Annotated in this window: 53 protein-coding genes (3 of these 53 running past the window's edge); 44 read left to right on the forward strand and 9 right to left on the reverse strand. The window is 65.2% G+C overall.

Going from position 1 to position 57,671, the window contains the following annotated elements:
* A protein-coding gene (locus H4W27_RS02685; protein WP_192594561.1) for an inositol monophosphatase family protein crosses the window boundary here: on the forward strand, nt 1-56 show its 3' portion. It extends 673 nt beyond the left edge of the window; only the last 56 of its 729 coding nucleotides appear in the window; the start codon falls outside the window, past its left edge; it ends in the stop codon at nt 54-56.
* Nucleotides 1-1,539: the 3' portion of an N-acetylneuraminate synthase family protein gene (locus tag H4W27_RS02690; RefSeq protein WP_192594562.1), read on the forward strand. The gene continues 18 nt to the left of window position 1, outside the view; 1,539 of the gene's 1,557 nt are visible here — the last part of the coding sequence; its start codon lies beyond the left edge, outside the window; its stop codon occupies nt 1,537-1,539. The genes H4W27_RS02685 and H4W27_RS02690 overlap by 74 nt, the downstream gene beginning before the upstream one ends.
* A 6-nt stretch (nt 1,540-1,545) precedes the next feature.
* On the opposite strand, the gene H4W27_RS02695 is transcribed toward H4W27_RS02690, so the two are convergent.
* The gene (locus H4W27_RS02695) at nt 1,546-2,643 is read right to left on the reverse strand and encodes a hypothetical protein (RefSeq protein ID WP_192594563.1); all 1,098 of its coding nucleotides are present in this window, start codon (nt 2,641-2,643) and stop codon (nt 1,546-1,548) included.
* Between the two features lie 132 nt (nt 2,644-2,775).
* On the opposite strand from H4W27_RS02695, the gene H4W27_RS02700 reads away from it, so the two are divergent.
* The 5 genes from H4W27_RS02700 to H4W27_RS02720 all read left to right on the forward strand — a co-directional run bounded on the left by H4W27_RS02700 (nt 2,776) and on the right by H4W27_RS02720 (nt 14,000).
* On the forward strand, nt 2,776-6,873 hold the full coding sequence (locus H4W27_RS02700; protein ID WP_192594564.1) for a glycosyltransferase family 2 protein: 4,098 nt from the start codon (nt 2,776-2,778) through the stop codon (nt 6,871-6,873).
* Nucleotides 6,874-7,061: 188 nt separating this feature from the next.
* Nucleotides 7,062-9,233, forward strand: a complete 2,172-nt coding sequence (locus H4W27_RS02705; protein ID WP_192594565.1) for a glycosyltransferase — start codon at nt 7,062-7,064, stop codon at nt 9,231-9,233.
* Nucleotides 9,226-10,962, forward strand: a complete 1,737-nt coding sequence (locus tag H4W27_RS02710) for a heparinase II/III domain-containing protein (RefSeq protein ID WP_192594566.1) — start codon at nt 9,226-9,228, stop codon at nt 10,960-10,962. The genes H4W27_RS02705 and H4W27_RS02710 overlap by 8 nt, the downstream gene beginning before the upstream one ends.
* 278 nt (nt 10,963-11,240) lie before the next feature.
* The gene (wecC, locus tag H4W27_RS02715) at nt 11,241-12,476 is read left to right on the forward strand and encodes a UDP-N-acetyl-D-mannosamine dehydrogenase (protein ID WP_192594567.1); all 1,236 of its coding nucleotides are present in this window, start codon (nt 11,241-11,243) and stop codon (nt 12,474-12,476) included.
* A 390-nt stretch (nt 12,477-12,866) separates the two neighbouring features.
* Nucleotides 12,867-14,000, forward strand: a complete 1,134-nt coding sequence (locus tag H4W27_RS02720) for a hypothetical protein (protein WP_192594568.1) — start codon at nt 12,867-12,869, stop codon at nt 13,998-14,000.
* A 6-nt stretch (nt 14,001-14,006) separates the two neighbouring features.
* Here H4W27_RS02720 and H4W27_RS02725 read toward each other — a convergent pair whose 3' ends face one another.
* Entirely contained in the window at nt 14,007-15,740 is a 1,734-nt protein-coding gene (locus tag H4W27_RS02725) for a hypothetical protein (protein WP_192594569.1), read from the reverse strand.
* 271 nt (nt 15,741-16,011) lie between these two features.
* On the opposite strand from H4W27_RS02725, the gene H4W27_RS02730 reads away from it, so the two are divergent.
* The 3 genes from H4W27_RS02730 to H4W27_RS02740 all read left to right on the forward strand — a co-directional run bounded on the left by H4W27_RS02730 (nt 16,012) and on the right by H4W27_RS02740 (nt 19,769).
* Nucleotides 16,012-18,516, forward strand: a complete 2,505-nt coding sequence (locus H4W27_RS02730; RefSeq protein ID WP_192594570.1) for a glycosyltransferase family 2 protein — start codon at nt 16,012-16,014, stop codon at nt 18,514-18,516.
* Entirely contained in the window at nt 18,513-18,935 is a 423-nt protein-coding gene (locus H4W27_RS02735; protein ID WP_192594571.1) for a hypothetical protein, read from the forward strand. The genes H4W27_RS02730 and H4W27_RS02735 overlap by 4 nt, the downstream gene beginning before the upstream one ends.
* Before the next feature lie 93 nt (nt 18,936-19,028).
* The gene (locus H4W27_RS02740; protein WP_192594572.1) at nt 19,029-19,769 is read left to right on the forward strand and encodes an NYN domain-containing protein; all 741 of its coding nucleotides are present in this window, start codon (nt 19,029-19,031) and stop codon (nt 19,767-19,769) included.
* A gap of 32 nt (nt 19,770-19,801) precedes the next feature.
* On the opposite strand, the gene H4W27_RS02745 is transcribed toward H4W27_RS02740, so the two are convergent.
* Complete coding sequence (locus tag H4W27_RS02745; protein WP_192594573.1) at nt 19,802-20,932, reverse strand: glycosyltransferase family 2 protein; 1,131 nt, start codon at nt 20,930-20,932, stop codon at nt 19,802-19,804.
* A 92-nt stretch (nt 20,933-21,024) separates the two neighbouring features.
* On the opposite strand from H4W27_RS02745, the gene H4W27_RS02750 reads away from it, so the two are divergent.
* From H4W27_RS02750 to H4W27_RS02765, 4 genes are read left to right on the forward strand one after another with little or no spacing between them, the layout of a single operon-like run.
* Nucleotides 21,025-21,771 carry an acylneuraminate cytidylyltransferase family protein gene (locus tag H4W27_RS02750; RefSeq protein WP_192594574.1) on the forward strand — a complete coding sequence of 249 codons (747 nt, stop codon included), beginning with the start codon at nt 21,025-21,027 and terminating at the stop codon, nt 21,769-21,771.
* 15 nt (nt 21,772-21,786) lie between these two features.
* The gene (locus tag H4W27_RS02755; RefSeq protein WP_192594575.1) at nt 21,787-23,766 is read left to right on the forward strand and encodes a tetratricopeptide repeat protein; all 1,980 of its coding nucleotides are present in this window, start codon (nt 21,787-21,789) and stop codon (nt 23,764-23,766) included.
* 4 nt (nt 23,767-23,770) lie between these two features.
* Nucleotides 23,771-25,528, forward strand: coding sequence for a tetratricopeptide repeat protein (locus H4W27_RS02760; protein ID WP_192594576.1), 1,758 nt, complete (start codon nt 23,771-23,773; stop codon nt 25,526-25,528).
* Between the two features lie 29 nt (nt 25,529-25,557).
* Entirely contained in the window at nt 25,558-26,304 is a 747-nt protein-coding gene (locus H4W27_RS02765; RefSeq protein ID WP_192594577.1) for a histidine phosphatase family protein, read from the forward strand.
* A gap of 58 nt (nt 26,305-26,362) precedes the next feature.
* Here the strand turns inward: H4W27_RS02765 and tagD (H4W27_RS02770) are convergent, their stop codons facing one another.
* A complete protein-coding gene (gene tagD / locus H4W27_RS02770; protein WP_192594578.1) occupies nt 26,363-26,887 on the reverse strand; it encodes a glycerol-3-phosphate cytidylyltransferase in 525 nt (174 codons plus the stop codon).
* A gap of 35 nt (nt 26,888-26,922) precedes the next feature.
* Entirely contained in the window at nt 26,923-27,381 is a 459-nt protein-coding gene (gene tagD / locus H4W27_RS02775; protein WP_192594579.1) for a glycerol-3-phosphate cytidylyltransferase, read from the reverse strand.
* Between the two features lie 223 nt (nt 27,382-27,604).
* On the opposite strand from tagD (H4W27_RS02775), the gene H4W27_RS02780 reads away from it, so the two are divergent.
* The gene (locus H4W27_RS02780; protein ID WP_192594580.1) at nt 27,605-29,266 is read left to right on the forward strand and encodes a variant leucine-rich repeat-containing protein; all 1,662 of its coding nucleotides are present in this window, start codon (nt 27,605-27,607) and stop codon (nt 29,264-29,266) included.
* 13 nt (nt 29,267-29,279) lie between these two features.
* Here the strand turns inward: H4W27_RS02780 and H4W27_RS02785 are convergent, their stop codons facing one another.
* Nucleotides 29,280-30,011 (reverse strand): GAF and ANTAR domain-containing protein, encoded by a 732-nt coding sequence (locus tag H4W27_RS02785; protein WP_192594581.1) that lies wholly within the window; start codon nt 30,009-30,011, stop codon nt 29,280-29,282.
* 135 nt (nt 30,012-30,146) lie between these two features.
* Between H4W27_RS02785 and H4W27_RS02790 the strand changes: the two genes are divergently transcribed.
* From H4W27_RS02790 to H4W27_RS02830, 9 genes are all read left to right on the forward strand, one after another.
* Nucleotides 30,147-30,662 carry a CBS domain-containing protein gene (locus H4W27_RS02790; RefSeq protein ID WP_192594582.1) on the forward strand — a complete coding sequence of 172 codons (516 nt, stop codon included), beginning with the start codon at nt 30,147-30,149 and terminating at the stop codon, nt 30,660-30,662.
* 32 nt (nt 30,663-30,694) lie between these two features.
* Entirely contained in the window at nt 30,695-31,183 is a 489-nt protein-coding gene (locus H4W27_RS02795) for a DUF4383 domain-containing protein (protein ID WP_192594583.1), read from the forward strand.
* Nucleotides 31,184-31,333: 150 nt separating this feature from the next.
* Nucleotides 31,334-32,356, forward strand: coding sequence for a hypothetical protein (locus tag H4W27_RS02800; RefSeq protein WP_192594584.1), 1,023 nt, complete (start codon nt 31,334-31,336; stop codon nt 32,354-32,356).
* Nucleotides 32,353-32,778 carry a phage holin family protein gene (locus H4W27_RS02805; protein WP_192594585.1) on the forward strand — a complete coding sequence of 142 codons (426 nt, stop codon included), beginning with the start codon at nt 32,353-32,355 and terminating at the stop codon, nt 32,776-32,778. The genes H4W27_RS02800 and H4W27_RS02805 overlap by 4 nt, the downstream gene beginning before the upstream one ends.
* Entirely contained in the window at nt 32,775-33,386 is a 612-nt protein-coding gene (locus tag H4W27_RS02810) for a DUF3618 domain-containing protein (RefSeq protein WP_192594586.1), read from the forward strand. The genes H4W27_RS02805 and H4W27_RS02810 overlap by 4 nt, the downstream gene beginning before the upstream one ends.
* A 78-nt stretch (nt 33,387-33,464) precedes the next feature.
* The gene (locus H4W27_RS02815; protein ID WP_192594587.1) at nt 33,465-34,346 is read left to right on the forward strand and encodes a manganese catalase family protein; all 882 of its coding nucleotides are present in this window, start codon (nt 33,465-33,467) and stop codon (nt 34,344-34,346) included.
* Between the two features lie 194 nt (nt 34,347-34,540).
* Entirely contained in the window at nt 34,541-34,906 is a 366-nt protein-coding gene (locus H4W27_RS02820; protein ID WP_192594588.1) for a phage holin family protein, read from the forward strand.
* Nucleotides 34,893-35,279 carry a DUF3618 domain-containing protein gene (locus tag H4W27_RS02825; protein ID WP_192594589.1) on the forward strand — a complete coding sequence of 129 codons (387 nt, stop codon included), beginning with the start codon at nt 34,893-34,895 and terminating at the stop codon, nt 35,277-35,279. The genes H4W27_RS02820 and H4W27_RS02825 overlap by 14 nt, the downstream gene beginning before the upstream one ends.
* A 55-nt stretch (nt 35,280-35,334) precedes the next feature.
* A complete protein-coding gene (locus H4W27_RS02830; RefSeq protein WP_192594590.1) occupies nt 35,335-35,631 on the forward strand; it encodes a DUF4235 domain-containing protein in 297 nt (98 codons plus the stop codon).
* A 38-nt stretch (nt 35,632-35,669) separates the two neighbouring features.
* Here the strand turns inward: H4W27_RS02830 and H4W27_RS02835 are convergent, their stop codons facing one another.
* Together H4W27_RS02835 and H4W27_RS02840 are read right to left on the reverse strand one after the other, a co-directional pair.
* Nucleotides 35,670-36,806: a CDP-glycerol glycerophosphotransferase family protein gene (locus H4W27_RS02835; RefSeq protein ID WP_192594591.1), complete on the reverse strand. Its 1,137-nt coding sequence runs from the start codon at nt 36,804-36,806 to the stop codon at nt 35,670-35,672.
* A gap of 149 nt (nt 36,807-36,955) precedes the next feature.
* Nucleotides 36,956-37,600, reverse strand: a complete 645-nt coding sequence (locus H4W27_RS02840) for a VOC family protein (RefSeq protein ID WP_192594592.1) — start codon at nt 37,598-37,600, stop codon at nt 36,956-36,958.
* Between the two features lie 137 nt (nt 37,601-37,737).
* Here H4W27_RS02840 and H4W27_RS02845 point away from each other — a divergent pair, with 137 nt between their 5' ends.
* Together H4W27_RS02845 and H4W27_RS02850 are read left to right on the forward strand one after the other, a co-directional pair.
* On the forward strand, nt 37,738-38,583 hold the full coding sequence (locus tag H4W27_RS02845; protein ID WP_192594593.1) for an SURF1 family protein: 846 nt from the start codon (nt 37,738-37,740) through the stop codon (nt 38,581-38,583).
* A 6-nt stretch (nt 38,584-38,589) separates the two neighbouring features.
* The gene (locus H4W27_RS02850; protein WP_192594594.1) at nt 38,590-39,096 is read left to right on the forward strand and encodes a DUF3817 domain-containing protein; all 507 of its coding nucleotides are present in this window, start codon (nt 38,590-38,592) and stop codon (nt 39,094-39,096) included.
* Here the strand turns inward: H4W27_RS02850 and H4W27_RS02855 are convergent.
* Complete coding sequence (locus H4W27_RS02855) at nt 39,090-40,448, reverse strand: MFS transporter (RefSeq protein ID WP_192594595.1); 1,359 nt, start codon at nt 40,446-40,448, stop codon at nt 39,090-39,092. The genes H4W27_RS02850 and H4W27_RS02855 overlap by 7 nt on opposite strands.
* A 333-nt stretch (nt 40,449-40,781) precedes the next feature.
* Between H4W27_RS02855 and guaA the strand changes: the two genes are divergently transcribed.
* From guaA to H4W27_RS02945, 18 genes are all read left to right on the forward strand, one after another.
* A complete protein-coding gene (guaA, locus tag H4W27_RS02860) occupies nt 40,782-42,332 on the forward strand; it encodes a glutamine-hydrolyzing GMP synthase (RefSeq protein ID WP_192596386.1) in 1,551 nt (516 codons plus the stop codon).
* Nucleotides 42,333-42,344: 12 nt separating this feature from the next.
* The gene (locus H4W27_RS02865; RefSeq protein WP_192594596.1) at nt 42,345-42,857 is read left to right on the forward strand and encodes a DUF456 domain-containing protein; all 513 of its coding nucleotides are present in this window, start codon (nt 42,345-42,347) and stop codon (nt 42,855-42,857) included.
* Between the two features lie 184 nt (nt 42,858-43,041).
* Nucleotides 43,042-43,689 (forward strand): SRPBCC family protein, encoded by a 648-nt coding sequence (locus H4W27_RS02870; RefSeq protein ID WP_192594597.1) that lies wholly within the window; start codon nt 43,042-43,044, stop codon nt 43,687-43,689.
* Between the two features lie 33 nt (nt 43,690-43,722).
* Nucleotides 43,723-44,139 (forward strand): CBS domain-containing protein, encoded by a 417-nt coding sequence (locus H4W27_RS02875; protein WP_192594598.1) that lies wholly within the window; start codon nt 43,723-43,725, stop codon nt 44,137-44,139.
* A gap of 111 nt (nt 44,140-44,250) precedes the next feature.
* Nucleotides 44,251-44,730 (forward strand): DUF4383 domain-containing protein, encoded by a 480-nt coding sequence (locus tag H4W27_RS02880; protein ID WP_192594599.1) that lies wholly within the window; start codon nt 44,251-44,253, stop codon nt 44,728-44,730.
* 399 nt (nt 44,731-45,129) lie between these two features.
* Nucleotides 45,130-46,077, forward strand: a complete 948-nt coding sequence (locus tag H4W27_RS02885; protein WP_192594600.1) for a gluconate 2-dehydrogenase subunit 3 family protein — start codon at nt 45,130-45,132, stop codon at nt 46,075-46,077.
* 9 nt (nt 46,078-46,086) lie between these two features.
* Complete coding sequence (locus H4W27_RS02890; RefSeq protein ID WP_192594601.1) at nt 46,087-47,856, forward strand: GMC family oxidoreductase; 1,770 nt, start codon at nt 46,087-46,089, stop codon at nt 47,854-47,856.
* A gap of 32 nt (nt 47,857-47,888) precedes the next feature.
* Entirely contained in the window at nt 47,889-48,287 is a 399-nt protein-coding gene (locus H4W27_RS02895) for a hypothetical protein (RefSeq protein ID WP_192594602.1), read from the forward strand.
* Nucleotides 48,284-49,339, forward strand: a complete 1,056-nt coding sequence (coxB, locus tag H4W27_RS02900) for a cytochrome c oxidase subunit II (RefSeq protein ID WP_192594603.1) — start codon at nt 48,284-48,286, stop codon at nt 49,337-49,339. The genes H4W27_RS02895 and coxB overlap by 4 nt, the downstream gene beginning before the upstream one ends.
* A 3-nt stretch (nt 49,340-49,342) precedes the next feature.
* Entirely contained in the window at nt 49,343-51,841 is a 2,499-nt protein-coding gene (gene ctaD, locus H4W27_RS02905; protein ID WP_192594604.1) for a cytochrome c oxidase subunit I, read from the forward strand.
* Nucleotide 51,842: 1 nt separating this feature from the next.
* Nucleotides 51,843-52,235 carry a hypothetical protein gene (locus H4W27_RS02910; RefSeq protein ID WP_192594605.1) on the forward strand — a complete coding sequence of 131 codons (393 nt, stop codon included), beginning with the start codon at nt 51,843-51,845 and terminating at the stop codon, nt 52,233-52,235.
* Nucleotides 52,235-52,627 (forward strand): c-type cytochrome, encoded by a 393-nt coding sequence (locus tag H4W27_RS02915; RefSeq protein ID WP_192594606.1) that lies wholly within the window; start codon nt 52,235-52,237, stop codon nt 52,625-52,627. The genes H4W27_RS02910 and H4W27_RS02915 overlap by 1 nt, the downstream gene beginning before the upstream one ends.
* Nucleotides 52,624-53,412, forward strand: coding sequence for a cytochrome c biogenesis protein CcsA (ccsA, locus tag H4W27_RS02920; protein WP_192594607.1), 789 nt, complete (start codon nt 52,624-52,626; stop codon nt 53,410-53,412). Before H4W27_RS02915 ends, ccsA begins: the two co-directional genes overlap by 4 nt.
* Nucleotides 53,412-53,843: a cytochrome c maturation protein CcmE gene (locus H4W27_RS02925; protein ID WP_192594608.1), complete on the forward strand. Its 432-nt coding sequence runs from the start codon at nt 53,412-53,414 to the stop codon at nt 53,841-53,843. Before ccsA ends, H4W27_RS02925 begins: the two co-directional genes overlap by 1 nt.
* On the forward strand, nt 53,840-55,804 hold the full coding sequence (locus H4W27_RS02930) for a cytochrome c-type biogenesis CcmF C-terminal domain-containing protein (RefSeq protein WP_192594609.1): 1,965 nt from the start codon (nt 53,840-53,842) through the stop codon (nt 55,802-55,804). Before H4W27_RS02925 ends, H4W27_RS02930 begins: the two co-directional genes overlap by 4 nt.
* On the forward strand, nt 55,801-56,325 hold the full coding sequence (locus H4W27_RS02935; protein ID WP_192594610.1) for a TlpA family protein disulfide reductase: 525 nt from the start codon (nt 55,801-55,803) through the stop codon (nt 56,323-56,325). Before H4W27_RS02930 ends, H4W27_RS02935 begins: the two co-directional genes overlap by 4 nt.
* Entirely contained in the window at nt 56,322-57,257 is a 936-nt protein-coding gene (locus H4W27_RS02940; RefSeq protein ID WP_192594611.1) for a cytochrome c-type biogenesis protein CcmH, read from the forward strand. The genes H4W27_RS02935 and H4W27_RS02940 overlap by 4 nt, the downstream gene beginning before the upstream one ends.
* On the forward strand, nt 57,254-57,671 hold the 5' portion of the coding sequence (locus H4W27_RS02945; protein WP_192594612.1) for a cupredoxin domain-containing protein. It continues 20 nt past the right edge of the window; 418 of the gene's 438 nt are visible here — the first part of the coding sequence; the start codon lies at nt 57,254-57,256; the stop codon falls past the right edge of the window. The genes H4W27_RS02940 and H4W27_RS02945 overlap by 4 nt, the downstream gene beginning before the upstream one ends.

A 57,671-nucleotide genomic window follows, 5' to 3' on the forward strand; every position in this document is an offset into this window, starting at 1 on the left:
CTGGCACGCGATACCGCGTCGAGGTACTCCACCGATACGATCGTCATCCTCGGTAAGGGACCCTCTGCCGACGATGTAGATTCTCGGGTCTTCACCGACAGCGTGGTGATCGGCGTCAATGACGCCGAGCGGATCCATCCCACTGACGTCACCATCTTTCACGAGGAGTGGGTGGTGGATTCCCTGATCGACAGTGGCCTCCACGCCGAGGCATACGTGACCTCGGTGGACTTCACAGTCCCGGGCAAAACAGTGGTCCACCTTCCCTTCGAGCCGTTGAGCAACGATGCCGAAGACATGGTCATGCTGCGATTCCAGAATCGCGAGGACATCGCCATCGAAGAGGCGATGTTCCTCACTGCGCTGGAACTCGCCAGGACCATCGCCGACCATCGCGGCCGCACCCAGACCGTCTACATGGTCGGCTTCGACTTCACTCCGGAGACAGGGACGTCGAAGAAGGCGACGACAGAGTTCCGTCCTGATCTGAGCAGCACCCGCAGTGCCGGCATCCAGATGCAGGAATTCATCCTGCGCAATGCCCTCTACGCGCTGCAGGACTCGAATCTCGACGTCCAGCAGGTCGGTGTCCGGGACTTCTCGGCGCTCACCGTTGAGCAGCTCAACCAGTTGCACCGCATTGAGGTCTCCGAGGCGGCCCCGGTCGAAGCAGGAACCGCGGAACCGACGGAGATGCCGGTTGTTGAGGTGACAGCGGAGATCACCACCAACCACTTCGGAGATCTCGGGCGTCTGGAGAAGCTGGTTCGCGCGGCTCACGCCGCTGGTGCTGACTGGGTCAAGGTCCAGAAGCGGGACATTGACACCTTCTACACGCCGGAACAGCTTGCGCAGCCGTATAAGTCACCGTTCGGGTCAACCTTCGGTGACTATCGCCGGCAGTTGGAGCTCGACGCCGATGGCTTCTCCTACCTCGACGAGCTGACGAAGGAACTTGGCATCAAGTGGTTCGCGTCTGTCCTCGACAAACCGTCCTTTGAGTTCATGATGGAGCTCGATGCGCCACTCATCAAGCTTCCTTCGACCATCTCGGAGAAGCGGGAGTATCTGGAATACGTGGCCCAGAATTACACCGGTTCTCTGGTGATCTCCACGGGAATGACCGACAAGGCGTACGAAGACTGGCTGCTGGCCACCTTCACGAAACAGGACACTCTCTACCTGCTCCACTGCAACTCCGCGTACCCCACTCCTGATGAACACACCAATATCGGAGTCGTGCGCCACTACGCGAGGCTCGCGGCCCAGCAGGAAGCCGTAGGCGGCCCGCGCATCGTACCCGGCTACTCGAGCCACGATTTTGGCTGGATGGCCTCAGCGTTGGCAGTTGCGGCTGGCGCTGGGATGGTCGAGAAACACGTCAAGCTCGGCAACACGGAATGGGCCCATTTCGACGCGGTGGCAGTGGACCTGGAGACAGATGCCTTCGTCGAGTACGTGGATGCTGTCCGCAAAGCACAGCTGCACGTCGGGTCATCGCAGAAACAGATCACCGCCAGCGAGCACCACAAGTACTGACCAGGACTAGCGTCCCGCTGCAGCGATCATGTGGTCGAGAACGGCTAGTCCAACCTTGCGCGGGGCACCATATGCCGGGTAGAGGAATTCAGAAATATCGGACCCCGGGTTCACGTCGGTGACCGTTGCGCCTTCTCGGCCGTGTATGGAGGGTGAAGAGATGTCTACTGCCGTAGCCGTCAACCCAGGGAAGGCCCACATGGCGTCGAGCGCGAGCTGTACGAGGCTGTCATCAACGATGTCGCGCACGTCGACGCTGATGAACGTCCCAGGTTGTGTCTCTGGCGCGAGAACTACAAGTTCCTTCTTCGGGGGAACCGCGTCATCACCGATGTCCCCAGGGGTCGAAGGAGACCCGACGGGGCGTCTGGAGCGCTTCTTGAGGTAGGCACACCGTCCGCGTCGAGTCATTTCCGCGTCGACCAATTCTCGAGTGCTTGAGATGCCGTCTCCGACCACGTAGAAGGGAACGCGGGCGACTGCAGCGATGGCGCGCTCACCGACGACGAAGAACCTCAGGCTGACGCCTGGCAAGACATGTTCGATCGCGATCTGACGCTCCACAGTCCGCAGAGTGTTGCAGGCAGCGACGATGCTCTCCCAGGCGGAAGAAAAATTGGCGTTGACGTCGTGAATCTCTACTGGGAACGGAGGGCGGGCTCGTCGAGAAACAGGCCTGAGGGACACGGCGTTCGGAGCAGACAGTGCGAATCGGCGGCCTTCCTCCCGGCGAGAGTCCAAGAAGGTCTGGGCGGCGCGAACGGGCAAGTGTGAGGCAGCCAGATACTCGCGGAGGGTTCCCCGGTCCAGCGTCGCGAGACGGGCTTGTTGACTGACTGCAGTCGTGTACTTGCCGTCGATGCCGCCGATGAGATGGCCCGCGTGAGTCAGGCGATATGAGGGAACGGCATCCGGGGGCGACAGTTTCGTCGCCGCGACCTTCCGCCGCTTCTTCGCGTCTGTGAGCAAGATGCCCCGGGTGGTCAAGACCTCAGAGTAGGTATTGAAGTTCTCTCGCTGCGGCTCAACCACCTCTTGAATGAACTGGTGGGTCGGGGACGTGGACCAGCTGGCGGGCGTTGCCGGTGCATCGCGAGAGGACATGCATCCCAGGATAGCGGGCGGAGTCGTCCGGGTGGCGTGGCGCGCTCGGGGCAGTCTCGGAGTCGAGAGAGCGTTTGGTAGCCTGATTCGTGGCTGTCACGCCACCCTGGCACCTCACGAGATCGCAGGTCTATGAAGTTCAAGATTGTCAACTACCAGGCCCATCGAATCAGCGGCTGGGTTTATGACCCCGAGTCTGACCAGGGGAACGCGGTTCTGGATCTTGTGGTCAACGGGGAGCCCGTCTCCGTTCTGACCTGTGACATCTTTCGTGACGAGCTCTCGCCGGAGGAGTTCAGCACGCGGAATGTTGGCTTTCTCGACACATTGCCACCGCGATTCTGGACCGGCGAGGAGCACGACGTCACGCTGACTCACCGCGGGTCCGGACAGGTCCTCACCGAGAAGCGGATGACTACCAAAGACTGCAGGCTCACCGGCGCGGACGAGTTGAGTGCCGAATGCATGGTGACACCGCACGGCCAGATTGCTGGGTGGACAAGTTCCGAGAACGAGCCGGCCTACGTCCGCGTCATGGTGGACGGCAGGGTCATCGACGAGGCGAAGACCAACAGGCGCGCTCTCCCCTGGAAGCGTGGATCGCTGAAGTTCGACGCTCCCGTCGGGTATATGTATGCCACGCAGATTCCCTCAGACTTCTTCGATGGCCAGCAGCACCGCGTTCAGATCTTCGCAGGTGGCGAGCCGGGTGCGGTTGTGCCTGTACTGGACCAGACGCTCACGCTCGCCGCAGAATACAGCGACGCCGCGGCTCGGGAAGCACAGCGCCTGCAGCACGATGCCCCCGATACTTCGTCTACCTGGCGCAAGGCGGCTCGGGTTCGTCCCGAAATCAACGTGGCCCACGTCGCGCTGACGGAATGCTACGCGTCCGTCACCCTGACGGGAGAGATCCAGCACCGGCGGCTTGTCCTTCGCTTGGGCGAGGCCGAAGTGATCTTGACGGCCCTGACGGAACCTCCGGAGGGCGACCCTGAGGCCGAGGGGACCCAGCGGTACGCCGGTGAGATCCCACTTGAGGGAAGGTTCTCCGGCTCCATTCCGCTCTGCGCTCCGGACGCGGAGCTCGGCAGCACCTACGACCTCCGCCTGGGAGACGCCACCGGCCGCAGGCCAGCCGGGCTCCCCGAGACCATCGTCCCGGACGCGGTAGGGAAGTTCCTGCTCTCCGAGACAGTTCTCGATGGCGGCATGTTCACCGGCTGGGCGTTCCACACCGCTGGACTTGATTTCCCTGTGGAGTTGGTCCTCCTGGAGATCATCGGGACGGTGGAGACGGAGGTTCAGCGGACTTCTGCCACGCTGAAGAACAAGCACGCGAAGCTGCAGCATGGCGTCCGGCACGCTGGCTATGCTCTCGCTCTGCCCGCAACGGTCCTGGTGCGCCGTGACACTCACCTGCGGCTAGTGGCTCTTCACAGCCGCGGGGAACGGGTGCTCTGGGAAGATCGTTCCTTTTACGCGACGAACCATTTCCTGCTCGCCCAGGCGCTCCAGGCCTCCACTTCATCCCACGCGCTCGAGCTCGTCGTGAACGCTCGCGAAGCGGGACGCAAGAACTTCGTCGAGTCCTTCCTCGGAACGTACAAGCACTCTCGCGCCGCCATCAGTCTGGAGCAGCTGGAGAATGCGATCGCCGCCCAGAAGCAGAGCGTCGGTGCGACGCTCGAACCGGCCCGCGGCGCCATCTGGTACTGGGTCCACGAGCTGCGCGCCAATCCTGGTCGCCTCCAATGGTTCACCACCAACGCAATCCGCAACCGCAACGGTGGCGCCCGTGACGTGCTGGCCTACGCCGCTTCAAAGGGCCGCTACGACTTCGATCAGCTGCACGGGGTCCTCGAGTCCTACCGCGCGCGCCTCTTTCGGGACGCAGCCGGGGACATGCTCAGCGAGGAGCACTGGAAGTCCGGCGTGCTGGCCATGGCTCGGTTCCTCTTTGCCTCTCCCAGAGATGAAACGGACCAGCTGGACGCGCTGACTCTCTTCTCCATGATTGAAGCGTGGCACGGGGTCGAGGACATCACGGGCGCTGATCGCGCCTTCTACGGCGATCTTCTCCGGTGGCGCGGCGAGTTCGAGGAGTCGGCGCACGTCCTCACAGCAGAAGATCCCGATGCCGAACACGACTATTCGCAGAACCTGTTGGCGCTCAACGCGGTCAACCCCCACGTGACCGGCATCTCGAGTTACTCCGATGCCTGGCTGGCGGGCTTCAATGAGCTGCTCGACGAAGACGGGGTTGCCCCGATCTCTATGCAGGACGGTCACATCAGCTTCTATAACGTCACCACGGAGCTGCCTCCAGCGGCTGAGGATCCGGACGCGCCCTTGGTAACCGTGATCATGCCGATCTACGAACCCAGCGCCGCCACCAATGCGGCAGTGGACTCTCTCCTGCGGCAGACCTGGCGCAAGCTCGAGATCATCATGGTTGACGACTGCTCACCGGTACAGGACACCGAGGGGCATCCCACTCCATACCGACAGCAGCTGCAGGACCTTGCTGCGCGTGATCACCGCATTCGGCTGGTGCTCAATGAGGTCAACCGTGGCTCCTACTCGGTGCGCAACGAGGCGCTGGATCTTGCTACGGGCGATCTGATCACCGTGGCGGACAAAGACGATTGGCACCATCCTCAGCAGATCGAGCTGCAGGTCCGTGACTTCCAGGTGGTACCGGAACGCGTAGCGAATATGACCAACTGGGTCCGTGTGGACGAGCAGCTCCGTCTCATGCTGCGTTCAGCCACGGGACGGGTCTATTACCCCTCTATGGCCTCCCTCATGTTCCGGCGTGACCCGGTGCTGACGGATCTGGGCTACTGGGACACCGTCCGCAAGTCCGGGGACTCGGAGTTCAAGAGCCGCATAGAGAATTACTACGGGATCACCGTGGAACCGATCACGCGGGCGCCCCTGGCCTTCGCGCTGATGGACGGAGCGAACCTCACTCGCGACGACATGGGCGTGGGATACCTCGCGCCAGAACGCCGAGCCTATCTGCGCGGCTATAAACGCTGGCATCGCGAGATACGGGAAACCGATGAGTCCCCGTACATGCCGAAAGCTCCCGGGGAACGTCGCTTCGTCGCCCCGTCGGCTTACCTGCCGGGTGCTCGCTCGGAAGGGCCTGCCCAGTATGACGTGGTCTTCGCCTCAGAGTTCGGCTTTCTCGCCGGCAACTCCACCTCGCTCTTCAACGAGATCTCGGTCTGCCTCGACGCCGGCCTCCGCGTTGGGGTTATCCCGTTCCAGAACGGACTCATCCCTTCAGCGTCCAAGCGACAGTTCAGCCGCAAGATCGATGAGTTGGTGCTCACGGGACAGGTGGATCGCCTCGCCCTGGAAACCGCGGCTGAGACCGACCTCCTCGTTGTGCGGTGGCCGACTGCCGTGCAGGTCGTGCCGGATGTACCCGCCGGACTCAAGCCCAAGAAAGCCGTCATCGTCTCGAACCACCCGCCGTTCGAACCGAGCGGTGAACGGCGCAGCTACGACATCGGGGTTGTCACACGCAACATCGAGGGGCTCTTCGGTGTGCGGCCGCTCTGGGCGCCGCAGAGTGAACAGATCGGCGCCATGATCGCTCCGTTGATGCCAGCATCAGATCTGACCGGCTTCTCCTGGAAGGGCATCATCGAACTCAAGGATCAGGCGACACAGAACCGATTCCGAGAGGGTCGGCCGACTATTGGACGTCATGCCCGCGACGATGCAGCGAAGTGGCCATCTGACCGCAGGGTCTTCAAACAGGTCTACCCTTCCGACGGTTCCACGAATGTCTGCATACTCGGTGGAGCGAAGGTCCCGGTACAGAGGGGCTTCCTCTCGCGGAACCCACCCTCCTGGGAGGTATACGCCTTCAACGAGATCAGCGTGGAAGAGTACCTGTCCGAGAAGCTTGACTTCTTCGTGTACTTCCACAGCGATGGTTGGCTCGAAGCTTTCGGAATGGCCATCCTCGAGGCGATGAGCTACGGGGTGGTCTGCGTACTACCACGGCACTTCGAGCCAGTGTTCAAGGATGCTGCGGTCTACTCGGAACCGAACCAGGTCGACCAGGTCGTCAACGGGCTATGGGATTCGCAACGTTACGCTGAGCAGCAGCAGCGCGCGGTGCGGTTCATTGACCAGGAATGTACTCCGGAGGCGTATCTCAGGCGCCTGACCGACCTAGGCGTAGAGGTGAAGCAGAATGAGGGCTAGGAAGACATCGATGAAGCACTTCGACTGCGGGACGTACGACTTCACACCGCTCAAGGAGTACATGGAGTCCTTGTGTCACGCGCACAAGCTTGCGTGCCGAGATCTCCCGCATGAGTTGGGCCACGCAGGAGCGGAAACGGGGAAACGTTTGACTCCGTCCTCGACCGTCTCAAGGAGGCCTCAGCTGCATGTCTGAAACGCTCAATTTCCCCGTTCCCGGTTTCGTTGGAAGTGCAAACTGGGGTAACCAGTGGTACTTGGGGAACTCTCGCGGGACCTCCGTCGGGTACAACAACCTTGGCCAACTGAGTATTGACAAAACGCACAAGCATACGTCCCACGCGATACTCAATGCGACTTCCGCAGATCTGAAGCGTCTGAGCGATGGGCGGGGAGTGCCTGTCGGGGCAGTCAGAGCGTACTCGGTTCATCTGAACGGCGTCAGATCCGGTGGCATAAAGGTCCAGGTGGCTATCCATGCCTATGGTCGTGAGGGAATACAACACTCTCGCATGCTGGTCGAGAATGGCGAACGTCTGCTGTACGTGCCTGAAGACGAGCACACGGCGCTCGTAGTTTCGCTGAGGATGACTGGTTCTGGCTCATTCACAGTCCGGAATCTGGAGTTCAATCCCAGTCCGATGCGCGATACCCAAGATCCCGGTCTCCACATACTTCCTGAGATGACGACTCGAGGCCCATCTTCCAGCAGGACAGTTGCCGCCGGTCTGAACGTCCTGATGCCCCTACGCCAAGCGCTCTATGCGAAGGTGCCCCTAGACGCCTTAATGACCCGGGAAGACGCCCTTCATGTCGCAGGACCGCTCATCGACGATAGGCGGATGCTCGACGCCAAGGTCATCGTTGAACACTTTGATCTCTACGAAGATCTGCCGACTACCCGGCTTCGAGTCCTGTTCTGGCACGGCAAGAGAGCTGGGTACATAGTTCACGCGCTAGCTTGCATTGACCAGTTACAGCGCCGAGGCGAGAATGAAAAAGACGCTCTCGTTGCGTCGAAATTGCGGTCCGAGTTTGAGTTTCATAGGGACCCGTGGGCGCAACTTGCCGAGCTTGAGCACAGTGATTGTCATACCACATCCGGCCCGGTAATCCATATGGTGGGGAAAGCAATGCCGGAGAAGCAGACTGGTTACACAGTTCGCACCAAGCACACCGTTGATGCGCTCCGCCGGGCCGGAATTCAGTCCGTAGTTGCCGTGCAGGTAGCGGGGAACCACGAGGGCGGCCTTACTGAAACCATCGAGCATGACGTTGATGGCGTGCCCACTGTAATGTTCGGCGGAGCTCCAACCCAGGACACATTAAAGGGCGCCTGGATGCAGCGCAACGCTGACGAGCTTCTTGAGCTGGTCAAGCGGGTGCGTCCCAGTGTGATTCATGCACATTCGGACTTCACTAATGGAGTACTTGCTACACACATCGGCACAGCTGCGGGTATCCCCGTGGTATACGAATCTCGCGGTTTCTGGGAAGAGACGTGGATTTCGCGCGTGGGAAAGGCCCAGGGCTGGGAAGACATCGACCGGGTGTTCAGCATGTACGGGGTGCCTGACCTGTATAAACTGCGACGCGATACCGAGCGGCGAGTCCGTGAGAGAGCGGACCGGGTCGTAACACTTGCCGAAACAATGAAGAACTTCATCCTAGGTGAGAGCCCGGACGGGAGCATCACGCCTGATCGGGTACATCTCGTCCGCAATGCCGTGGACGGTGAAGACTTCCCCGTTCACGGTGAGGACTCAGGTCTTCGCGAGACCTTGGGAATACCCGCAGAGTCTGTAGTCGTGGGTTACATCTCTTCGATGGTTGAGTATGAAGGTGTGGAAACGCTTATCGACGGGTTCAATAGACTGTCTAGAGATCGTGAAAACGTCCGCTTGTTGCTTGTTGGTGACGGGATGCATCTCAATAAACTCAAGAAGTACGCCGAAGGCGCAGGCGTTGAGAATATCGTTTTCACGGGACGAATACCGCATGATCGGGTTGCCGAATATTATCGCGCGATTGATATATTCGTTGTTCCTCGTCGACGCTCGAGGGTTACGGAACTCGTAACACCATTGAAGCCGTTCGAAGCCTTTGCCACTGGGCGGGCGGTCGTAATGTCTGACGTGTCCGCCCTTGCGGAAATTGCTGCTGACAGCGGGGGTGCCGCGAGACTCTTCCGAGCCGGCGATGATCTCGATCTAAGTATTGTTCTTCGCGACCTAGTTGACAATCCGGACCTAAGAAAAACTATCGGATTGCGAGGGGCGAAATGGGTTCGGGAGCACCGTTCATGGGCCGCGAACGCATCTGCTTATTCACGCATTTATGAGGAATTAGCGAATGCGTGAGAAATCCGTTTGTCACCTGTCGGGCGTATCGATTCGCGACGCGGGGCGCTGGGCGGCTGCTTTAAAGAACGAGCCTGCCGACGATCTGACGCAATACTTCAAATCTGGCAGCCAGGATGTCCGCGAAGTGATTGACTTTGGCTGGAAATTCGAGGACTTCAATGTTGTCCCCATCTCTACAGAGACCGCGTGGCGAGAGGTCGCGCCAGACGACAGAACTTGGAACTTCAAGTTACATACCTGGGAGTTTCTGGATCCAGCCGTTAGGGAGTATCTGAGTAGCGGACAGCAACACTACCTCGAGTGGGCCGTCGACGTCGCAGTCTCCTGGACGAACGCCGTTCTGCCAGCCGATGAGCCGGGGTTCATGGAATGGTACGACATGGCGTTATCTCTGAGGTCGCCCAGATTAGCGGGACTGCTTGTCCTGGCCTCGAGGGCCGGGTTCCGAGCCGAAGCGTTGCGCCCGCTTTTCGCCCTTGCACTTTCGCACCGAGACACTCATGAAGCGGATGAGTCCTTCGTCTCACGAAATAATCATGGATTCTATGCGGCCATGGGGCAAATCGTCCTCGCCCGATCGATGCTCTGCCTTCCCGGCATGACTTCCCTTCACCTCCAGGGGATGAAGCGTATGGAGGGTATGGCTCAACAACAGTTCCTCCCTGATGGGGGCCATGCGGAACATTCTCCGGACTATCACCGCATGTTGCTGGGTTCGTTCCAACAAGCTACAGACCAAGGTTTCGTGACTTCTCCAGATGTACTCCGCCGTGTGGAGCGGGCTTCGGAGGCTTTGGGCTGGTTCGTGCAGCCCAACGGGAAGATTTTGCAGTTCGGAGACTCTCCCGCACGAAAGGTGACAAGTGCAAAGTCGACGGCAAAAAGCGAAAGAACGAAATTCATCGTCACGAACGGCCGCCAGGGCGAGTCGAACCCTGACGAATTATTCGTTCTTCCTGACACCGGTTACGCGATAATTCGGTCTCCCCAGCCTGATTCGGTAGACCAGCTAGATTCCAGTTCCTATTTAGCTCTTTCTGCGGGTTTCCATTCTAGGGCACATAAGCATTGTGATGATCTGTCGCTCGTCTGGTGGCACAGGGGAATAGAAGTTTTGGTGGACGGAGGAAGGTATGGGTATGGACCTCAGCTGCCTAAGAGCTCGCCGCTTCGCAAAGAGGGCTACTACTACGACTCGGTCGAGCGCCAGTACGTCGAGTCGGTCTTCGCACACAACACTGTGGCTCTAGATGGACAGAATCATGACCGACGTCGCGCACCGTACGGTTCAGCGCTGTGTCGCGCCGTACGAGAAGGCTCCCGCTTTGTGATGGAAGCTTTTGTGGACCACGGCGCGTGGAGTCATCGTAGGACGATCGAGCTCCGCGTAGGAGAACGTGCTGGCCTCGTTGTAACAGACCTCGTCGACGCTGAGGACGGTGGAGAGCACGAGTACAACATCACGTGGAACTTCGACGGCGCCCTGGACCTTGAGGCCAGACGAAATGGCGAGATCGAGCTCGGACACCAGGGTGAACGCTTAATGACCATGAGTTCGCGAACGGCACCTATCGAATTCGAGGTGGTGAAGGGGAGGGAGAACCCGCTACGAGGATGGAGGTCGCGCGAGGACAGGGTTCTGGAGCCGGCGTGGTCCGTTCTAGGAAAAGGCAGCTTCGTTGACCAAACGACGATCGTGACGGAGTTTAACGCGGCTGAATCCTGACGTTCTTGTGAGACGTTCGACGCATCGTGGGGCACCTCAAATTGACCTAGGCCGGGCGGGGGAGCGACCACGGGAAACGAGATGCGAGGGCATCCTCTTTGAATCGGAACCGACTGTTCCGATTGCCTGAAAGATGAACATAGAGCATGCGTCCCGCCCCGCCGGCATCTCGTGCCGCGCAGGCACCGCCCAAACAGACCGGCATGGGGATGTGAGGATAGTCTGGGTACTTGTAGTTGTGTCAGATCAGTCATGCGGAGGATAGGCCAGGTGCGGTTTTGGTAGTTAGTTTCCCCGTCGTCGGGGTAGTTGGGCTCGGATACATCGGTCTGCCTACGGCGGCGATTTTTGCCGACCACGGCGTCAGCACGGTTGGCGTAGACATAGATCAGCGAACTGTGGACGCAGTCAATCGGGGAGAGGTTCCCTTCGTCGAGCCGGGTCTGCGAGAGGTGCTCGAACGCGCAGTTGCTTCAGGTCAGCTGAGTGCCCAGACCGCTACGCCAAAGGCAGATGCTTACATCGTCGCTGTGCCGACGCCGTTCACCGACACGCACTCCGCGGACCTCTCCTACATCGAGGCAGCCGCCAAGAATGTTGCGAAGGTGCTCGAAGGCGGGGAGCTCATCATTCTGGAGTCCACGTCTCCTCCAGGAGCAACCGAATTTATGCGCGATGTCATTCTTCGAGAGAATCCAGAACTGGATGACTCCGACCTGCTGGTCGCGCACTGCCCCGAACGGGTGCTTCCAGGCAAGATCATGGAAGAGATGATCACCAATGACCGGATCATCGGTGGACTGACCCGCGAAGCAGCCGAAGCGGCCCGGGATCTCTATTCAGCGTTCTGCAAGGGCGAGTTTCTGCTCACCGATGCCCGCACCGCGGAAATGGCCAAGCTCACCGAGAACAGCTTCCGAGATGTCAACATCGCCTTCGCCAACGAGCTCTCCATCATCAGCCACAAACTTGGCATTGACGTGTGGGAGGTCATCGAGCTGGCCAATCACCACCCGCGGGTGAACATCCTCCAGCCCGGTCCCGGCGTGGGCGGACACTGCATCGCGGTGGATCCCTGGTTCATCGTCGACGCCGCCCCGGAGCAGGCCAACCTGATCCGCACCGCCCGACAGACCAACGATGCCAAGCCCGAATGGGTGCTGGGCCGCATCGAGCAGGCGATGGAGGCCGCGGGTGATTCACCGACCGTCGCGCTGCTGGGACTCGCCTTCAAGGCCAACATCGATGACCTGCGTGAATCTCCCGCCCTGCGCATCGCCGAGCAGCTGGCCCAGCGGGCGCCGAACGCCGAGATCCTCGCCGTGGAGCCCCACGTCGGAGAGCTGCCACGCTCGTTGCAGAGCTTCGGCAATGTCAGCCTGACAAACCTAAACCAGGCACTTGAACAGGCGGACGTGCTCGTACTGCTGGTGGATCACGACGTGTTCAAAGCAGTACCGTCAACGCAGCTCGGGGACGCAACTGTCATCGACACTCGGGGCATCTGGCGCTGACCCTGTCGCGGCATATTCTCGGTCCGTCCCGTTGCGGTACGGTCGGGGTTGTCGTTGCCGAGCTCTGAAGTAGCGGCGCTACGCACGTCTGCCCACCATAGGAGAGATCATTTGTCGTCGTCATGGCCGTCGCATTTCGAAGCTGATGTCGTCCGCGAGGCATTCGGGACTCGTCTTGCGGGTTACACCATTGCGCTGGAAGCCTGGCGCAGGGGTCTCAGGGTCAGGTTCTTCGACAGCCAACTGCGGAGATATGAACTGTCCGACGGAACTACTCGAATCCGATTCGACAAGACTCGTCCGTCGCTGACGACTCGTGCGGCGATCAAGATCGAGCAGAATAAGCACTCTACAAACTCGCGTCTCCACGCGGCGGGGGTGCCAGTGCCAGTGAGTTTCGTGCTGGACCCTTTCAACGCCGGCGTAGAAGGTGAGCTGCTGTCTCGTGCTGCCAGAGCAGGCTTCCCCTTGGTGCTGAAGCCGCTCCGCGGCAGCATGGGACGTGACGTGTTCACAAACCTGCGTACACGTGAGGACCTGGTCGATACCTTCCGGTATCTCGTTTCGCGTTGCAAGCCCGGAGAGAAACTGGTCCTGGAGAGCCATTTCGCGGGCGAAGACTATCGTGTCCTAGTAGTAGGCGACCGGGTCGCTGCGGCTTGTCTGCGCCGACCAGCCAACGTGGTCGGTGACGGAGTCAGCACGATTCAAGAACTGATCGACATGAAGAACTCCGTCCGCTTAGAAAACCCCTACCTGTGTAAGAAGCTGATCAAACGGGACCGTGAGGTGGACCAGTTCCTCCAACGTCAGGGATTCAGTCTGAGTCATACTCCGGCTTCGGGTGTAGAGGTACCACTACGTGGCAAAGCCAACGCGAGCCAGGGTGGGGACAGCATCGACAAGACTCATGAGCTGCCGGCCGCCGTCAAGGACGCCGCCGTGCAAGCCGTGGCCGCGGTGCCCGGACTAGCCATTGCAGGCGTGGACATTCTCTTTGATAAGAACAGAACGCCCGTGGAGGACAGTTTTAGGGTCATTGAGATGAACTCGAGGCCAGAGATCGAGATCAATATGTACCCGTGGGAAGGCGAAGGCCAAGACGCCCCCCGCGATATCCTGGACGTGTTCTTCCCTTCATCCAAGAGGAACGACGCACCTCTCACGCAGAAGCTTGCGCTGAACCTCGAGCAGCTTCTCGCACCCCTGCGTAGTGCATCGGCGGACGAGGTGCTCGTGAAGAAGGTTCCAGCTCACGCGTACCCCGTGAGAGTTTCCTACAGCCTGACCCGCAGGGACGGATTCTCGGGTGCAGAGAAAAGTGCGTTGCACCTCGCCGCCCGCCGCGCCGGTGTCTCTGGACGTTGTGAGACTGGCAGTGACGGAGGACGGTTGCTCCTGTTCGGGACAGAGGAGCGGACGCGGAAGTTCATTCGCTCAGAGGCCAGGCGGCTTGGCGTGGACCAGGACAGCAGGCGGCCGTGGACGGGCGTGGCCGCTCAGGGGTTCAGCTTCGACTCCTGAGGTGCCTCACGTCCCGTCATGACTGGGTTCCTCAGATTTGGATCGCAGCTGATCCACCTCACGACGAGCAGACTCAAGTTCTTTCCGCAGACGCGCGATCTCTTCTCGGCGCCACTTGAGCTTTCCGTTGGCGGCTGCGATCCGTTGGTTCAGACTGCTGACGTCTGCCGTCGGGGCCAAGGAGCCCTGCTGGTAGGCACTGAGGGGAAGCTCGTAGGTCGCAGGATCCCAAGTCTTGCCGTTCAGGGGGTACTCCAGCAATCTCGGTTCCATGTCCTCGATGATCTTTCGAAAGAGGGACAACTGAACACGATCAATTTCCGGCACTGAAAGCATGAGTCGGATCATTTTTCGCGAACCAAACAACTGGTAGGTGTCAAAGGTGACATCTGATTCCACGATGTGGGCATGGTTCCAGTTCGCCACGCGGTGCTCCCAGATGAACAGGTCTGTCATGCGGTACCCGGCAGGCACTGATCTGAGTTTGGTCGTCTTGATGTACTCCTGGAACCCACGTTCCCCGAGTTGCCACCAGGGATCGTCCAGTGGGAGCTTCACGTCTTTCCCTCGTTTAGTCAGGCTCGCCATCCGTCGTGCGGAGATCTCCATGGTTTCGGCGTAGTGCAGCCGTTGAGCGAAGTGCCATTTGCCTACACCGTTGATCTGACCGCGGATATGGAGAGAGTCATGGGGTAGGTGCGAGTGGTAGACCCAGGAGATCACCGTGTTCGAGCGCCTGGAGCTGAGTTCCTTGAGCGTGTCCACAAAGGCCGCGGGCGGTCGCGCGGCGGTATTAAGATCGAACATCTGGTGGGTCAGTCCGAGGTCGGCTGACATCTGGGCGGCGAGCTTGTCTCTGTTCAGCTCTGCGCTCTGCCGTCCTGAACCCGCTGCTTTGGTGTAAGTGAACGTCTGGACGTCATCGGTGTCCCGCGGGTGAGCAAATGCTGCCAGCGAGGTGCGGGAATCCACCCCGGCGCTGGCAGAGACCACGATGGTGCGGCCACTCCGTTTCAGTACCTCCACCTGCGTCTTCAGAATCGGGATCATCTGGTTTGCTGCCTCGGTGACGGTGAGAGGCTCGTACGGCAGTGGTCCTATCCGGCGGATGGTGCCGCGGCCGAGCGTCAGCTCGGTATTCGGGGTCAACAGCCAGACGTCGTCGAACTCTGTGGTCCGCCCAGGAAAGTCGTTCGTGTTGGTGCGTCCGACCCACTTGACGTAGATGCTTGGTCCTCGGTCCAGCGTCCGCCCCACCAGGTTCACATGGGAGGCGATGATTGTTCCCGGTCTGTCATGGAAGAGCGAGCGAGAGGCGATGGCATCAGTCTGGGCACGCACGGCGCCCTGGTGGTGATCGATCACGACGTACTGGCCGAACATCTCTTCCAGCACGTTGAGATATCGTCGGCGAGAATGTTGCAGTTCCGAGTGCAGTCCTCTGGCGATCTCACCAAGGTCCGTGGTCCCCAGATTGGGATCGAGACCGTGGCCGCATATGAGCACTTCAGTCTCTCCGTCCGAAACCATGGCAGCGCCCACCCGAGGGTCCCATCGGAAGGTCATCCCTGCGAATGTCAGGGTCTTCCAGAACGCAGGAACATCAGGTTCCATGCCGGATGCATGCAGGACATAGCCGCGGCTGAACCGAAGGTGTGAGTAGTCTGTCTGCGTCGCGATGGACGCAGGATCTGCGGGGATATACTCCACGGTTGGCTCGTGGGCTGCGGATTCAACCATGGATGCTCCTCTGTGAACTGACGCTTTCGAATCATCTTCCCTGAAGGGAGGAGGAAGTTGAAACCGTATGAGCTGTGTCTGCTGGTCTGGAGTCCCGCGCTGACGATGCTTGTCAGTGCTTACGGAGTCCGAGACGTGTAGTCGCGCCGCCCAGGGGCCAGACGGCCACGGAGAGGCCCTCCGACCGGTGAAATGGACTCCCCGTCGATTGGACCGCGTAGAGTGCTCCGGGACGCATCTCAGATGCCGGGCAGCGTATGAAAGGGCACAGATGAGCACCACCGAGGACCTCTGGCGGGCTCGAATGATCCAGGGATACGCGTCTCGAGGAGCCGAGCGCATCACCGAGTTCGAGAACACCGCTCTCCGAGGCGCCTCGGTGCACATGCGCGAGATCCTAGCTTCCGGAGCCTCTCATGGCACCATGAGCTACGCCGAGCTGGTCCAGCAGGTTCTCGCGGCCAGGGTCTCCAGTTACTCACTGGACCTGGAATGGCTCGCCCGCCTCGCCGGAGTGTGCGCGCTGCAGAACACTGAACCCACTGACACCGAATTAGCCTCAGCAGCTCTCAAGCTGGTAAACCGGCAACCCACCGAGGTCGTGCAGAACCGGCGTCGACTCCTGAAGCTCGAAGTCGAGCTGCTCTTTGAACAGCAGCGCTTCCCGGAGCTCGAGGAGCTCTTTGTCCGCCACCCTCAGGTGCGGTCCTTCCACTTCGACTATCTGGTCACAGACTCTCGCAGCCCCTTCATCCGCGGCAGCCACGGTCTCTCGCAGGAGAGGTGGCTGGAACGTTTCAACAGGCAGTTTGAAGACTATGGTCTCAGCCCCGTGACGCTGCGCCCCGGCAACGGGATTCCCTTCAACCGGCTCACGTACGACCCCGTAATGTCTGAGACTCCAAGCGTGGGGGAAGAACCGACCGATCCGCTGGTCACCGTGATCATGACTGCATTCGAGCCTGAGCGGGAGGACGTCCTGCAGTCGGCACGGTCCATCCTGGAACAGACCTGGCAGAATCTCGAGCTGCTGATCCTCGATGATGCCTCGTCCGCAGAGTTCACTCCAATCCTCGACGAGCTCGAGAAACTGGATGAGAGAGTCCGGGTGATCCGGCTGAGCACGAATGGCGGGACCTACGCCGCCCGCAATGTCGGGATCGCGCAGGCCCGTGGAGAGTTCATCACAGGCCAGGACGCCGACGACTGGTCCCACCCGCAGCGCATCGAAAGGCAGGTCAAGGACCTCCTCCGGCACCCGGACCAGCCGGGCAACCAGGTCTACACGGTGAACATGACCGAGGATCTGGTGCGCATCCGTCGCGGCTACCTGCCTTACATCCCCAGTGCGCCGACGCTCATGGCGCCCGCGCATCTGCTCCGGGAGCTTGGTGGCTACCTTCCGGCCCGGAAAGCCGCCGACAACGAGCTGCGCAACCGACTGGCCGCCTATATGCATCGGCCAGTCGGTCAGATCAAGGAACCGCTGATCTTCATGCGGATTCTTCCGGACTCTCTCTCCCGCGCCGACTTCCGCCCCGGCTGGCAGCACCCCGCCAGGCGAGCCTTCTGGAGCTCCTATAAAGACTGGCACTCACGCGCCACTCCTGAACAGCTGCGGCTCACCGACTGCGTCGAAGCCCCGCTACATGTTCCGGCGCGCTTCACCCAAGCCCCTGAAGTCGGTCCAAAGCTTGATGTGGTCATCGCCGCAGACTGGTGCGAATACGGCCCCACCCAGATCAGCGCACTCGAAGAGATCGACCAACTGCTGCACGCTGGATATCGCGTGGGCGTCCTGCACCTGGACAATGCGCTTCACCTTGCCCAATACGCCAGAACACACTGCGCGCCGATCGAGGCGCTCATCTCTTCCGGTCATGTCCAGCTGGTCCTCGCCGACGAAGACTTTCACCAAGTCGGGATATTGCTGGTGCGCAGCCCCGAGCTGTTGCAGTTCATGCCCGCCGGGGCCGCCGCCTTCACCCCCGAGCAGGTGGTGGTGACGGCCGAAGAGCCCCCACGTGACGCGCGTTCCGTGGTGAGCTACCTCCCGGGGGAGTGCACCCGGCACGCGGAGGCGTACTTCGGTCGCCGCCCTCGGTGGATGGCTGCTACGGAATCCATCCACGGGTCGCTGGCGGAGCTGATCCCGCCGGAGGACCTCAGCGGGCTGATCCACACCAGCCCCTTCGAGCCGCAGGCGACAACTCCGCGGCGGCGCTCGCTCTCCGCCCGTCGACCGGTCCTAGGCCGCTGGGCTGGCGTCACGCGGGACGACTGGCCCGCCCAGAGCGCTGAGACGCTGGCTCGCTGGCCGGCCGACGGTGAGACCGACGTCCGCCTCTATGGCGACCCGGGAGCAGCGCAGCGAGCCCTCGGTGTCCGACACCTCCCCGCGAACTGGGTGGTCTTCGAGCCCGGACAGACTTCCCGCCCGCGCTTCTACCGAGCCGTGGACTTCTTCGTGCACTACGCCCAGACCCCGCCCAGCAAGCCCGAGCGAGCCGTCCTCGAAGCGATGGCCGCCGGCACCGTCGTGATCCTCCCGGTGGCTTTCGAACCGGTCTACGGATCGGCGGCGGTCTACGCGGACGCCGCCACGGTACAGGCATCGATCCAGCGGTACAGCGCCGAGGATGAACTCTTCGCCGCGCAGGCCGAACGTGGCGCGGCGTTCGCGCGGCAGCATACCTCGCCCGGTTACTCAGACTTCATCGGTCAGTTGGCAAATCAGGCCATGACCTCACTCAATCAGGAGACACTGACCCTATGACTCGCGGACTCTCTCAACAGCAGCTGGCACTGATCGCCGTCTATATCCTGGCCCTGGGGGTCACGCTGGTCACCGTGCTGATGCAGCTGTGGGTCTTCGCCGCTGCGGCAGGCTTGGTGAGCTTCGGGCTCTTCTCGGCGCTGGTGATCCTCACCCTGGCAGCCATGACCCACACGGCCTCAGGGGTCCGTAGGCGACTTTTGGACCTGGAGCGCAGCGTCAAGCCCGCCCGCACCACAGCGATGTTCCGGCGCATCGATGAGCGCACGGTCCAGATCAACCGGACCCTCGATGCCACGGAGGCTCGGCTGCGAGCCAGTGAGGCACGCACACTGGCGGGGTTCGAAGACCAGCGCCAGCATCTGGAGGATGAGATCGCCCGCCTGCGCGCCGAAGTTCGCAGCGAGGCGCGCCGATAGAGGCGGTGGACCTGAAGTCCTTGCCACAGGTGCGTCGGGTGCTGACCTCGGGCGCGAGTTGACCGCACCCGAGGACGACGGCATGCTCAACAGGTGAAGCCTGAAGAGACGCGTATCGCGTTGCTCATCGATGCCGACAATGCGCCGGCATCCAAAGTCGATGTCGTCTTGGCCGAAGTGGCTCGCCACGGCGTAGCCAATGTTCGGCGAGCTTACGGGGACTGGAAGAGTCCCCGGCTGCAGCAGTGGGAGGCGGCCCTGCATCCCTACGCGATCAGACCTATGCAGCAGTTCGCCTACAGCACGGGCAAGAACGCCGCGGACATGGCGATGGTCATCGACGCGATGGATCTTCTCCGCGCCGGTTCCGTCGATGCCTTCGCTCTCGTGTCCAGCGACGCAGATTTCACGCCGCTGGTGATGCGCATACTGGCGGACGGTCTGAAGGTCTACGGCTTCGGTCAGAGGAAGACCCCGGAACCGTTCGTCAACGCCTGTTCCCTGTTCGTCTATGTCGAGGGCCTGGGGCCACCTACAGCAAGTCCTGAGGCAGCGCCGGAGACAGACACCGCTGCAACGAAGCTGCGTGGTGACGCCCGGCTCGTGCTCTTGATGCGCAACGCTGTTGAGGCCGCGACGGGTGATGACGGCTGGGCGCATCTGGCCGCCGTGGGAAACCAGATCGGCAACCAGGCATCGCTCGATCCCCGCAACTACGGATATCGAAAGCTCAGCGACCTCATCGAGTCAATCGGGCTGTTCGAGGTCAGGCGGGTGAACCAGGTCGTTCACGTCCGAGACAAACGCACACCGACGCGAAGTGCAGCCGGCTGAGAGAGCTTCCTTGATCTCTCTACCAGCCCCTTCTACGCCGTTCCGCGGACATCAGTACGCACCCGCTGGGCCGCAGCGGTGAGCTTCCCGCCGTCGGCCGCATCCTCGGCTGTGGCCTCGCGCAGGGTGTCTAGCATCATCTGCGCGCCGTCGGTGAGCCGCGAGCGCTGCGTCTGGGCGCCGTAGAGCTCGGCCATGCCCAGCGCCTGCTGAGCCAGTTCAACGATGGCGGCGTCGTCGTCCTTGCGCAGCAGCAGCATCGGGAGGTGGAGCTTCAGCAGGCGGTTCCAGTAGTCGGCGCGCATCTTCCCGGCACGGGTGCTGGTCCGGCCGCCCTGGCCGCGTCCCAGGGCCAAGATGCCGAAGCAGTCGTGGAGGAACTGCAGCTGTTTCTTGGCCGGGATCTCCGCGCGCGAGACGTTCACCCGGCTCTTGGTTGACGTGGTCTCCGCCTCGGGCGAATCCATGGTGAGGAAGTAGCAGTCCACGTCCTCGACCATCGCTACCCGTTCCGCGTGGAGGAAGGCGCTGATCATGAACGGGTGATCACTCGCGTAGATCAGGGACTCGTTGAACCGGTAGTCGAGGCCGCGGATGAACGCGGTGCGAAACAGCTTCTGCACATGCAGGCTGTTCAGCCATCCCGAGTGGTAGTCCCGGGCCGCGGCAGGTTCACGGGGCTCCAGCACGTTCGGTGCCGAGCGGTTCACCCCCACATAGCGGCCCACCACAATGTCCGCGCCCCGTTTCTTAGCGGCCTGGGTCATCGCCTGCAGCGCCTCGGGTCCCAGGTAGTCGTCGGCATCGACGAAGAACACGAACTCGCCCGCGGCTTCATCCATGATTGTGTTGCGGCCCTTGGACGGGCTGCCCGAGGCTCGGTGCTGCCTGACGGCGAAGCCTGCCCAGGAGGCCTTGTGTTCGTGCTCGCGGGCGGCCGCGAAGGTCTTGTCCTTGGAACCATCGTCCACCACGAGCACCTCGATGTGCTCAGCCCCGAGCGTCTGCGCCGCGACGCTCTCCAGGCAGCGGGAGATCTTCTCTGCATCGTTGTGGCTGGTGATCCCCACGGTGACCAGCGGCGCACCGGCATCAGCGCGGATCCGAGAGGGGGAGGGGCGAGAGCGCTGGTACGGGCGAAGCCTGCGGAGTGTGCCGAACAAGAGTGTCTTCCCTGTTTCTGGGGGCCGGGAGGGTCTGAAGACAATATGCCATACCCCTGGTGCGCGACGCCGAATGGGTAGACTCGACGGCTGTGAGCAGCTCAGAGCAGACTTCAGCAGACGCCGTCGACCCGATCACTGTGGTGATCCCCGCCCGCGCCGGCAGCGAGCGGGTCCCGCAGAAGAACACCAAGCCCTTCGCGGAGATCCCGGGAGGGCTCCTGCAGCTCAAGCTGCAGCAGCTGGCCCTGGTGGAGGAGATCGACAAGATCATCGTCTCCTCCAACGATCCGCTGGTGCTCAGCGTGACCGAAGACTTCGCCAAGACCACCGGAGGCAGCCGCTTCATCCCGCTGGAACGCCCCGACGAGCTGGGCCGGTCCTCCACGCCCATGAGTCAGTTCATCAACTACGTCGCGACCCTGGAGAATCACGGGACGATGTGTATGACCCATGTGACTCACCCGCTCCTGCGAGCCGAGTACTTCCGCGAGCTGATCCGCGCCTGGCGCGAGGCCGCCAGCGCCGGTCACGACAGCCTGCTGACTGTGACCAAGCTGCAGACCTTCCTCTGGGATGAGAACGGGCCGTACAACTATGACCCGAGCCAGGAGAGATGGCCCCGCAGCCAGGACATCAAACCCCTCTACGAGATCAACCACGGTGCCTACTTCATCCCGTTCCAGCGCATGCGTGAGGTCGGTGACCGGGTCGGCACCACCCCTAAGATGTACGAGCTGCCCGAGAACGCGGTCCTGGACATCGATTGGCCCGAACAGTTCCAGCTGCTTGAGGACATGGCGCTGGCGCGGTCCCACCGCGGAGTCAGCCTGCTCTGAGTAGACTCGCTCCCGATGCTGAAACCACTAGTCCTCGCCGCTGAACTGGGCAGGCGCACTGTCGGCGCTGCCACCGCCATCCCCGGAATCGACTCTGTACTGGCCCGGGCGGTCATGGCCACCGGAGGCATCGGTCCGTCCCAGCTCGAAGCGGCGATGACCGGGGAACGCTCCAAACTGGGAAGCTTCCAGGACAAGGCCGCCACCGTCCTGCTCGAGGCCAACCCGCGCGGCGCCTCCGCCCTGCTGGCCCGGTTGGACATCGACTCCGCCCAGGACGCGGACAAGCTCGAGCGTCTCGCCTCGCAGTACTTCAAGCTCAAGCACTACGACGCCGCGTTGAGCATGCGCCGGCGTGCAGTCCAGCTGGAACCCGAGGACCCTCTGCGCTGGATCGCACTCGCCCGCTCCCTGCTGCGCGCCACCGGCGGACACATCGTCCACGACCCGGTGGCCGGCCTGGTCGAGGGCCCGCTCCCGCGCACCGAGGAGGCCCGGGAAGCCCTGGCGCAGGCAGAGCCGCTCGCCCCGGAGAACGCCTTCGTGCTCCATGAGCGGGGACAGCTGGAGTTCGAACACGGCGACGCGGCCGTGGGTCTGGACCTCATGGAGCGCGCCCTGGTCAAGGAGAACCGCGCCACCTGGTGGACGGACCTGGGCTCGGCCTACCGCAAGCCACACATCGCAGACTATGACCGCTCGCTGGACGCCTACGAGAAGGCGCTGCAGCTCAAGCCCACCAGCCCCACCGCCTTCCGCGGGGTGATCATCATGGGCTGCCGCGCCGACCAGGACTGGCCGCGTCTCTGGCGCAGCGCCGAGCTCTTCGAATCCTCCCGCGGCCGCAACATCTCCGCGAAGCTGGACCTGGCGCGCAGCCTGAGCCAGCTCTTCACCGCCGCCCCCGCGGAGCAGGAGATCGACGAGGCACTCGCCGCCCTGGAGGCTGCGCGCGGCGTGGGTCTGCGCCTGTCCTGGCCGGCCACCTCGCTGATCGTCTACCGGCTGCAGTTCCTGCAGCGGATGCAGAGCTCCTTCGCGCTGCGCCGCGAGCTCGCCCAGCGCACGGTGACCTGGCTGGGCACCAGCTCCGCCGGCCACACCCGACACCGGCAGAAGCTGCTCTCCGCGCTGATCTACCTCGGCCGCGAGGACGAGGCGCTGAAGCTCATCGACCCCATGCCCTGGACGCCCTACCAGGAGGTGGACCGCCAGCGGCTGCTCAAGATGTCCGCCGACACCCACCTGATCCGCGGCAACCTCAAGCCCTACCAGGACTACTCCGCGCAGCGCCGGGCCGAGGTGCCTCTGCCGGGAGAGCCCCAGATGGAACGGCTGATCCGGGACCAGCGGATCGCCGTCGTCGGGCCCGCCGATACCGGCGACCGGCTCGGCGAGCTGATCGACAGCTACGACGTGGTCATCCGGCCCCGGCTGATGACCGAGTTCGACGAGGAGCAGCGCGCGCGGCTCGGCAGCCGCACCGACATCGCCTACTTCTCCGGACGCGACATCGACGACTTCCGCGACGAGGCCTCCGCCGCCGTGGAGGCAGGCCGGCTGCAGATGGTGATCGGACGCGGGCTGAGCATGGCCTCGGCGGGGGAGGACCTGCCGGACTGGCTGCGCTTCTACAGCCACGACTACTCGCTGGGCTTCCACGGGCCACCGATGGGGATCGGGAGGATCCTCTACGACGTGCTGCAGTTCCACCCGGAGCAGGTCAGCCTGTTCAACATCGACTTCTTCAGCGGACAGAAGGCCTTCGGCAAGGGCTACCGCCCGGTGAAGGACCAGCAGATGGGCCCCTACTCGATCGTCAACGAAGTGGTGCTCGCCCACGATCTTGCCTTCGAGCACCGGCTCACCAAGGCCATGGCCGTCAGCGGAGTGCTCGATGCGAAGGGTGTGGCCGGAGAGGTCCTCGCACTCACCGAGGAGCAGTACATCCAGCGCCTGGAGACCTCTTCGGCGCTGACCACCCGGACCGCGTGAGCTCATGGCGCTGAGTCTGCATGGACTGCGGGTGAAGATCGCCGCAGCTGCCATGATCAAATATGGGGCGCGCCGCGCCTCATTGCTGCCCGGTGGACGCCGAGCCGTGCTCGGCGCCGCCGGGAGGATCCAGCCGACCGGTCAGGACGAGGAATCTGGCTCTTACCGTGGCCTGCTGGCGCAGATGCTCCGCGACGCTGTGGAGGCCGGGAACTGCGCCGGGGAGCGGGGGCTGGTCTACGATCCGATCGCAGGACTGGTCTCTGGTCCGCTCAGTTCACTTCAGGAGCTGGCGGTGGCCGAGGCTTGTTTCACCGAAGACCCCTCCAGCGCGAAGAACCAGTGGAGACTGGGACGCGTTCTCTTCGCCGCGGGGGACACCTCGCGCGGACTCGACCTCATGGAATCTGCCGTGACTGCGGACCCGACTCCGGCCAAGCTGGTCGCGCTCGCCGCCGCCTGCCGGAAGCCCTATATCGCCCGGTTCGAGCAGGCCCTGGAGCTCTACCAGCAGGCGCTCGAGCTGAACCCGAATGATCTTCGGGCGGTGGAGGGGATCATCAACGCAGGGGCCCGGTCCAGCTTCGACTGGCCGCTGATCTGGTCCGGGGCCGCGCAGCTCAAGCCCGGCCGCAGCCCGCTCGCGGACCCCTTGTTCTGGTCGCGGGTGGAGTCGATCTTCGCCCAGGACCCCTCGCCCGATGCCATCACTGCGGCGGAGGCGGCACTGGACGCCGTGGCGGAGCAGGCACACCGGCTGCACCAGCTGCTGCTCGAGGTGCTGATCGTCCGGATGCAGTTCCTGCGCCGGTTCCGCGTGGCAGCCGCGCTGCGCGATGCCATGGCGCGGAACCGGGTCAAGGAGCTGGGTGGAATCCCCCTGGAATCCCCGCTCTGGTTCAAGCACCTGCTCGGGGCCTACGCCCAGCTGGGGCAGCTGCAGAAGGCCGCGGCAGCGGCAGAGCGCCCGCCGGTGGACGCGGCGACCGCACTGACCAGACTCCAGCTGGCCAAGCTGCGCGCCGACGTCGCACTGATGGCCGGCGATGCGTCTGCGCTGCAGGCCCACGCAGCTGCCCGCCGGACCGAGTTCCCGCTGCCCGGTGATGACGCGATGTTGAGTCTGGTCCAGGACAGGCGGGTCGCCGTGGTCGGACCCGCCGCCACCGAGGAGGACCTCGGGGAGCTCATCGACTCCTACGACGTGGTGGTGCGTACCCGGGCTCGCGGCCCCGTCTCACCGGCCGAGGCCAGGCGCAGCGGCACCCGGACCGACATCGCCTATTACAACGGCCGCGACCTGGGTGCCATGTGGGAGGACGCCGGAGCGGCTGCCGAGGCCGGGGACCTGAAGCTCGCCGTCGCGCGGCCCTTCTACGCCACACTGGTAGAGGAGCAGCCCGAGTGGCTGCGCTTCACCCGCAGCGAGTTCGGGCTCTACTTCCGTGGGACCTCGCTGGGACTGCAGCGCATGGTCTATGACCTGCTGCAGTTCGCCCCGGCGGAGATCGCACTGTTCGGCGCGGACTTCTACGCCGGAGAGCGCAGCTACCCGCCGGGGTACCGCACGCACAGCGGCTTCGGTCCGCATTCTCCGCTGAACGACATCGTGATGGTCCATGACCTGGTCTTCGAGCGGCGGCTGATGCAGGCGTTCTGCGCCACCGGGATCGTGGTGCCGCAGGGCGTCGCCGCAGAGGTGCTGGATCTGCCAGAGGCCGAGTACATCGACCGGCTCGAACACAGCTCCGGACTGCACTGACGAGCTCTCACTGAAAGTGACATGACACCGTGATTCGAATCCTGCTGGTCCGCCATGGCGAGACGGAGTGGAACAAGACCCACCGTCTCCAGGGGCAGTCCTCGATCGACCTCGCCGAGACCGGCCGCGCCCAGGCCCGGGCCGCCGGGCGCTACGTGCGCTCGCAGAACCCGTCCCAGGGCTACGTCTCCACGTTGGAGCGGACAGCGCAGACCTACGCCGAGTTCGGGCTGGACCACGCGCCGGAGGTCATGGCGGATCTCGCGGAGCAGAACCTCGGGGACTGGGAGGGCATGAAGACCGCCCAGGCGAAGGAGCAGCATCCGGAGCTGTATAAGGCGTGGAAGTCAGGGGAGGGGACCCCTCCCGGCGGAGAAGCCCCGGAGGCCCTCGTGGAGCGGCTGATGGCTGCGTTCTTCCGGATCGTCCGTGCCGCCGCGGACGTCCCGGCCACGCAGTCAGCGGATGAGAAGCACCCGCTGCGCACCGCCGTCGTCGTCTCCCATGGCACCTCGATCAAGGCGCTGCTGGAGGCGCTGGGACTGATCGACCGGACCCGGGTGATCTCGGTGACGGCCGGGGCGATCAGCGTGATCGACGTGCCGCTGCATGGCGGGCCGCTGAGCAGCTCCCTGCCCAAGGGCGGGCTCGATGATTCGCAGACCCCGGAGCAGGAAGCCGAGCGGATTCGGGGATTGACCGATGAGCAGATCCTGGCCTATGCGAAGCTGCGCATGTTCAACCTCTCCCCGGAGGTGCTCACCCAGCTGGAGTAGTCGAAGGGGCAAGCGGCTCTGCAACCGCTCAGCATTGTGCAGACGTCTTCGAGTCGGGCTACCAGCGGCGGGAGGGCGGCGGGGGGAAGTGCGGTTGATCCTCGCGAATCGGGGCGAACCGGGCCGTCTCCTGACGCTGGTGGCCCTGTTCCTCAGCCTCAGCCTCGGCCTTGTACTGGATCGCTTCGAAGAGCAGGTCGCGGCGGATCTGGCTGGTTGAGGTGCCCTCGGTGCGCGGCAGGTAGAGCAGTTCGCAGTGATCACGCAGGTGTTCGAACCGGGGGGAGCCCTCCCAGTCGCTGCCCATCACCACCATGTCGATGTCCAGGTCCCGGACATCGTCGACCTTCTGGGTCCAGGTGGTCTCCGGGACGACCATGTCCACGAACCGGATGGACTCCAGCATCATCTTGCGCACTTCATAGGAGTGGTAGCTGGGCTTCTTCCCGGGCTTGAGCTCATTGAACTCATCGGTGCTCAGCCCCACGATGAGGTAGTCGCCCAGGTCCTTGGCGCGCTGGAGCAGGCGGATATGGCCCCAGTGCAGGAGATCGTAGGTGCCGTAGGTCAGGACGCGGCGCATCGCTCAGCGACCTTTCGGGGCTGGGAGGTCCACGATCAGTGCGAGACCATGCGGGAGTCGTCGACGACCGTGACCTCAGCGGGGCGGCCCACGGCGTCGACCAGGAGGTCCCGGCGGATCTGCGAGGTGGAGAACCCGGGGGTCCGCGGCAGGAACACCACGTCGCAGAAGCTGCGCAGGTGTTCGAAGCGTTCGGAGCCCTTCCAGTTGTCACCCATCACGACGGTGTCGATGTGGAAACGGCGGATGTCCTCGATCTTCTGCTCCCAGCTCTCCTCGGGGATGACCAGGTCCACGTAGCGGACGGCTTCGAGCATGGTCTTGCGGACCTCGAACTGGTGGTAGCTGGGCCGACGTGCGCCTTTGGCGGTGTTGAACTCGTCGGTGCTGGCGCCGACGACGAGGTAGTCGCCCTGCGCGCGGGCGCGTTTGAGCAGGTTGATATGACCCCAGTGGAGGAGATCAAAGGTGCCGTACGTGAGAATGCGCTTCATATCCGCGTCATTTCCCCTAACCTGTCAGCGCGCCGCCGGACGAATCTGGTCCGGAGCTGTTATACCCATCCTGCGCATACTAACAAGCCCAGGGAAACTCCAGGTTTCAAGAAGGACTTGAGGATCTCCGCGTGCAGGGAGTGAGCTTTTCCGCGCAGGCGACGGCCGCTGCCCCGGCTTCCGCCTTGGCTTCGCAGACGAACCTCGACGTATGCTGGGGACGGTGAGCACCAACACCCCTGACCCAGATGATCTGGCAGCACTTGCCTCAGACCCCCGCACCGACTGGGAGATGCTGCACTGGATCGCCGAACACCATGCCCAGCTTCGCCCCGCCGTCGCGGCGAACCCAGGGGCATACCCAGAGCTCGTGGACGCGCTCGGCCAGCTCGGAGACCCCGCCATCAACGCCGCCATCGCACAGCGGCCTGACGTCGCGTCCCCGGCGGACGACGTCGCCGCCCCTGCGGACTCCGATCCGCTGCACCAGATGTGGGACCCGCGCACCGCCGACATCCCGGCCCACCAGGACGAGACGGAGAACCTTCCCGCCCAGCCGGCTGCGGAGGAGGGGGAGTCTCTGGAGCAGCCCACGGTGCCCCGGCACGTGGCCCGTGCTCACCAGCACCAGGAGCCCGAGATCCTCGGCGTGCCCGCCGCCGCGGCCGCTGCGTCCGAAACCGCGCCTGAGTCTGAGCCTGATTCTGAGACCGGGCCCGAGTCTGACTCTGCGCCTGAGTCCGACCCTGAGCCTGCATCCGGGACTGCAGCGGAGCCGGAGTCAGTTCCCGTGCGGGACCAGGAATCCTACGACTACCCGGTGAACCCGGCGCCTGCCGAGCCCCCGGCTCCCGCGCCCGACCCTGTTCATGCCGCACCTGTTGACCCGGAGCCCGCAGCAGTGGCAGCTGATCCTGGATACCCGGCGTCGTATCCGGCCGCGTATCCGGCGGCCTACCCTGTCCACCCGGGCGGGCAGGCTGAGGAGCCGGTCGTCGAGCCACGCACACAGTCCGCGCCCAGGCCTGAGGGTTCTCGGGCCAAGGTGCTCACCGGAGTGGCCCTGGCCGTCGTCGTTCTCCTGGGCATCGGTGCGCTGATGTTCACCACCCTGGGGGACGAGGACGAGCCGCTGGCCGAACCCGCGCCGGTCACCTCTGAGGAGGCGACTCCCGAAGAGGAAGAGCCCACGCCGGAAGAGACCGCCGCCGAAGAGCCCACCGCTGAGGAGACCTCGCAGGAGAACGAGGAGGCGCTCGAGGATGCGCGCGCCGCCGTCACCTCACTCGCGGCCGACACGAGCTGTCAGTCTCCCTCGGGAGACGCCTCCGTGGTCAGCGACTACCTCACGCTCGGCGCCGAGAGCGATGCCCTCACCGAGGAGGACGCCCAGCTGGTGGAGGAGACCTTCGGGGAGCTGCAGTCCGAGTGTTCCTCCGTCTACGCCGCCTCGGTCTTCCAGGGCGCACGCAGCGGCGCTGAGGTCGAGGCCGCCACCGAGACCATGGAGACCGCGGGCACCGATTGGGTGAACCGCTCGATCCCGATCGGCGGGGCGGAGAACATGTCCTCCTTCGTCACCCCCGACGGCAACATCGCCTGCGAGTTCGACGGCGGCCTGCGCTGCACCGCCTATGAGCACGACTACGTCGCCCCCGCGGGCTGCGATGAGGGCACCACCTACCTGATGCAGGTGGACGCCGCGGCGCAGCTGGACTGCGGGAACCCGGTGCAGGAGGAGGACTATGAGACCCTCGGCGTGGATCAGGCGGCCAGCGACGGCTTCATGGCCTGCGTCTCCCTGGATGATCGCGTCTCCTGCTACAACGCGCTCAGCGGCAACGGCTTCGAGATCTCCGAGCGCGGGCACTACCCGACGAACTGACCCCCAGAACTGCCTAGGGTTCGAAGCTGGTGGTGGGCGCATCCTGGCCCACGGCAGTGGTGATCTGTTCGGCCAGGTCACGCAGTTTGATGTTGCGGTTGTTCGAGGCGGTCTTGAGGATCTCCACGGCCTGCTGCTGGCTGCATCGGTTCTGGCCCATGATGATGCCCACCGCCAGGTCGATCACGGTCCGGGACTCCATGGCGATGCGACGATCTTCGGCGTCGTCGGCGTACCTGGCCATGCGCAGCGCGATGGCGACCATCTGAGACGCCACCTCGGTGTATCGCTTCGCCGTGTCGATCTCGGCCTCGTGGAACGCCTCAGTCTCGTGGGCGTAGAAGTTCATCGCCGCCGTGGAGGTGGCGTCGATGGTCAGCGGCACGGCGAGGATGCTGCGGAGCCCGTGGTCGCGCACCTCTGTCATGTACTGGGGCCACCGTCCTTCGTTGCGGACATCGGGGACGCTGATGACCCTGCTGGTCTTCTGGGCCTCCAGGCATGGCCCCTCGTCGAAGCCGGCCTGATGCTCATCCATCTGCTGCGCCTCGGCGGAGCTGGTGGCCACCACGGTGTTGCGCTTGGCCCGCTTGAGGATGATGCCGCAGAGCACCTCCCGATCGGTGGAGAGCTGCTGCGCGGCCAGCTCAGCCACGGTCTTGAGCACGTCGGAGATGTCATGGTCTTCCAGCAGGAGCTGGGTCAGCTCTGCCGAAAGATCTCGGGGTTCCAGGATGGTGTCCATTGCTGACCACCCTACAGTCCGCCTCTGGGGGCCAACCGGCGGAACGTGAACCCGGTCTGCCAATCTCTGCCTCGATGAGGTACTCTCGTCTCAGCTCAAGCAACGGGCCTTGTTTCTGAAATACAAGGGATACCCATGGAGCTCACCTCATCTCGCACCACCACCCCCTCGGCCACCTCTGCGCCCGACGGCGCGCGGGCGAGCACGACCACGGTGGATCAGCTGATGTCATCGATCGAACGCACAATCTCCGTCACCCGGTCCCTGGAGGACGCAGCGCGCCTGGTCAGCGGAACCAACACCGCCGCACTGCTGCTCGGGCTCTCGCATCAGCCACTGGGACTGATCTCCGAGTCTGACCTCGCGTCGGAGGCTGCCGAGGATCCCGAGCGGTGGAAGCGCAGGCGCTGCGCCTGTCTGGCCCAGTCGGTTGAAGATTCCCTCACCCCCACCGACTCCCTCGAGACGGTCCTGGGACGCTACCGCGACGCCGAGGCCAAGCCGCTGCTCGTGGTCGATGACTTCCAGCCGGTGGGGATCCTCTACCCGGATGACGTCTTCGCCTGGTGCCTGGAAGAACGAGCCTCCGTCTTCGACGCGCTCGGTCTGGTCGGCGACCAGTCCCCGCCGGCGTCCCCGTCCCCTGCATGAACGAGCATGAATCCACTACGGAAGAGGAAATGATGACGACATCAGACACCCACCCCGACCGCACACGAAGCCGGAAGTCCCCCGTCCAACTTGCAGCGCTGCTCTACGCAGTGGTGTTCCTCCTGGTAGGCGTCGCAGGATTCATCCCTGGGGTGACCACCGGGTACGACACCATGCAGTTCATCGGACATCACTCTGAAGCGATGCTGCTGGGGATCTTCCAGGTCTCGATCCTGCACAACATCGTGCACCTGCTCTACGGGGTGCTCGGCGTGATCATGGCCCGCACCGGGGGAGCTGCACGCGTCTTCCTGCGCTGGGGCGGTGCAGTCTACCTGCTGCTGTGGCTCTATGGACTCTTCATCGACAAGGACTCAGCGGCGAACTTCGTGCCCCTGAACAGCGCCGATGACTGGCTCCACCTGGTGCTGGGCGTGACCATGATCGCCCTGTCCTTTCTGCCCCGCCATGCCAATCGCGCTGAGGTGGCCGAGCGCAGAGGCCGCCCCCGTCGACGCTGAGCCGGTGGACAGAACAGTTCACGTCCGGTCCACCGACCTCCAAGGAAATGTTGGAGGGATGATCAGGAAAATGTCAGACAACGATTTTAGCGTCAGACTGCACAGGGTCTCAGCCCCTGTCAGTGCCGAAGATTTCTATGAAAGGCAGTCATGACAGAGTCACACAACACGCCGCCGCGGCACCCCACCCCTGAGCAGACCGGGAATGCGACCCCCGGCGCCCCCGTCCCTCCGAAGGCTGATCCAGCCTCGCCGATGACCGAGCCGGTGACCTCCGTCAACACCGGCCCCCCTGCACCCCAGCCGCCGGCACCCCAGCCGGGTTCCGGACAGCCGGGGTACTCGGCCCGCCATTCCGCGGAGTCAGGCTCCCCGGACAAGAGTGACCAGGGCAAGGGTGATCAGGCCAAGGGCGCCGCCCAGGACGTCGCCGGTGACGCGCAGGAAGCCGGCAGGGCTGTCAAGGACACGGCCGCCAGTGAGGCCGCCGATGTCAAGGATGACGTGGTCCGCGAGGCGAAGCGCCTGGGCGGAGAGGCCTCCTCGATGCTCGAGTCCCAGGCTTCGGATCAGCTGGATCGCGCCGCTGAGACCGTTCGAAGCTTCAGCGACGACGTCGGCCGGATGGCTCGCGGAGAGAAGCCCGAAGCCGGTTACGCCAAGGACCTCGCCGACCAGCTCGGTTCCCGTGCCGATGCCACCGCTACCTGGCTCGAGGATCACGATCCCCGTGAGGTGCTCGACGAGGTGCAGCGTTTCGCACGCCGGCGTCCCGTCGCATTCCTCGCGATCGCAGCCGGTGTCGGCTTCGCCGCCGGTCGACTGACCCGCGGCGTGCAGCAGAACCACGCCTATGGCGGAGGTCAGAGCCGGTCACAGAAGTCAGGCAGCTCCGGCAACAGCACGTCCGGCAACAGCACGTCCGGCAACGGTGGTGCTGGCAACAGTGATTCCGGCAACAATGCGCCGGGCAACAGTGGTTCCAGCAACAGCGGAACCCGCTCCGCGGCAGGTTCCGCAGGCGCGGCTGCCGCCCCCGCTGCACCGGCCGCTCCTGCGCCGGTGTCCGGAACCGAGAGCCACGGCGCTCCCGCCTATGAGACGGGCCCGAGCAGCACCACTCCGGGGTACACCGAGAGCACTGATCCGTATGCCGGCGGTGGTGGCCGATGAGCAGCGTCCCTCCTCCCACCGAGCCCGAGCGCAAGGCCGAGGAAGAATCCCTCGGCTCCCTGATGTCCCAGGTCAGCCATGACCTCTCGACACTCATCCGGCAAGAGATCGCGCTGGCCAAGGCAGAGCTGAGCAAGACGGCGAAGGACGCAGGAAAGGGCGCCGGCATGTTCGGCGGTGCCGGGGTCGCCGGTCACTTCGTCCTGCTCTTCCTCTCCATCGCCCTCTGGGCCGCCCTGGGCGACACCGCTCTCGGGAACGCCTGGTCCGCCGTGATCGTCGCAGTGATCTGGGCGATCATCGCGGGAGTGCTGGCGTGGCTCGGCAAGAAGAATCTCGATGAAGTCGAAGGGGCGCCGCAGACCACGGAGACCCTCAAGGAAGTTCCCGACGCTCTCAAACCCGCGAAGGAATCACGATGACACAGCAGAATCCCGATGAGATCCGTGCAGATATCGAGCGCACCCGCAGCAGCCTCTCTCTCGACGTCGATGCCGTGGCGGACAAGGTGTCGCCCTCGAAGGCGGCACAGCGCCAGACCGACAAGGTTCGCAGCACTGTGGGCGGATGGAAGGACCAAGTGATGGGTTCAGCAGACGAGACGAAGACGCAGCTTTCTGACCGTGCCTCCGAGGCCGGTGATTCCGTGCGTTCGGCCGCGCACGACGCGACCGACGCCGCCCAGCGGGCCCCGCATGAGGCCAAGCGCAAGGCGCAGGGCAACCCGCTGGCCGCCGGGGTCATCGCACTGGGTGCGGGGTGGCTCGCGGCCTCCCTGCTGCCGGCCTCCGACCCGGAGAAGCAGGCCGCGGCGAAGCTCGAAGACCGCGCTCAGCCTCTGGTCGAGGACGCGAAGGGCCAGGCACAGTCGATGGCCCAGGAGCTCAAGGAGCCAGCCAAGGAGTCTGCGCAGCGGGTCCAGGAATCGGCCGCTGAGGGCGCAGAGAACGTGAAGTCGGAGGGCCAGTCCCAGAAGAGCTCGGTCACCGACTCCGCGAAGTCCTCGGCCGACGAGGTCCGAGGCAGCTGAGCGCGGCCCCCAGGGGTCCCCACGTTGGAGCACGAGTGTTTACTATGACACCCCATCCGTCATTGATCCGGAGGAAACATGTTTCTGCATAAACAAGCACTTCAGTACAACGCCACCCCGGAGAAGCCCGACGCGGTCTACGCGCGCAAGCTCCAAGAGGTCATCGGCGGTCAGTACGGCGAGATCACCGTGGCCATGCAGTACAGCTTCCAGGCCTGGAACGCCCACATCCCCGGAAAATACCGTGACCTGCTCTTCTCCACCGCCGCCGAGGAGTTCGGCCACGTAGAGATGCTCGCCACCATGGTCGCCCAGCTGCTGGAGAAGGCGCCGCATGGGATCACCGATGAGGCCGTCCAGAACGATCCGACGGTGGCCGCCGTGGTCGGGGGCATGGATGTCCAGGACGCGATCGTCGCCGGCGCCGGGGCGCGTCCGGTGGACAGCAACGGCAACCCGTGGAACGCCGGCTATGTGACCGCCAGCGGAAACCTGCTGGCTGATTTCACCTCGAACATCAATGCGGAGATGCAGGGCCGGATCCAGGTCGCGCGGCTTTATCACCAGACCGACGATCCCGGTGTGCGGGATCTGCTGTCCTTCCTGCTGGCCCGAGACACGCATCATCAGAACCAGTGGCTGGCCGCCGCCCGGGAGCTGCAGGAGCAGAAGATCGAGGAGCTGCCGGTGCCGAGCAACTTCCCGATCAAGAAGGAGCACCGGGAGTTCTCCTACCAGGCGATCAACTTCTCCGACGGCGCATCCATGGCGGAGGGTCCTTGGGCTTCGGGACCGAGCCCGGACGGGCTCGGGGAGTTCAGCTACGTAGAGACGCCGATGGAGGGTGTGCCGATGCCGCCTCCCACCCACCCTGATTCCCGTTTCTACGGCACGACCGAGCTGCCCAATGCGGTCGAGAAGACCGCAGGGGCTGTTCAGGACAAGCTGAAGAAGGAATAGGCGACATGCCCGTCCGGCGCGGCAGAGATTCTCCACACGGGACCTCTGCCGCGCCGGGCCCGTCTACCGGGAGGACTGTCGCCGCAGCGTCGGCTCCGCCGATCGCGGCGACGGCCTCATCCATCGATTCGATATGAGAGGTGCATCTCGTGAGTCACCCAGCAAGATCGTCGGAACCGTCCGTCGCCGAGTTGATGACTCGACTGTCGGAGCAGTCCTCACGGCTGGTCCGGGACGAGCTGAAGCTCGCCCAGGCTGAGCTGACCGCGAAGGCCAAACAGGGCGGGATCGGAGCCGGATTCTTCGGAGCCGGCGGAATCCTTGCCTGGTTCGGATTTGGTGCCCTCATCGCCACAGCGATCCTCGGACTGGCAGTGATCCTGCCGGCGTGGGCCGCCGCGCTGATCGTCACAGTGGTCCTGTTCATCGCTGCCGGAATCGCGGCGCTCCTGGGCAAGAAGAAGGTCGAGGACCTTTCGCCGGCCCCTGAACGGACAATCACCAACGTCAACCGCGACGTTGCCGAGGTCAAGGAGCACAGCCACCATGACAACGCCTAATCCCGAAGACCGCCAGGCACCGCGTCAGGCCCGTGAGAGCCCGTCCACGGCTCGGCCCGAGCCTGCGAAGGACGCCTCGCTGGAGGAGATCGAGGCTGACCTCGAACGTACGCGTCGCGATCTCGGTGAGACCGTCGGTGCGCTGGCCGAGAAGCTCGACGTCAAGTCTCAGGCGCGGGACCAGATCGACGAGACCAAGGAACGGGTGCTCGAACAGGCCCATGAGGCGCAGGATCAGGTCGCCGCCTATACCAGGCACGCCAGAGATTTCGTCCTGGACGAGCGGGGCAGACCGAACAGGAACGGCTGGATCATCGTCTCGGCTCTGTGCGCGGTGGCTGCCGTCCTCGTGATCGTTTCGGACCGACGGTGACCTGATTCCTGAGTTTTCCGGCATTTTTCCAGCATGGCGAGGGAAGGAAGCAATGATGGCCAAGAACGAATCCAGCAACACGGCTGCCAAGGCGCTCTACCGCCCCATCGGGCTGCTCAACAGCCTGATCAGCGGCGCGATCGCCGGGGCAGTGTTCAAGAAGGTCTGGAAACTGGGCTCGAAGAACGACGGAAAGGACGCGCCCAAGGCTCTGCAGTCCGAGTTCAATCTCGGGGAGGTGCTCCTGGCCGCCGCCATTCAGGGGGCCATCTTCGCCTTCGCCAAGGCGCTCGTGGATCGAGGCGGAGCATGGGTGTTCCAGCGGCTCACCGGTGAATGGCCCGGGGACTGATCCCCGCCTGAAGTTTCTCCGAGACCACGGGGCGCTCGCTAGGAGAGCTCCAGGGCGTCGACGATCCGGTCGGCGCACCGGGGGTTCTCCAGCGGCAGCGAACCGTCGGGATTGGTGACGAAGTCCAGGTGGCGGGAGCGGAATCCGTTGTAGTCCGTGCTGTCCAGCTCCAGCGCAGTGGTCACGGCCTCCGCCGCCGAGCCGGCGATCGGACCAGGGATCTCTGCGAGGTAGTCCAGGGCGAGTCCGCGCGCCTTGAGGTAGTAGTCCATGTCATAGGGCCAGAACACCAGGGGAATGTCGCGCAGGGTGGCCTCGTAGGTGATCGCTGAATAGTCGGTGATGACAACATCGGCCACGCTGAGCCAGTCGAGCACCCCGAAGTCGCCTGTGCCGACGATGACCCCGTTGGACTCCGGCACGGGGGTCCGGTCGGCCGGGTGCGGCAGCATCACGAGGTTGCCGAGCTCGCCGTCGAAGGCTGCGGCAAGCTCCTGATACGCGACCTGCTGTCCGCGGCGGAAGGTGGGCACATAGATCACGGTCTTGCCATGGGTCAGCCAGGGGTGGCGCTGCAGGATCTTGTTCCGGCGGGCGGCGTGGCCGGCGTCGTCGAGCAGATAGTCCACCCGAGGCATGCCCAGCGGCTGGACCATCTCCGGCGGGACCCCGAAGGCCTGTGCGTAGGTCTCGGCGGTGACGCTGCCGGAGGCGCAGATGAACGAGTAGTTCTCATGCATGCGCATGGACTCCGCCACCCGGGGCGTCAGGCCCTCGCGGCGGCCCGAGGCCAGGTGGCCGAACTTCTTGATAGCGCCCAGCGCGTGCCAGATCTGACCGATCCGCAGGTCCTTGCGGTGATTGAGGATGCTCACCGGGATGATGTAGCCGTCCACCAGGCAGCCGTCGCAGGTGGCCAGGTGGTACATCTCGCGCAGCGCGCGGCCCAGATAGCTGGGGCTGAGCTTGTTGTGCTTGATCACCAGCACACGGTGTCCGGGATGTTTGCGCTTCAGCGACTCCTGCAGCAGCTGGAAGTCCGCGGAGATCTGCCGCGGCTCGCGGGTGATCAGGATGACCTTCTTCTGCACGGGCAGCAGCTTCATGACCGCGTAGATCGCGCGGGCACCGACCGTCAGCACGCTCAGCGCATGAGGCAAGACCGCTCTGATCACGCTGCTCCTCGAGGTGACATGTCCACCCGCACAGATTCGAGATTTCTCATCTTGTTTCCCGGATGAACTTATCGGATTCTGGTGTCACCTTAGCGCACGTTCCGCCGAAGCTGCCCGGAGTGATCTGCGGCGGTCCGGAGATCATCTGCTCAGATGGTGACATCGCCCTTGGGGCCGCGGAAGGTCACGGTCATGATGCCCGGCGTGCCCGAGGGGGCGATCCATTCGACATCAACGTCCTCGAAGGGATCCACATTCGGGCAGGCCAGCCACTCGGTGACCCGCTTGGGGGAGCCGGCGATGCTGAGCTTGGTCAGCTGTGCCTGCGGGGGATAGGCCTGGGAGGGGTGCAGTCCGTCGGTGCCCTCGTTCCAGCGCAGCAGGTAGGGGACCTGGGGATCAGCGATGAGTCCCTTGATCCCGATCTGCTGCCAGGTCAGCTCCTGGCCGTCGGGGAACTTGCGGTTGCCCGGCACCGCCTTGCGGCCGAGCCGCTCCTCGAAGGGGGAGAGGTCATCGACGCTCACGCACCAGCCCATCCAGCCGCCGCCCACCTGGGAGCGGTTGCGCACGGCCTGGCCGAAGGGGGCCTTGTCCGCGCTGGGATGGTCCAGCACCTCCACGATCTCCAGGTACTGGCGGTTGGCCAGCGGGATGATCGCGTTGCGGGTGCCGAAGCGGGGGTGGATGCCGCCGCGGACGCGCTCCACGCCCAGCGCATCGGTGATCCGCTCCACCGTGGATTCCATTCCGTCGGGGCCGACTGCATACGAGACGTGATCGAGGCGCATCATGTGGCCATCATGGCACCAGGTGGCGTTCAGGGATAAATCGTCGGTGAAAGTCATACGTTTCGCGGGTTTTTCTACCGTTTGTAGAAATATCACGACGACGGCGCTCCTGCCCCACGCTCGGCGCGTATCCTTGGTGGGTGCTCAAGACCGCCCTGCAGCCCAAATGGATCGGAACTCTAGTCCTCGCGCTGGTTCTGGCCACCGTCTTCGTGGTGCTGAGCGCCTGGCAGTTCAGCCAGTCCGAGACCGAACCGGTTCCCACAGAGGACATCACCGAGACCGCCGTGCCGCTGACCGAGGTCCACGAGCCCGAACAGGCGATGAGCGTGGCTGAGGCGGACCGGATCGTCGACTTCCGCGGAGAGTTCCTCGCGGACACCCAGGTGCTCATCGATGAGCGCCTGCAGAACGGGGACTCCGGCTACTGGGTTGTCGGCGCGTTCCGCCCCGAGGACGCCCCGGGGGACAACATCATCCCTGTGGTGCGCGGCTGGGTGGCCGATCCTGCTGAGGCGGACGCGCTGCCCGCGGGGGAGACGCTTGAGATCCAGGGTCGACTGCTGCCGCCTGAGGCGCCTGGGCCCGGCCCGAGGGAACCTGACGCCGCCGGGATGCAGGTGCTCCCGACCCTCTCCCCGGCAGAGCTGATCAACGTCTGGGATCAGCCGGGATACTCCGGCTTCGTGGTGGCCTTCCAGGTCCTCGACGCCGGGGGAGAAGAGGTGGGGGCGGCGTCGTCGTCCTCGGGCCTTGAACCGGTGGCGGTCGGACCCCAGCCCGAAGCCTCAGGCGTCAACTGGCTGAACCTCTTCTACGGCGTGGAATGGGTGGTCTTCGCCGGGTTCGCCTTCTACCTGTGGTGGCGCCTGGTCAAGGATGACCACGAGAAGCAGCTCGAGGAAGCGCGGCTGGACCGCGAATGGCAGGAGCAGTGGCGGGCCGAGCAGCTCGCGCTGCGAGAGCAGAACCGAACGAAAGACTGACCACGCATGAGTGAATCTCCCACGACCGGCCCGCACACGGCTGATGACATCCCTCCCGCGCCCCCGCGGCCCAAGCAGCGCCGCTTCGCCGGGACCGCCCAGCAGATCCAGGGGTCGTTGACCTTCTACAAGGTCTTCGCCTTCGTCACCGGCATCATGCTGCTGATCCTCGTGGCGAAGATGATCATGGACTACGGCTTCGGCTACGAGCTCTACGCCGGGGGCACCACCGCCGAGGGCACGGAGAACACGCTGGGCTTCTACCCGAAGGAATCCGTGGTGGACGGCACCGGGATCTCCTACTGGACCGCGGTGATCCACGGCTGGATCTACGTCATCTACATCATCGCCGGGTTCCGCCTCTGGTACCTGATGAACTGGAAGGTCGGCCGGCTGGTCACGATCGTGCTCGGCGGCGTGGTGCCGTTCCTGAGCTTCGTGGTGGAGCGCAAGATCGCCCGCGAGGTGCGCGTCGACATGGAGGCGAACCCCGAGGCCGTGCGCCGCTACTGAGTGGTGCTGGCCGGGAGGCTGCGCGAGCGGTGCGCCCAGAACAGCACCGGAATCAGCAGCAGGGCGAGCAGCCCGCCGCCCAGCGAGAGGTGCGCGAAGCTCGTGGCGGCCACGACCATCCCGGACATCGCGCCGCCGCCGGCTCCGGCCAGGGCGATCAGCACATCGATGCTGCCCTGGGTGCGCGGACGGTTTTCCGGGACAGTGGAGTCCACGACCAGCGCCGTGCCGGCGATGAGTCCCACGTTCCAGCCGACTCCCAGCAGCACCAGCGCCAGGATGAGCAGCCCCAGGGAGTCCCCCGGTGCGACGGCGCCCACCGCCCCGGCGGCCAGCAGGATCACGGCCGCCGCGATGCTCATCGGGATCCGGCCGAGCCGGTCCACCAGCACCCCGGTGACCAGGGAGGGCAGCCACATGGCGCCCACGTGCAGACTGATCACCAGTCCCACTGCGCCGAGCCCGTGGCCGTGCGCGAGCATGTGGATCGGTGTCATGGTCATGATCGCGACCATGGCGATCTGAGTGAGCACCATGACGGTCGCGCCGATGTAGGCGCCCGTCTCCGGCTTCGGCGCGGGGGCGCCTGGGTCTGCGGGGGAGGGAGCCTCGGCGGTGACGACTGGGGTGGTGGCCGGGGCAATCACCGAGGCATCTACGGGGGCTGGGGGTTCGGCGGACGTGACCGGGGCGTCGTCGTCTGCGGCGGCGAGCTCCCGCGCGAGCAGGAACGGGTCCGGACGCAGGAAGACGAACAGGATCAGCCCGGCCGCGAGGTACGCCACCGCGGCGAGCAGGAACGGTCCCGCCAGCGCCGGTATCCCGAGGCTCCGCGCGAGATCCCCGAGCGGCTCCACCAGGTTCGGGCCCGCCACCGCGCCGAGGGTGGTGGCGACCATGGCGATGCTGATCGCCGTGCCGCGTCGAGCTTCCGGGGCGAGGTCGGTGCCGGCATAGCGGGCCTGCAGATTCGTGGCGGTGCCGGCGCCATAGATGAAGAGTGCGAGGAACAGCAGCGGCACCTGGTCCGCCACTGCCGCGACCACCACGCCGATGGCCCCCAGCCCGCCGGCGGTGAACCCGATGCCGAGCCCGATCCGACGTCCCCAGCGCTGGGTGAGCCGACCCACTGTGAACGCCGCCAGCGCGGAGCCCAGCGTGAACAGCGCGATCGGCAGCCCGGCCAGGCCCGCCGAGCCCAGCATGTCCTGGGCCAGCAGCGCCCCCACGGTGACCCCCGCTGCCAGGCCGGCGCCGCCCAGGATCTGGCTGCACACCACGACGATCAGCGTGCGCCGCTGCACCTCCGCCCGCTGGCTCCGTCGCTGCGGCTGCGTGTCCCGGTGAGTCATGCACGCATCATAGGCCGCGCCCGGCGCGGAGGACCCCCGTTCGGGCTCCCACGCTTCCCGACGCCCCACACCCCGCGTCCTACGCCCGTGCCCCATGCCCCACGTCGTGCCCTACATCTCTTGGGCGAGATGCGGTGGAATAGCGGCGTCCGGAGGCGCTCATAGCGACGTATTGCGCCCAATCGATGGGCGTCCCAGGGGGATCCGCGATGCGCGGGATGCCCGAGACGCCCGGCACACGCTGACCGCTAGGATGGGAAGGTGACTTCTCAGCCTGCATCCGAACACTCCGCCGTCCCCGCCGTCGAGCGGTCGAACTCCGAGGCGCAGACCGTGCTCGTGGTCGATTACGGCGCGCAGTACGCCCAGCTCATCGCCCGCCGGGTGCGCGAGGCGCGGGTCTACTCCGAGGTCGTCCCGCACACGCTGCCCGCCTCCGAGATCATCTCGCGCAACCCCTCCGCGGTGATCCTCTCCGGCGGCCCCTCCTCGGTCTACGCCGAGGGCGCCCCCGAGGTGGAGACCGAGCTCTTCGAGGCCGGCATCCCCGTGATGGGCATCTGCTACGGATTCCAGGCCATGGCGCACAGCCTCGGCGGGGAGGTGGCCCGCACCGGCGATCGCGAATACGGAAAGACCGAGGTGCGCAGCGTCAACGCGCCGCACTCGCTGCTCACCGGCACCGATCAGGTCCAGTCCACGTGGATGTCGCACAGCGACTCCGTGCAGCAGGCCCCCGAAGGATTCCAGGTGCTCGCCTCCTCCGAGGGCGCGCCGGTGGCGGCCTTCGCCGATGAGCATCGCAAGCTCTACGGGGTGCAGTGGCACCCCGAGGTCCGCCACTCGCCCCAGGGCCAGATGGTCATCGAGAACTTCCTCTACAACGGCGCAGGTCTGACGCCCGAGTGGACCACAGGCAACATCGTCGAGGAGCAGGTCGCCGCGATCCGCGCCCAGGTCGGAGACTCCCGCGTGATCTGCGGACTCTCCGGCGGGGTGGACTCCGCCGTGGCCGCAGCCCTGGTGCAGAAGGCCATCGGGGACCAGCTCACCTGCGTGTTCGTCGACCACGGCCTCCTGCGCGAAGGCGAGGCCGAGCAGGTGGAGCGTGATTTCGTCGCCGCCACCGGCGCCAAGCTCTACGTGGCCGATGAGCGCGAGCGCTTCCTCTCCGCGCTGGAGGGCGTCACCGATCCCGAGACCAAGCGCAAGATCATCGGTCGGGAGTTCATCCGCGCCTTCGAGGGGGCCGAGAAGGCAGTCCTGGAAGAGGCAGCGGCCGACGGCGCCAAGGTCGAGTTCCTGGTCCAGGGCACCCTGTACCCGGACGTGGTCGAATCCGGCGGCGGCGAGGGTGCGGCGAACATCAAGTCCCACCACAACGTCGGCGGCCTGCCCGAGGACATGATCTTCAAGCTGGTCGAGCCGCTGCGCGCGCTGTTCAAGGACGAGGTCCGCGCCGTCGGTGCCGAGCTCGGCCTGCCCGCCGAGATCGTCCAGCGTCAGCCGTTCCCCGGACCCGGCCTGGGCATCCGGATCATCGGCTCGGTCTCCGAGGACCGGCTGCGGATCCTGCGCAAGGCCGACGCGATCGCCCGCGAGGAGCTCACCGCCTCCGGTCTGGACCAGGAGGTCTGGCAGATGCCGGTCGTGCTGCTCGCCGATGTCCGCTCCGTGGGCGTCCAGGGCGACGGCCGCACCTACGGGCATCCGATCGTGCTGCGTCCGGTCTCCTCCGAGGACGCCATGACCGCCGACTGGTCCCGGCTGCCCTACGACCTGCTCGCGAAGATCTCCAACCGGATCACCAACGAGGTCGAAGAGGTCAACCGGGTCACCCTGGACGTCACCTCCAAGCCGCCAGGCACCATCGAATGGGAGTGAGTCGGAAGACTCATGCTCGATTCCACCGCCACTGAGGCCGTCGCCACCGTCATCGCTGGTCTGCTGCTGATCGCCGGTGCGCTCGGCGTCGTCCTGCCCGTGCTGCCGGGATCTCTGCTGATCATCCTGACCCTGCCGGTCTGGGCGTTCCTGCTCGGCGGACCGGTGCCCTGGATCGCTGCGGTGATCGGCATGATCCTGGCCATCGCAGGATGGAGCGGCTCCACCGTGCTGACCGGCCGGAGCCTGCACCGCCAGCAGATCCCCCGCGGCCCGATCCTGATCGGGATCGCCGCCGCCATCGCGGGCCTGTTCCTGCTCCCGCCGCTGGGTCTGTTCATCGGCTTCGCCGCAGGGCTCTTCGGGGCCGAATATGTCCGCCGCGACCGCGACTGGCGCGCCGCCGGCACCGCGAGTCTGCACGCGCTGCGGGCCATGGGCCTGGGGATCCTGGTGGAGTTCGGGCTGGCGGGACTGGCGATATCCGCCTTCGCGATCGGCGTGCTGATCCACTTCGTCTTCTAAGCCTGTGGGAGCGGGTCGCTGCCGCCGCCACGGGGAACGGATCACCCAGAGAGGTCACGAGAAAAACGTCACCAGAGGCTGAGCGCTGACCCTGTTGCGATTCCTGCCGGGAAAGGTAGAGTCGGGCGCAGCACGGCAGTAGCCGCCGTGAAACAAGGACTGACCCCCACGGGAGGAGACGTCATTGAGTACCAGAGTTGAAGAGGCTGTTGTTGTTGAGGTTCCGCTGAGCACGGCGTATGACCAGTGGACCCAGTTCGAAGAGTTTCCCCGCTTCATGGGCGGTGTGGCCAGCGTCCGGCAGCTGAGCGAGAAGCGCCTGGAATGGGTCGCCGAGATCGGCGGAGTCCGCCGCCAGTGGGAAGCAGACATCGTCGAACAGGTCCCGGACAGCAAGATCGCGTGGACCGCCACTGAGGGTGCGACCAACACCGGCGAGGTCACGTTCAGCGCCGAAGGGGATCAACGCACCCGGGTCAACCTGGTTCTGGAGTACGAGCCTGCTGACTGGGTCGAGAAGGCCGGCGACAAGCTGAACCTGGTGAAGAACCGGGCCGAGAAAGACCTGGAACGGTTCAAGGAGTTCATCGAATCCGAGGGTCGCGCGACTGGCGCCTGGCGCGGAACGATCGGTCACGGGCCGCCGTCGAGCGCCGCGGCAGACGCTCTGGCCTGGGACTCGGCCGACGATCCGACCATCGACCCCGCCACCGCCCCGATACAGCCCGACGGCGATGATGAGCCTGTCTACCCCGAAGACCGTCCACTTGGCCCGCGGGAAGTGGCCCATGAACCCGACCGGCCCGTCATCGACTCCGAGGACCCACGCTGACTCAGATCCCCAACTCTACGAAGGGAGCACCTCATGGCTAAAGCACGAGAGATCATGACCCCCGGCGCTGAATGCATCGGTGAGAACCAGAGCTTGGAAGAAGCAGCCAAGAAGATGAAGGAGCTGGACGTCGGGGCGCTGCCCATCTGCGGCGAGGACAACCGGCTCAAGGGCGTCATCACCGATCGCGACATCGTCCTGAAGTGCCTGGCGGTTGGCACTGACCCGCGCCAGGTCAACGCAGGCCAGCTGGCGCAGGGAAAGCCTGCGACCATCGGCGCCGACGACACCGTCGAGGAGGCCATCGCGACGATGACGAACCACCAGGTGCGGCGGCTTCCGGTCATCGACGGCCACGACCTGGTGGGCATGGTCAGCCAGGCCGACATCGCTCGGTCCATGCCGGAGGAGCGAATCGGCAAGCTGGTCGAACTCATCTCCTACGACTGATCTCCTGCCGGGACCATCCGACGGCCTGGACCGGAACGAGACGTCCCGGCATTCTGTTCGCACATTCTGCTCAGATTTACCCAGATCGACGTACCGCGGAAAGGAAAGATCATGACTTCTTCACCTGCCCCCGCAGAACGCTCTCGAGCCCATCGGTCCCCGGTCCAACTGGCCGCGCTGATCTACGGCGCCGTCTTCCTCGTTGTCGGGGTGGCTGGATTCATACCGGGACTGACCAGCAGCTATGACACCATGCAGTTCGCCGGCCATCATTCAGAAGCCATGCTGCTCGGCATCTTCCAGGTCTCGATCCTGCATAACATCGTGCACCTGCTGTACGGCATCGCAGGGGTCCTCCTGGCCCGCACCGGCTCCGCCGCGCGGAGCTACCTGCTCTGGGGCGGTGCTGTCTACCTGCTCCTCTGGCTCTACGGCCTCTTCATCGACAAGGAGTCGACAGCGAACTTCGTTCCGCTCAACAGCGCCGATGACTGGCTGCACCTGTTCCTGGGCGTGACGATGATCGCCCTGTCGTTCCTGCCTCGTCTCACTCGGGACGACACCGCAAGGAACCGTGCCGTCCGGCGGTGAGGACACTGAGGACACCTTCCTGAACAGTTCAGGGACATGAAGAAGGCCTCCGGGCCGGTGTGCGGTGACGAGAGCCGCGACACTGGCTCGGAGGCCTTTCTTCTCCGACTCTGCGGACGAGTGGCCCAAGCCATTCTTTGTAGTTTCCCGAACCGCAGGATTCCGCGGAATCTGCTCCATCTGATCATCCACGTCCAGCGCTTGAAGCGCAGTAGTTTTCCGGATCTTCTCCGCTTTCGCTCTGTTATTTTCCAAACGACTGACGTACTGTCTGTTCCCATAAGAGGCATCACGCTGGGGGCTCGATGGAGGGTGAGCCCCGGAGTCACGTGGGGAGCACAACCTATGGCTGAGAAGCGCGAACCGACATTTCTCGGGGCGACGATATCTCGCCGGTCGATGCTGAGCGCTTCTACCGTCGTCGGGGGCCTGGCGCTCATCGGCTGCTCGTCCAGGGCAGAACACGAGACCCCGCAAGAGAGCAGCCTGCTCGACCCAGACCGTGGACCGCTGCCGCCTTCCGGCGTGGAGAACGCGGACGAGTTCGTGTTCTTCTCCGAGGAGGAGTCCAGAACCGTACAGGCGATGGTCGCGCGGATCATCCCCGGCGACGACGAGGACCCAGGCGCAGTTCAAGCAGGCGTGCCGATATTCATCGACCGCAAGCTGGAGATGTTCGAGGCGTTCGCCGAGCCGACGTACCGCGAGGGCCCTTTCGCCGAGGGGTATGAGGGCGACGAGCCGCAGACGAACAGGAACACCGTGCCCGTTGCTGAGGAGCAGCTGTACCGCTACGGATTCCAGTCCGAGCTGACCCCGCAGGAGTTCTACCGTGCTGGGCTGGCAGGGGTGGACCGGCTGGCGCAGACCCGGTCCGGCTCGCTGTTCGCAGACCTGGATGAAGATGCCCAGGACGCGCTGCTCATGGTGCTTGACGCGGTGCAGCAACGCAGCGAGGGCGGTGAGGGTACGTCGAACGTCGGTGGAGGCTCGGGGGGCAACGGCGGCAGCGGGGAGAACGGCGGGAACGCTCCTTCGAGCGCGGAGATGGACCAGGCGGAGACCGTCTTTCGCGACGCGGATCCGGGAGCGTTCTTCGACACCGTCCGTCTGGACACGATCGAAGGCATGTTCTCCGACCCGGTCTACGGAGGGAACCGCGGCCTCGTCGGTTGGACGATGATCGGTTGGCCAGGAGCTCAGCGCTCGTACTCGCCACGCGAGATGTTGTACGGCACCGATAAGCAGCCGACATCGATGGAGGGACTCACGCCGATGAATCCAGACCGCGCCGGTGGCGGCCGCGGAGCCATGGAACAGCCGCGCAACGGCGTCCACAGCCACTGAGGGAGGCTCATGAAAACTCACGACCGGGTCGACGTGGTCACCGTCGGCGGAGGAATGACAGCGTCGATCCTGGCTGCCCAGCTCCTTCCCGAGACCAGTCACCGCATGGTCTCCATCGAGCAGGGCCCCTCTCAGTGGACATACCCCGATTTCGCGCACAACCACGACGCCCTGCGATTCAACAACCGGTTTGCGATGATGCAGGACATCTCGCGATCTTCATGGACGTGGCGGCCCAACGCGGACGCGCCGTCCTTGCCGATGCGTCAGTTCGGAACGTTCAACCCAGGGCAGGGGCTCGGCGGTGCCATGGTGCACTGGACCGCTCTCACCTGGAGGTTTCTGCCGGATGATTTCAACTACAAGAGCGTCAACACCGAACGCTATGGTGCGGACCGCATCCCGGAGGAGATGACGGTCCAGGACTGGCCGATCGACTATGCCGATCTCGAACCGTATTACGACGCCTTTGAGTACGACATCGGAGTCTCAGGACAGGCCGGCAACCTCGCAGGGCGCATTCTTCCCGGAGGCAATCCCTTTGAAGGACCTCGGCAGCGTCCCTATCCGAACCCTCCGCTTGCGCGCACAGCGCTGGGCGAGCTCTTCATGGAGGGTTCCCGCGACCTGGGTCTTCATCCCTTTCCCACACCGTCCGGCATCCTCTCCCAGGGTTATACCGACCCTTACGGAAACGTGCGCGCCGGGTGCCTCTACTGTGGTTTCTGCACGCGCTACGGATGTGAGGTGGGCGCGAAGTCCAGTCCGCTGACCACCTGGTTGCCGCCCGCGCTGGCCACAGGGCGCTACGAGGTGCGCACCGAGAGCGTCGTCCTGGAGATCGAAACCGGCGATGACGGCCAGGCGACCGGGGTGCGCTATATCGATGCCCGCGGGCGGGAGCACTTCCAGCCCGCAGACGTGGTGATCTGCTCAGCCTTCACCCTGGAGAACATTCGGCATCTGCTGCTCGCACGCAGCTCCGCGCACCCTGAGGGAATCGGCAACGACCGCGGCATGGTGGGGCGCAACTACACCTACCAGATCAACAAGTCTCCGGTCCGGGGGCTGTGGCGGGGACGCCGGTTCAACCAGTTCACCGGCAACGGCTGCACCAACGCTCAGGTCTATGACTACAACGGGGACAACTTTGACCACAGCGACCTGGACTTCCTCGGTGGAGCCCGCATCCAGCCCGTGGCCGGTCAGCGGGAGCCGGTCAGTTCCATCAACGGGCTCCTGGCTGGCTTCACCGGGCGCGAGTGGGGCGCTGAGTGGAAGTCCATGCTGCAGGAGTCATGGGACGGCGTGGGGGAGATCAACTACGAGGGAGACAGCCCGGCCTACGCGGGAAACTTTGCCGACCTGGACCCGAAGTACCGGGACCACTGGGGGCGGCCCATGCTGCGCATCACCTTCGACTTCCGCGAGAACGAACGCAACATGCATCGATTCATCTCCGGCAAGTGTGAAGAGATCGTCAGGGCGATGGACGCCGACGAACTGCAGGTGGACCGAGATCTCGGGGTCTACCGCATCGACCAGTACCAGAGCACCCACCCCACCGGTGGGGCGATCATGGGCACGGATCCGGGCAACAGCGTGACCAACAGCTACGGACAGGTCTGGGACACCCCCAACGTGTTCGTCACCGGGGCGGCGCTGTATCCGCAGAATCCGGGAGCCAACCCCACCGGAACAGCCGGGGCGCTTGCGCTGCGCACGGCGGAGGCGATCCGAGACCGATATTTCAACGCTCCGGCAGAACTGCTGGCGTAGACCGCGCGGATCAGGAGAGGGAGGAGGGCGGGATGCAGCGACACGGGATCGGCGGAAGAAGCGCCGCAGGCGTGCTCGCGGTGACGCTCGCTGCGACATGTGCCGTCGCCTGTGCCAGCCCAGGCGGTCCCGGAGTCGCTGTCGTCGAGGTCACCGACGCCGGCTTCGAACCCGCGACCCTCGTCGTCGCCCCGGGGACAGAAGTGCGCTGGACGAACGTCTCCGCACAAGCTCACGCGATCTCCAGCGGCGGGGACCTGTTGCCTGATCAGCAGGCGATCCCCGAAGGTGCCGAGCCTTTCGACTCCGGGCGTCTTCGCGAGGGGGAGGCCTTCGCCCACGTCGTGGAGCTCGAAGGGGAGTACTACTACGAGGGTCGTCATCAGGACGGGGACCCGCTGGTGGGAACGATTCAGGTGGTTCAGCCGTGAAGACACTGACACGGACAGCCCTGTTGCTTCCCATCCTCGGCGTGGCCCTGGCGCTGGGAGGATGCGCTCGCGCCACGGAGCGCCAATCGGCGCTGAATCCCATGAGCCCCGACGCAGAGACGATCGACATGCACTGGCAGACGATGCTCTGGGTGGGCGCTGCGGTGTGGGCGATCGTGGTGGGCATGACGATCGCCACGCTGATCCGACGACGTCGGCGCGAGGCGGAAGGACGACGGGTGGTCCTCTTCGTGGCTCTGGCGGGGGCGGTCATCCCCGCCGCCATCCTGGTGGGAATCATGGCCCAGTCCGTGTGGGTGCTGCAGAAGACGGATCCCGGCCAGGAGGTCGCTGGCAGCACCATCACCGTGACCGGACATCAATACTGGTGGGAGGTCGAGTACCCGGAACACGGAGTCATCACCGCCAATGAGATTCACATTCCGACGGGGGAGCGGGTGCGTCTGGAGCTGGGCTCCACCGATGTGGTGCACAGCGTCTGGGTGCCGGAGCTCGGCGGGAAGATGGACATGACCCCCGGACGCAGCACCAGCATGTGGCTGGAGACCGACGAGCCAGGAACGTATTGGGGACAGTGCGCCGAGTACTGCGGAACGCAGCATGCCCTGATGCGCCTGGTCGTGGTGGCCCATGAGCCGCAGGAGTTCGAGAGCTGGCTCCAGGCTCAGGGGGAGCCCGCTGTCGAACCACCGGCCCCCGGGGACGACCCCGACACGATCGACGCGGAGGACACTCCGGACCAGCAGGACGAGGACGTGGTCGCGCAGGGCCGCGAGGTGTTCATGTCTTCCTCCTGCGTCTACTGCCACACCATCGCAGGAACCGAGGCCCAGGGACGCGCCGGACCAGACCTGACCCACCTGGCCAGCAGGGAGACCCTGGCCGCGGGGACGCTGCCCAACAACCCGGGAAATCTCGCCGCATGGGTCGTCGATCCGCAGGCCATCAAGCCGGGCAACGAGATGCCCGGAACCGATCTGGGCGGCGAAGAGCTGCAGGCGCTGCTGGCCTATCTGGAAAGTCTGGAGTAGCTCATGGCCCACGAGACGGCAGTCATGGACGAGCGGGTCTACGACGCGCACCCGCGCCTCAAAGGCGTGTTCACGAGTGTCCAGCACAAAGTCGTGGGACAGCGGTACATGGTGACCGCCTTTATATTCTTCCTCGTCGGCGGGCTTGAAGCACTGCTGCTCCGGACCCAGCTGGCTCAGTCGGACAACGATTTTCTCAGCGCGGAGAGCTACAACGAGCTGTTCACGATGCACGGCACGACGATGATGTTCCTCTTCGCGATCCCGTTCCTCGAGGGTCTGGGGACCTATCTTCTCCCTCTGCAGGTGGGTGCGCGAGACATGCCCTTCCCGCGGTATAACGCCTTCAACTACTGGTGCTATCTCGGCGGCGGCATCCTGCTCTACAGCAGCTTCCTCGTCGGCATGGTGCCGGACACAGGCTGGTTCGCCTATGTGCCGCTCAGTGGCCCGGAATTCGCAGACAAGTCGATGGACATCTGGCTCTTCGGGCTGACCCTGGCGGAGATCGCGGCCGTGGGAGCCGCCATCGAGATCATCGTGGCCGTGCTCAAGACCCGGGCGCCGGGGATGTCCCTGGAGAAGATGCCGGTCTTCGCCTGGACGATGCTCTCGGTCGCTGTCCTGATCATCGTGGCCTTTGTTCCGCTGATCGTCGCCTCGGTGCTGCTCGAGCTCGACCGCACCGTCGGCACTGCGTTCTTCGACCCAGACGCCGGTGGGGACCCGCTGCTGTGGCAGCATCTGTTCTGGATCTTCGGCCACCCGGAGGTCTATGTCATGTTTCTCCCGGGAGCGGCGATCATCAGCCATGTCATCCCGGTCCACGCGAACCAGCGGCTGGCCGCCTACCCCTTCGTGGTGGTCGCTGTCATCACGACGGCGATCATGAGCCTCGGCCTGTGGGTGCACCATATGTACGTCACCGGACTGCCGCCGCTGACGCTGACCTTCTTCACCGCTGCGAGCATGTCCATCTCACTGGCCAGCGGGATCCAGATCTTCGCCTGGATCGCCACGCTGTGGCTCGGCAGACCCCGGTTCACCGTGCCGATGATGTTCGCACTGGCGTTCATCGTGACCTTCGTGGCCGGAGGCATCACCGGAGTCATGGTGGCCTCGGCGGCCTTCGACTCCCAGGTGCACGACAGCTACTTCGTGGTGGCCCACTTCCACTACGTCATCATCGGAGGTCTGCTCTTCCCCATCTTCGCGGCCCTCTACCACTGGTGGCCGAAGTTCACCGGACGCATGGCCAACCCGGTGGCCGGGCATGTCAGCTTCTGGCTGATCTTCCTCGGCTTCCACATCACGTTCTTCCCCATGCATCTCGCCGGTCTGTGGGGCATGCCCCGCCGGGTGTACACCTACGACACCTATATGGGCGTCGAGGTCGTGAACCTGCTCTCGACCATCGGCGCATTCGTGCTGGCCCTCGGCGTCCTCATCTTCACGGCTGCTCTGGTGTACGCGTGGAGGCGCGGTCCGCAGGCGCCCCGCGACCCGTGGGGAGGCGACACGCTCGAGTGGGCCACGGATTCTCCTCCCTCCTCCTCGAACTGGCCCACGATCCCCGTCGTGACCGACCGGCATCCGCAGTGGAGTTCCGGCGAGCCGATGTCCCGCTCCCAGCGCGCGATGCACGAGGCATTTGACCGCCAGCCCGCCACCTTCCGCGCCACGCCACTGACCAGCGTCCTCTCTGCCGAGCCGCAGGGGACCCTGCGGCTGGCAGAACCGACCTATTGGCCGGCGGTCCCCGCCGCAGGCATCCTCGTGATCGTCCTGAGTCTGCTCACCGAGGTGTATTGGATCAGCGCCGTGGGTGCCGCAGTCATGGTTGCCGGCTTCATCGGGTGGTCCTACCGGGTCGAGACCGACAACAACGAGACAGAGACGGCTCCGATCGGAGGATTCCCCGTGGAGGCCCGAGGGTCCCGGGCCATCGGCTGGTGGGCCGCGTGGTGCGCTGTCGCAGTGCTCCTGGTGGGCGTGGCGACGATCGTGCTCAGCGCCCTGTTCCTGCAGGTCAATTCCGGGAGCTGGACCACACAGACGCTGGACGCACCGGTGCTGACCCTCGGGGTGGGCGTGGCCGCCGGTGCAGGCTTCGCCGCCACGCGATGGGGGGCCGCCCGGTGCGTCCCCGAGGAGCACACCGCCACCGGCGCCCGCGGAACACACCTGACGGCTGCGCTGGCATCGACCATCGCAGGAGTGATCGCGCTGGTGCTGCTTGGGGCCATCTGGTTCGGCGCGGGCCTGGACCCGACCGTTCACGCGTACAACTCCTCCGTGATGCTCCTGCTGGCCATTCAGGCTCTGGCGGTGCTGTTCGCCCTCGGCGCCACCGTCGCCGCGGTCATCGCGCGGCTGCGGCAGACGCGCGACCTGCGACCCGCCCTGGTGCTGCAGAACGCCTCGATCATGTGGCTCGCGGTCCTGCTCGGCTGGGCGATGAGCTGGGCCGCCACAGATCTCATGCCCCGGGTGGTGATCTGATATGGCACGCGCCGCAGCAGCAGTCCACCAGCCAGATGCCACGGCGCGCGGCACCTGGCGAGCTGTCATGCCGCTGCTTGTTCCACCCGTCGCCTGGACCGCCTCGCTGGGACTGTCCTGGCTGGTCCAGGACTTCACCTGCACCGCCGCGATCACCGCAGGGGCTCCCGTCCCGGGCACTGCGCTGCTGGCCACCCTGCTCGCGATCAACACCGTGCTGCTGGTGGTCACAGCAGGAAGCGGCGTCGTGAGCGTCCGCGACTATCGAGCAGTCCGAGACGCCCAAGCGTCGCTCCTGCGCTTCCTGGCCCTGACCGGAGCGATCCTGGCCGTGTTCTTCGCCTACGGAATCGTCCTCATCGGAGCCATGCCCCTCGTGATGGAGGTCTGCTGATGACCTGTGAGAGCCCGTTGGCACGCACCGCAGCGATGATTCTCGCGCTCGCCGGGACCGCGGTGCTGTCCGCGTGCGGCACCGCAGAGGAGGCCGAACCCAGACCGGTGCCAGGGGGCGACCCAGAGGCCGGCCGGGCGGCCATCCTCGAATATGGCTGCGCCTCCTGCCACGTCATCGACGACGTGGACAGCGTGGCCAGCTCTTTCGGCCCTGACCTGACCGACTTCGGCGAGGAGCTCTACATCGCCGGACAACTGCCCAACCGTCCCGAGGAGCTCATCCGATGGATACAGACACCGCAGGAGATCCAGCCTGGGACCGCCATGCCGAACATGGGGGTCACCGAACAGGACGCCCGCGACATCGCCGCCTTCCTCTACGACCAATGAGTCCGGCGCGGCGCCGGCTGCTCGCCGCCGGGCTTCTCGCGGGACTGCTCACGCTCCCGCTCGCGGCGGTGCTCGCGCCGCCGGACGCCGTCCAAGGTCAGGCACAGCGGCTGATGTACCTCCACGTGCCCGCGGCGTGGAGCGCCTACCTGTGCTTCACCATGGTGACGGCGCTCAGCATCCGGCAGCTGTTTCGCAGAGACGACGCCCACCTCGAGGAAGCCCGTGCCGCGGCCGAGATCGGCGTGTTGCTGACTGGGTTCACCTTGGTCACAGGGAGCATCTGGGGGGCGCTGACCTGGGGGACCTGGTGGGCCTGGGACGCCCGGGTCACCAGCACCGTCGTCATGGGCCTGGTATATGTCGCCTACCTCGCAGCTGGTGGACTCGCACACGGCCGGCGAGGTCGGCAGGCCCACGCGGCGATCGGCGCCGCCGGTTTCCTCACAGTGCCCCTGGTGCATTTCTCGGTGCTCTGGTGGCGCACTCTGCATCAGCCGCCGACCATCCTCGCCCCGAGCCTGGACCCGCCGATGGAGCTGCTCATGCTCCTCGCCCTGGGCGCGTCCATGCTCACCTTCTCCCTCCTCACGGTCTGGGCGGTGAACCAGCGGGCTGCCACTGCCAGCTGGGCGCAGGCTGCCCCGACGACGGGCGCGTCGACGGGGGCGTCAACCCCGGGCTCCCCGGGCTCCCCGGGCTCCCTGGGCTCCTCGGGCTCAGCGTCCGAGCCCCGGGACGAGACGGCTGCGGCTCAGCGCGCCGAGCAGGACCGGGTGCGCTGATGGCACAGGAACCCTCCTCCGGCGAGCGACGGCCCCGCGCCATCCGGCTCGGTGTGCTGGTCGCGGCCTGCGCCGGAGTGGTCGCCCTGGGTCTCTCGGCGGCTGAGGACGGAATCTCCTACTACCGGACCCCGAGCGAACTCGAAGAGACCGTGCAGGAGGGCGCCGTCCAGGGCGGGGACGGGATACGACTCGGGGGAATGGTGGTCACGGGTTCGCTCGTGGAGTCGCCCGGCGGCTCGAGAATGGTCGTGACAGATGGAGCGCGGGACGTCGCCGTGAGGTACCCGGGACGGTTCCCGGATGTGGTGCGGGAAGGGGAGGGCGCAGTCATAGACGGCATCCTGCGGCCGGACGGCACGATCGACGCCGAGACGATCGTGCTGCGCCATTCCAACGAATACCGAGCACCGGAGGCTCAGGAACCATGACCGGTCTCGGCACGGTGCTGCTGGCTCTGGTCTTGGCGGCCTCCCTGGTCGGGGCAGCGGCCTGGGCAGGGATCCTCCGAGGCAGCCCGGCAGGGTGGCGGCCACAGACGCTGCAGGTTGCCGGTCACTGGGGGGCCGTGGTCGCCTTCGCCGCGACGTCGGCCGCCGTGGTCCTCGTCGAGACGGCGCTGCTGCGGCATGACACCGCGCTGAACTACGTCGCCATGGTCGCCGGCCCAGAGCTCCCCATCTATTACCGCGTCACGGCACTGTGGTCCGCGCTGGAAGGCTCGCTGCTGCTCTGGCTGCTGATCCTCTCGATGGTGGCGATGGTGGCTCTGCGCCCCTGGAGATCGGGGCACCCCGAACCGACCCGCGGACACGCCGTGACCGGTCTCGTGCTGGGCCTGCTCGTGGCGGCCTTCGCCGTCGTGGCCCTGATGGCCTCGCCCTTCGCAGTGCCCGAGGCGGCGATCACCGCGCGGCCCAGCCCGCTGCTCCAGGACCACGTCGCAATGGGCATCCACCCGCCGCTGCTCTACGGCGGATTTCTCGCCCTGGCGGTGCCCTACGCCCTGGCGCTCAGCGGACTCGTCTGCGGGGAGATGGACGCGCGGTGGGCGGACCGGCTCCACCGCTGGACGCTCGTGTCCTGGATGCTCATGACGGCCGGGATAGTCCTCGGCGGCTGGTGGTCCTACGCGGTGCTGGGCTGGGGCGGGTACTGGGCCTGGGATCCGGTGGAGAACGCCTCGCTGCTGCCCTGGCTGACCGCCACTGCGCTGCTGCACACGGTCGCGCCCCGCGCCCGGACGGGAAGCTGGCGGATCTGGGCCGCCGCGCTCGCGGGAGCCAGCTTCGTGCTGGTGCTGCTGGCAACCTTCATCACCCGCTCGGGCGTGGTGGAGAGCATCCACGCGTTCACCACCTCCTCGCTCGGGCCGACCCTGCTGGTCATCGTCCTGCTCGCCTCGGCGGCCTGGCTGGTGCCGCTGCACCGGCGGCGGCGGAGCCTCGCCGAGGTCTCGACCTCGCCGCTCCTGTCGCGGCCGAACCTCTTGCGGCTGAACCGGACCCTGCTGGTCCTGATCATGCTGGTGGTGCTCGTGGGGACACTGCTGCCGACCGTCTTGGAAGCAGTCACCGGGGAGCGGCTCTCGGTGGGTCCGCCCTGGTACCACCGCACGCTCGCCCCGCTGGCACTCGTCCTGCTGGTGGCCATGGCGCTGGGCCCCTGGGTTCCGCTGCGCGGCACAAGCTGGGCCGCCCTGGGGCGCCGCGCGTTCCTGCCCCTGCTCGCCGGTGCCCTGGTCCTCGGCGTCGTCGCGCTCCTCTTCACTGACGTGTGGCTGGCCGTGGGCGCCGGGATCGCAGGCTTCGCCGCAGCGAGCCTGCTGGCGGTCGGCGGCACACGGCGTGGACGTGACAGGCACGCCGTCGGGGCATGGGTGGCTCACACCGGCATGGCGATCGCTGCGGTGGCCGTGCTGGGAGGCGGCCTGGGGACCGTGAGCCAGGAGACCGTCCCGGTCGGCGGCACCGTGACGGCAGGGACGACGACGGCCACCGTCCTGGGACTGGAGGGGGAGGAGGAGGGGCGCCGCAGCGTGGCGCGGGCGACGGTCGCGCTCGGCGAAGGACGCGACTTCCTCAGCACGGTGGAACCAGAGCTGCGCTGGTACGAGACCGAACGCACGATGCTGGCAGCACCGGAGATCCGCACCGAGCCGCTGCGTGACGTCTATGTGACGCTCCTGGACCTGGACGAGGAGGAGGGGCTGGTCACGCTCCGGCTGGCGGTGACCCCGCTGGTGGGCTGGATCTGGAGCTCCGCCGCCCTGATGATCCTCGGTGCCCTGATCGCGGGATGGCCGCGCCGTCGGCGCAGCTCCGCGCACCGCCGGTCAGGACCGGCCCCGGAGACCAGCGAGGTCCGGATCGTGTCGCAGGGAACCCGATGACCCGCCGGGGATTCCTGCCCACGCTGGCGCTCGCCGCGGCCGCGCTGCTGCTGGCGGGCTGTCAGAGCGAGCCCGAGGGCCCCCGCGAGGCGCCCCCGCTGGTGGGAGCGGATCTTGACGGTCAGCTGCGTGACATCTCCGACCATGCCGGTGATGTCATCGTGGTGAACACCTGGGCGTCGTGGTGTGCCCCGTGCCGGGATGAGATGCCGGTGCTCGCCGCGGCACAGGAGTCCCTGCAGGATGAAGGGTTCCAGGTCATGGGGATCAATGTCCGTGACCGGCCAGAGTCTGCCGCGCGACTGGTGGAGGAGACCGGTGTCCCGTTCCCCAGCATCGTTGATCCCGACGGCACGCTCGCCGTGGAATGGGGCGTGCTCGGGATGCCGCAGACCTTCGTCGTCGACCGTCAGGGACACATCGTGGATCACGTCTTCGGCGCGGTGGACCAGGCCTGGGTGGAGTCCACGGTGGAGCCGCTGGTCCGCGGAGTTCCCGAAGCCGAGGAGGACCGACCGTGAAGCGACTCCTGCGCTGGCTGATCGTGGCTGCGGTGGTGATCTTCGCCGTCGCATCGCTGGTCTCCGCGGCGGTCCGACAGGGTCCCGAGACGCCGGAGCAGACTGCGCGCGAGGTCTCGCAGAGCCTGCGCTGTCCCACCTGTGCCGGAGAGAGCATCGCCGATTCAGCGGCGCTGCTCTCCGACGCGATGCGCCAGACCGTGCGGGACCAGTTGGAGCAGGGCCGTTCCCCCGAGGAGGTCCGCTCCTGGTTCGCCGAGCGGTACGGCGACGAGGTGCTGCTGGAGCCTCCGCGGCGCGGCTACGGATGGCTGCTGTGGGGGTTCCCACTCGTCCTGACCGCGGCGACCGTGGTCGTCGGGCTTCGGGGCCAGGCACGTTCCCGGCGCTGGCTGGTGCCGCTGCTGGCAGCTGTCACGGTCGCCGTCATGGCCGCGGTCTGGGTCAGCACCACGGCGGAGACGGCCCCCCGCCCCACCGCCACGGCAGGTCACGCAGAGGACACCGGCTCGGCAGACACCGTTGCGGTGCTGCGGGCCGCCGTTCAGGACTCGCCGGGGGACACCCCGCGCAGGCTCGCTCTGGCGGGTGCCCTGGAGCAGTCCGGCGACACGGCCGCGGCGGCACAGGAGTATGCGGCCGCGGTTCGGCTGCAGCCCATGGATCCGGATCTGCGCTACCGCTACGCGTTCGCGCTGGTCCGCGACGAGCAGGTCGACGAAGCGGTCGCCGTCTTGGAGGAGACACTCGCGGTCGACGAGGCACACGCGCCCAGTCTGCTGCTGCTGGGCGCCTTGCTGCGCGAAGAACAGCCCGAGAGATCCGCGCGGCTGCTCGCCCAGTTCGCCGAACTCGACCCCGAGAACCCTGCCGTGGAGCAGATCACCGAGCTTCAGGAACAGGGCCAGATCCTCCGGGACCCGCTGCCATGACCGGGACGACGCCGCGCGGCCCCCTCGGCGCTGGACTGGGTCTCCTCCTGCTGCTGACCGCCTCCTGCGGGCAGGCTGAGCCCGCTGAGGCCCTCGCCGGCACCGCTTCTGCCAGCGCTGCGGCCACGTCCGCGCCGGCGACGTCGGAGCTGCTGCTCGGCCTGACCGAGTGGAGCGTGGAGACCGGCGGCATCACGGTGCTGGCTGGTCCGGTCGATGTTCGCGTGACGAACACCGGCGGCACCAGCCACGACGTGGTCATCCACGGGGAGCAGGGCAGCTGGGCCACGCCCGCCCTCGACCCGGGAGAGACCTATGAGATGGAGATATTCGCCGTCGAGGGGGAGGAGCTGCACCTGGTGTGCACACTGACCGGGCACGAGGCCCAGGGGATGCACACCCGGATCCCAGTCG

The organism is Nesterenkonia lutea, from assembly GCF_014873955.1.
GTDB classification, from domain to species: domain Bacteria; phylum Actinomycetota; class Actinomycetes; order Actinomycetales; family Micrococcaceae; genus Nesterenkonia; species Nesterenkonia lutea.

Coding starts and splice junctions, on each gene's coding strand:
- H4W27_RS02865 (WP_192594596.1), top strand. CDS start 42,345: ATGCTCGATTCCACCGCCACTGAGGCCGTCGCCACCGTCATCGCTGGT.
- H4W27_RS02730 (WP_192594570.1), top strand. CDS start 16,012: ATGAGCACCACCGAGGACCTCTGGCGGGCTCGAATGATCCAGGGATAC.
- H4W27_RS02825 (WP_192594589.1), top strand. CDS start 34,893: ATGACAACGCCTAATCCCGAAGACCGCCAGGCACCGCGTCAGGCCCGT.
- H4W27_RS02915 (WP_192594606.1), top strand. CDS start 52,235: ATGACCTGTGAGAGCCCGTTGGCACGCACCGCAGCGATGATTCTCGCG.
- H4W27_RS02755 (WP_192594575.1), top strand. CDS start 21,787: ATGCTGAAACCACTAGTCCTCGCCGCTGAACTGGGCAGGCGCACTGTC.
- H4W27_RS02910 (WP_192594605.1), top strand. CDS start 51,843: ATGGCACGCGCCGCAGCAGCAGTCCACCAGCCAGATGCCACGGCGCGC.
- ccsA (WP_192594607.1), top strand. CDS start 52,624: ATGAGTCCGGCGCGGCGCCGGCTGCTCGCCGCCGGGCTTCTCGCGGGA.
- H4W27_RS02880 (WP_192594599.1), top strand. CDS start 44,251: ATGACTTCTTCACCTGCCCCCGCAGAACGCTCTCGAGCCCATCGGTCC.
- H4W27_RS02790 (WP_192594582.1), top strand. CDS start 30,147: ATGGAGCTCACCTCATCTCGCACCACCACCCCCTCGGCCACCTCTGCG.
- H4W27_RS02855 (WP_192594595.1), bottom strand. CDS start 40,448: ATGACTCACCGGGACACGCAGCCGCAGCGACGGAGCCAGCGGGCGGAG.
- H4W27_RS02820 (WP_192594588.1), top strand. CDS start 34,541: ATGACTCGACTGTCGGAGCAGTCCTCACGGCTGGTCCGGGACGAGCTG.
- H4W27_RS02850 (WP_192594594.1), top strand. CDS start 38,590: ATGAGTGAATCTCCCACGACCGGCCCGCACACGGCTGATGACATCCCT.
- ctaD (WP_192594604.1), top strand. CDS start 49,343: ATGGCCCACGAGACGGCAGTCATGGACGAGCGGGTCTACGACGCGCAC.
- H4W27_RS02815 (WP_192594587.1), top strand. CDS start 33,465: ATGTTTCTGCATAAACAAGCACTTCAGTACAACGCCACCCCGGAGAAG.
- H4W27_RS02695 (WP_192594563.1), bottom strand. CDS start 2,643: ATGTCCTCTCGCGATGCACCGGCAACGCCCGCCAGCTGGTCCACGTCC.
- H4W27_RS02930 (WP_192594609.1), top strand. CDS start 53,840: ATGACCGGTCTCGGCACGGTGCTGCTGGCTCTGGTCTTGGCGGCCTCC.
- H4W27_RS02805 (WP_192594585.1), top strand. CDS start 32,353: ATGAGCAGCGTCCCTCCTCCCACCGAGCCCGAGCGCAAGGCCGAGGAA.
- H4W27_RS02800 (WP_192594584.1), top strand. CDS start 31,334: ATGACAGAGTCACACAACACGCCGCCGCGGCACCCCACCCCTGAGCAG.
- H4W27_RS02705 (WP_192594565.1), top strand. CDS start 7,062: ATGTCTGAAACGCTCAATTTCCCCGTTCCCGGTTTCGTTGGAAGTGCA.
- H4W27_RS02890 (WP_192594601.1), top strand. CDS start 46,087: ATGAAAACTCACGACCGGGTCGACGTGGTCACCGTCGGCGGAGGAATG.
- H4W27_RS02810 (WP_192594586.1), top strand. CDS start 32,775: ATGACACAGCAGAATCCCGATGAGATCCGTGCAGATATCGAGCGCACC.
- H4W27_RS02735 (WP_192594571.1), top strand. CDS start 18,513: ATGACTCGCGGACTCTCTCAACAGCAGCTGGCACTGATCGCCGTCTAT.
- H4W27_RS02875 (WP_192594598.1), top strand. CDS start 43,723: ATGGCTAAAGCACGAGAGATCATGACCCCCGGCGCTGAATGCATCGGT.
- H4W27_RS02700 (WP_192594564.1), top strand. CDS start 2,776: ATGAAGTTCAAGATTGTCAACTACCAGGCCCATCGAATCAGCGGCTGG.
- H4W27_RS02830 (WP_192594590.1), top strand. CDS start 35,335: ATGGCCAAGAACGAATCCAGCAACACGGCTGCCAAGGCGCTCTACCGC.
- tagD (WP_192594578.1), bottom strand. CDS start 26,887: ATGCGCCGCGTCCTGACCTACGGCACCTACGATCTCCTGCACTGGGGC.
- H4W27_RS02840 (WP_192594592.1), bottom strand. CDS start 37,600: ATGATGCGCCTCGATCACGTCTCGTATGCAGTCGGCCCCGACGGAATG.
- H4W27_RS02710 (WP_192594566.1), top strand. CDS start 9,226: ATGCGTGAGAAATCCGTTTGTCACCTGTCGGGCGTATCGATTCGCGAC.
- H4W27_RS02795 (WP_192594583.1), top strand. CDS start 30,695: ATGACGACATCAGACACCCACCCCGACCGCACACGAAGCCGGAAGTCC.
- H4W27_RS02925 (WP_192594608.1), top strand. CDS start 53,412: ATGGCACAGGAACCCTCCTCCGGCGAGCGACGGCCCCGCGCCATCCGG.
- H4W27_RS02895 (WP_192594602.1), top strand. CDS start 47,889: ATGCAGCGACACGGGATCGGCGGAAGAAGCGCCGCAGGCGTGCTCGCG.
- H4W27_RS02760 (WP_192594576.1), top strand. CDS start 23,771: ATGGCGCTGAGTCTGCATGGACTGCGGGTGAAGATCGCCGCAGCTGCC.
- H4W27_RS02885 (WP_192594600.1), top strand. CDS start 45,130: ATGCTGAGCGCTTCTACCGTCGTCGGGGGCCTGGCGCTCATCGGCTGC.
- tagD (WP_192594579.1), bottom strand. CDS start 27,381: ATGAAGCGCATTCTCACGTACGGCACCTTTGATCTCCTCCACTGGGGT.
- H4W27_RS02935 (WP_192594610.1), top strand. CDS start 55,801: ATGACCCGCCGGGGATTCCTGCCCACGCTGGCGCTCGCCGCGGCCGCG.
- H4W27_RS02785 (WP_192594581.1), bottom strand. CDS start 30,011: ATGGACACCATCCTGGAACCCCGAGATCTTTCGGCAGAGCTGACCCAG.
- H4W27_RS02725 (WP_192594569.1), bottom strand. CDS start 15,740: ATGGTTGAATCCGCAGCCCACGAGCCAACCGTGGAGTATATCCCCGCA.